Origin of the sequence: uncultured Roseobacter sp. (assembly GCF_947499265.1) — a bacterium.
GTDB lineage: Bacteria > Pseudomonadota > Alphaproteobacteria > Rhodobacterales > Rhodobacteraceae > Roseobacter.
In genome coordinates this window covers 284881-341433 of the sequence record NZ_CANMNK010000004.1, presented here as the reverse complement: position 1 = coordinate 341433, position 56553 = coordinate 284881, and the positions used below count along the sequence as shown (strand labels likewise).

General features: G+C 54.8%; 60 protein-coding genes and 1 pseudogene (2 of these 61 cut by a window edge). 35 read left to right on the top strand and 26 right to left on the bottom strand.

What is annotated here, in order from left to right:
• Window positions 1-350, bottom strand: the beginning of a protein-coding gene (locus Q1A63_RS12610; RefSeq protein WP_298976152.1) for a sulfite exporter TauE/SafE family protein. It extends 400 nt beyond the left edge of the window; the window shows 350 of its 750 coding nt (coding positions 1-350); the start codon lies at window positions 348-350; the stop codon falls past the left edge of the window.
• A gap of 74 nt (window positions 351-424) precedes the next feature.
• On the opposite strand from Q1A63_RS12610, the gene Q1A63_RS12605 reads away from it, so the two are divergent.
• From Q1A63_RS12605 to Q1A63_RS12585, 5 genes are all read left to right on the top strand, one after another.
• Window positions 425-1138: an FCD domain-containing protein gene (locus Q1A63_RS12605; protein ID WP_298976150.1), complete on the top strand. Its 714-nt coding sequence runs from the start codon at window positions 425-427 to the stop codon at window positions 1136-1138.
• A 289-nt stretch (window positions 1139-1427) separates the two neighbouring features.
• Entirely contained in the window at window positions 1428-1859 is a 432-nt protein-coding gene (locus Q1A63_RS12600; protein ID WP_298976149.1) for a carboxymuconolactone decarboxylase family protein, read from the top strand.
• Window positions 1843-2745 (top strand): RNA polymerase sigma factor SigJ, encoded by a 903-nt coding sequence (gene sigJ, locus Q1A63_RS12595; protein ID WP_298976147.1) that lies wholly within the window; start codon window positions 1843-1845, stop codon window positions 2743-2745. Before Q1A63_RS12600 ends, sigJ begins: the two co-directional genes overlap by 17 nt.
• Before the next feature lie 23 nt (window positions 2746-2768).
• Window positions 2769-3245, top strand: coding sequence for a RidA family protein (locus tag Q1A63_RS12590; RefSeq protein ID WP_298976146.1), 477 nt, complete (start codon window positions 2769-2771; stop codon window positions 3243-3245).
• 80 nt (window positions 3246-3325) lie between these two features.
• Window positions 3326-4690: an MATE family efflux transporter gene (locus tag Q1A63_RS12585; RefSeq protein WP_298976145.1), complete on the top strand. Its 1365-nt coding sequence runs from the start codon at window positions 3326-3328 to the stop codon at window positions 4688-4690.
• Window positions 4691-5004: 314 nt separating this feature from the next.
• Here the strand turns inward: Q1A63_RS12585 and Q1A63_RS12580 are convergent, their stop codons facing one another.
• From Q1A63_RS12580 to Q1A63_RS12570, 3 genes are all read right to left on the bottom strand, one after another.
• On the bottom strand, window positions 5005-5421 hold the full coding sequence (locus tag Q1A63_RS12580) for an NUDIX hydrolase (protein ID WP_299631828.1): 417 nt from the start codon (window positions 5419-5421) through the stop codon (window positions 5005-5007).
• Window positions 5418-6614 (bottom strand): multidrug effflux MFS transporter, encoded by a 1197-nt coding sequence (locus tag Q1A63_RS12575; RefSeq protein ID WP_299631826.1) that lies wholly within the window; start codon window positions 6612-6614, stop codon window positions 5418-5420. Before Q1A63_RS12575 ends, Q1A63_RS12580 begins: the two co-directional genes overlap by 4 nt.
• A gap of 130 nt (window positions 6615-6744) precedes the next feature.
• Complete coding sequence (locus tag Q1A63_RS12570) at window positions 6745-7725, bottom strand: DMT family transporter (protein WP_299631824.1); 981 nt, start codon at window positions 7723-7725, stop codon at window positions 6745-6747.
• A gap of 97 nt (window positions 7726-7822) precedes the next feature.
• Here Q1A63_RS12570 and Q1A63_RS12565 point away from each other — a divergent pair, with 97 nt between their 5' ends.
• The 3 genes from Q1A63_RS12565 to Q1A63_RS12555 all read left to right on the top strand — a co-directional run bounded on the left by Q1A63_RS12565 (window position 7823) and on the right by Q1A63_RS12555 (window position 10261).
• Window positions 7823-8728, top strand: coding sequence for a LysR family transcriptional regulator (locus Q1A63_RS12565; protein ID WP_299631822.1), 906 nt, complete (start codon window positions 7823-7825; stop codon window positions 8726-8728).
• A 223-nt stretch (window positions 8729-8951) separates the two neighbouring features.
• A complete protein-coding gene (locus tag Q1A63_RS12560) occupies window positions 8952-9593 on the top strand; it encodes a LysE family transporter (RefSeq protein WP_299631820.1) in 642 nt (213 codons plus the stop codon).
• Between the two features lie 23 nt (window positions 9594-9616).
• Window positions 9617-10261: a glutathione S-transferase family protein gene (locus Q1A63_RS12555; RefSeq protein ID WP_299631818.1), complete on the top strand. Its 645-nt coding sequence runs from the start codon at window positions 9617-9619 to the stop codon at window positions 10259-10261.
• A gap of 112 nt (window positions 10262-10373) precedes the next feature.
• Here the strand turns inward: Q1A63_RS12555 and Q1A63_RS12550 are convergent, their stop codons facing one another.
• From Q1A63_RS12550 to Q1A63_RS12530, 5 genes are all read right to left on the bottom strand, one after another.
• On the bottom strand, window positions 10374-10916 hold the full coding sequence (locus Q1A63_RS12550) for an RES family NAD+ phosphorylase (protein ID WP_299631816.1): 543 nt from the start codon (window positions 10914-10916) through the stop codon (window positions 10374-10376).
• Window positions 10917-11335: 419 nt separating this feature from the next.
• The gene (gene egtD / locus Q1A63_RS12545; RefSeq protein ID WP_299631814.1) at window positions 11336-12256 is read right to left on the bottom strand and encodes an L-histidine N(alpha)-methyltransferase; all 921 of its coding nucleotides are present in this window, start codon (window positions 12254-12256) and stop codon (window positions 11336-11338) included.
• Window positions 12257-12276: 20 nt separating this feature from the next.
• Complete coding sequence (gene egtB, locus Q1A63_RS12540; protein WP_298976129.1) at window positions 12277-13530, bottom strand: ergothioneine biosynthesis protein EgtB; 1254 nt, start codon at window positions 13528-13530, stop codon at window positions 12277-12279.
• A 28-nt stretch (window positions 13531-13558) separates the two neighbouring features.
• Entirely contained in the window at window positions 13559-14926 is a 1368-nt protein-coding gene (locus tag Q1A63_RS12535; protein ID WP_299631810.1) for a DsbA family protein, read from the bottom strand.
• 24 nt (window positions 14927-14950) lie between these two features.
• The gene (locus Q1A63_RS12530) at window positions 14951-16000 is read right to left on the bottom strand and encodes an SRPBCC family protein (RefSeq protein ID WP_298976126.1); all 1050 of its coding nucleotides are present in this window, start codon (window positions 15998-16000) and stop codon (window positions 14951-14953) included.
• Window positions 16001-16158: 158 nt separating this feature from the next.
• Between Q1A63_RS12530 and Q1A63_RS12525 the strand changes: the two genes are divergently transcribed.
• A complete protein-coding gene (locus tag Q1A63_RS12525) occupies window positions 16159-17067 on the top strand; it encodes a LysR family transcriptional regulator (protein ID WP_366524347.1) in 909 nt (302 codons plus the stop codon).
• Here Q1A63_RS12525 and Q1A63_RS12520 read toward each other — a convergent pair.
• Entirely contained in the window at window positions 17064-19073 is a 2010-nt protein-coding gene (locus Q1A63_RS12520; RefSeq protein WP_299631807.1) for a protein-disulfide reductase DsbD domain-containing protein, read from the bottom strand. The genes Q1A63_RS12525 and Q1A63_RS12520 overlap by 4 nt on opposite strands.
• A 213-nt stretch (window positions 19074-19286) precedes the next feature.
• Between Q1A63_RS12520 and Q1A63_RS12515 the strand changes: the two genes are divergently transcribed.
• From Q1A63_RS12515 to Q1A63_RS12505, 3 genes are read left to right on the top strand one after another with little or no spacing between them, the layout of a single operon-like run.
• Window positions 19287-19880, top strand: a complete 594-nt coding sequence (locus Q1A63_RS12515) for a carboxymuconolactone decarboxylase family protein (RefSeq protein WP_298976121.1) — start codon at window positions 19287-19289, stop codon at window positions 19878-19880.
• 47 nt (window positions 19881-19927) lie between these two features.
• Complete coding sequence (locus Q1A63_RS12510) at window positions 19928-20431, top strand: SRPBCC family protein (RefSeq protein ID WP_299631805.1); 504 nt, start codon at window positions 19928-19930, stop codon at window positions 20429-20431.
• 58 nt (window positions 20432-20489) lie between these two features.
• Window positions 20490-21089, top strand: a complete 600-nt coding sequence (locus Q1A63_RS12505) for a hypothetical protein (protein WP_298976117.1) — start codon at window positions 20490-20492, stop codon at window positions 21087-21089.
• Window positions 21090-21658: 569 nt separating this feature from the next.
• Here the strand turns inward: Q1A63_RS12505 and Q1A63_RS12500 are convergent.
• Complete coding sequence (locus tag Q1A63_RS12500) at window positions 21659-22384, bottom strand: hypothetical protein (RefSeq protein WP_298970190.1); 726 nt, start codon at window positions 22382-22384, stop codon at window positions 21659-21661.
• A 149-nt stretch (window positions 22385-22533) separates the two neighbouring features.
• On the opposite strand from Q1A63_RS12500, the gene Q1A63_RS12495 reads away from it, so the two are divergent.
• Window positions 22534-23400, top strand: a complete 867-nt coding sequence (locus tag Q1A63_RS12495) for a LysR family transcriptional regulator (protein ID WP_298970192.1) — start codon at window positions 22534-22536, stop codon at window positions 23398-23400.
• Window positions 23401-23663: 263 nt separating this feature from the next.
• Here Q1A63_RS12495 and Q1A63_RS12490 read toward each other — a convergent pair whose 3' ends face one another.
• The gene (locus tag Q1A63_RS12490) at window positions 23664-24416 is read right to left on the bottom strand and encodes a helix-turn-helix domain-containing protein (protein WP_298970193.1); all 753 of its coding nucleotides are present in this window, start codon (window positions 24414-24416) and stop codon (window positions 23664-23666) included.
• 108 nt (window positions 24417-24524) lie between these two features.
• Here Q1A63_RS12490 and Q1A63_RS12485 point away from each other — a divergent pair, with 108 nt between their 5' ends.
• Window positions 24525-24977: a hypothetical protein gene (locus tag Q1A63_RS12485; protein WP_298970194.1), complete on the top strand. Its 453-nt coding sequence runs from the start codon at window positions 24525-24527 to the stop codon at window positions 24975-24977.
• Complete coding sequence (locus tag Q1A63_RS12480; RefSeq protein WP_298970196.1) at window positions 24974-25309, top strand: hypothetical protein; 336 nt, start codon at window positions 24974-24976, stop codon at window positions 25307-25309. The genes Q1A63_RS12485 and Q1A63_RS12480 overlap by 4 nt, the downstream gene beginning before the upstream one ends.
• Window positions 25310-25390: 81 nt before the next feature.
• Here Q1A63_RS12480 and Q1A63_RS12475 read toward each other — a convergent pair whose 3' ends face one another.
• Both Q1A63_RS12475 and Q1A63_RS12470 read right to left on the bottom strand, forming a co-directional pair.
• The gene (locus Q1A63_RS12475; protein WP_298970198.1) at window positions 25391-25903 is read right to left on the bottom strand and encodes a YdeI/OmpD-associated family protein; all 513 of its coding nucleotides are present in this window, start codon (window positions 25901-25903) and stop codon (window positions 25391-25393) included.
• Window positions 25904-25910: 7 nt separating this feature from the next.
• A complete protein-coding gene (locus Q1A63_RS12470) occupies window positions 25911-26510 on the bottom strand; it encodes an SRPBCC family protein (protein WP_299631800.1) in 600 nt (199 codons plus the stop codon).
• An 80-nt stretch (window positions 26511-26590) separates the two neighbouring features.
• Between Q1A63_RS12470 and Q1A63_RS25665 the strand changes: the two genes are divergently transcribed.
• From Q1A63_RS25665 to Q1A63_RS12445, 6 genes are all read left to right on the top strand, one after another.
• Complete coding sequence (locus tag Q1A63_RS25665; protein ID WP_366524344.1) at window positions 26591-27055, top strand: MarR family transcriptional regulator; 465 nt, start codon at window positions 26591-26593, stop codon at window positions 27053-27055.
• Between the two features lie 337 nt (window positions 27056-27392).
• A complete protein-coding gene (locus Q1A63_RS12465) occupies window positions 27393-27716 on the top strand; it encodes a metalloregulator ArsR/SmtB family transcription factor (RefSeq protein WP_299631798.1) in 324 nt (107 codons plus the stop codon).
• On the top strand, window positions 27706-28176 hold the full coding sequence (locus Q1A63_RS12460) for an SRPBCC domain-containing protein (RefSeq protein ID WP_299631796.1): 471 nt from the start codon (window positions 27706-27708) through the stop codon (window positions 28174-28176). The genes Q1A63_RS12465 and Q1A63_RS12460 overlap by 11 nt, the downstream gene beginning before the upstream one ends.
• On the top strand, window positions 28073-28570 hold the full coding sequence (locus Q1A63_RS12455) for a GFA family protein (protein ID WP_366524343.1): 498 nt from the start codon (window positions 28073-28075) through the stop codon (window positions 28568-28570). Before Q1A63_RS12460 ends, Q1A63_RS12455 begins: the two co-directional genes overlap by 104 nt.
• Window positions 28542-29009, top strand: coding sequence for a nuclear transport factor 2 family protein (locus tag Q1A63_RS12450; protein ID WP_299631792.1), 468 nt, complete (start codon window positions 28542-28544; stop codon window positions 29007-29009). Before Q1A63_RS12455 ends, Q1A63_RS12450 begins: the two co-directional genes overlap by 29 nt.
• Window positions 29010-29108: 99 nt before the next feature.
• Window positions 29109-29747 (top strand): class I SAM-dependent methyltransferase, encoded by a 639-nt coding sequence (locus tag Q1A63_RS12445; protein WP_298976188.1) that lies wholly within the window; start codon window positions 29109-29111, stop codon window positions 29745-29747.
• A 102-nt stretch (window positions 29748-29849) separates the two neighbouring features.
• Here the strand turns inward: Q1A63_RS12445 and pth2 are convergent, their stop codons facing one another.
• Window positions 29850-30188: a peptidyl-tRNA hydrolase Pth2 gene (gene pth2 / locus Q1A63_RS12440; protein WP_299631790.1), complete on the bottom strand. Its 339-nt coding sequence runs from the start codon at window positions 30186-30188 to the stop codon at window positions 29850-29852.
• A 129-nt stretch (window positions 30189-30317) separates the two neighbouring features.
• Window positions 30318-30713, bottom strand: a complete 396-nt coding sequence (locus Q1A63_RS12435) for a CopD family protein (RefSeq protein WP_298976185.1) — start codon at window positions 30711-30713, stop codon at window positions 30318-30320.
• Window positions 30714-30824: 111 nt separating this feature from the next.
• On the opposite strand from Q1A63_RS12435, the gene Q1A63_RS12430 reads away from it, so the two are divergent.
• From Q1A63_RS12430 to Q1A63_RS12405, 6 genes are all read left to right on the top strand, one after another.
• Window positions 30825-31061 (top strand): DUF6429 family protein, encoded by a 237-nt coding sequence (locus tag Q1A63_RS12430; protein WP_299631788.1) that lies wholly within the window; start codon window positions 30825-30827, stop codon window positions 31059-31061.
• Window positions 31062-31473: 412 nt separating this feature from the next.
• A complete protein-coding gene (locus Q1A63_RS12425) occupies window positions 31474-32031 on the top strand; it encodes a thermonuclease family protein (protein ID WP_299631786.1) in 558 nt (185 codons plus the stop codon).
• Window positions 32032-32231: 200 nt separating this feature from the next.
• Window positions 32232-33611 (top strand): hypothetical protein, encoded by a 1380-nt coding sequence (locus Q1A63_RS12420; protein ID WP_299631784.1) that lies wholly within the window; start codon window positions 32232-32234, stop codon window positions 33609-33611.
• A 188-nt stretch (window positions 33612-33799) separates the two neighbouring features.
• Complete coding sequence (locus Q1A63_RS12415; protein WP_299631782.1) at window positions 33800-34096, top strand: hypothetical protein; 297 nt, start codon at window positions 33800-33802, stop codon at window positions 34094-34096.
• Window positions 34097-34504: 408 nt separating this feature from the next.
• Window positions 34505-34669 carry a hypothetical protein gene (locus Q1A63_RS12410; RefSeq protein WP_299631780.1) on the top strand — a complete coding sequence of 55 codons (165 nt, stop codon included), beginning with the start codon at window positions 34505-34507 and terminating at the stop codon, window positions 34667-34669.
• A 210-nt stretch (window positions 34670-34879) separates the two neighbouring features.
• Window positions 34880-36421, top strand: coding sequence for a coproporphyrinogen-III oxidase family protein (locus Q1A63_RS12405; RefSeq protein WP_299631778.1), 1542 nt, complete (start codon window positions 34880-34882; stop codon window positions 36419-36421).
• Window positions 36422-36447: 26 nt separating this feature from the next.
• Here the strand turns inward: Q1A63_RS12405 and Q1A63_RS12400 are convergent, their stop codons facing one another.
• A complete protein-coding gene (locus tag Q1A63_RS12400) occupies window positions 36448-37137 on the bottom strand; it encodes a class I SAM-dependent methyltransferase (protein ID WP_299631776.1) in 690 nt (229 codons plus the stop codon).
• Between Q1A63_RS12400 and Q1A63_RS12395 the strand changes: the two genes are divergently transcribed.
• On the top strand, window positions 37117-37767 hold the full coding sequence (locus Q1A63_RS12395; protein ID WP_299631774.1) for a dihydrofolate reductase: 651 nt from the start codon (window positions 37117-37119) through the stop codon (window positions 37765-37767). The genes Q1A63_RS12400 and Q1A63_RS12395 overlap by 21 nt on opposite strands.
• A 1144-nt stretch (window positions 37768-38911) precedes the next feature.
• Here Q1A63_RS12395 and Q1A63_RS12390 read toward each other — a convergent pair.
• From Q1A63_RS12390 to Q1A63_RS12375, 4 genes are all read right to left on the bottom strand, one after another.
• On the bottom strand, window positions 38912-39181 hold the full coding sequence (locus Q1A63_RS12390) for a hypothetical protein (RefSeq protein ID WP_299631772.1): 270 nt from the start codon (window positions 39179-39181) through the stop codon (window positions 38912-38914).
• Between the two features lie 249 nt (window positions 39182-39430).
• On the bottom strand, window positions 39431-40111 hold the full coding sequence (mobQ, locus tag Q1A63_RS12385) for a MobQ family relaxase (RefSeq protein WP_299632101.1): 681 nt from the start codon (window positions 40109-40111) through the stop codon (window positions 39431-39433).
• A 309-nt stretch (window positions 40112-40420) separates the two neighbouring features.
• On the bottom strand, window positions 40421-41923 hold the full coding sequence (locus Q1A63_RS12380; protein WP_299631770.1) for a hypothetical protein: 1503 nt from the start codon (window positions 41921-41923) through the stop codon (window positions 40421-40423).
• Entirely contained in the window at window positions 41889-44447 is a 2559-nt protein-coding gene (locus tag Q1A63_RS12375; RefSeq protein WP_299631768.1) for an SIR2 family protein, read from the bottom strand. Before Q1A63_RS12375 ends, Q1A63_RS12380 begins: the two co-directional genes overlap by 35 nt.
• Before the next feature lie 155 nt (window positions 44448-44602).
• On the opposite strand from Q1A63_RS12375, the gene Q1A63_RS12370 reads away from it, so the two are divergent.
• The 4 genes from Q1A63_RS12370 (at window position 44603) to Q1A63_RS12360 (ending at window position 48182) form a co-directional block, all read left to right on the top strand.
• Window positions 44603-45259 carry a hypothetical protein gene (locus Q1A63_RS12370; RefSeq protein WP_299631766.1) on the top strand — a complete coding sequence of 219 codons (657 nt, stop codon included), beginning with the start codon at window positions 44603-44605 and terminating at the stop codon, window positions 45257-45259.
• Window positions 45260-45463: 204 nt separating this feature from the next.
• A complete protein-coding gene (locus tag Q1A63_RS12365; RefSeq protein ID WP_299631764.1) occupies window positions 45464-46753 on the top strand; it encodes a thymidylate synthase in 1290 nt (429 codons plus the stop codon).
• Between the two features lie 98 nt (window positions 46754-46851).
• A complete protein-coding gene (locus tag Q1A63_RS25660; protein WP_366524360.1) occupies window positions 46852-47724 on the top strand; it encodes an ImmA/IrrE family metallo-endopeptidase in 873 nt (290 codons plus the stop codon).
• On the top strand, window positions 47721-48182 hold the full coding sequence (locus tag Q1A63_RS12360; protein ID WP_299631762.1) for a nucleoside 2-deoxyribosyltransferase: 462 nt from the start codon (window positions 47721-47723) through the stop codon (window positions 48180-48182). Before Q1A63_RS25660 ends, Q1A63_RS12360 begins: the two co-directional genes overlap by 4 nt.
• On the opposite strand, the gene Q1A63_RS12355 is transcribed toward Q1A63_RS12360, so the two are convergent.
• From Q1A63_RS12355 to Q1A63_RS12345, 3 genes and pseudogenes are all read right to left on the bottom strand, one after another.
• Window positions 48141-48695 (bottom strand): AAA family ATPase, encoded by a 555-nt coding sequence (locus tag Q1A63_RS12355; RefSeq protein WP_299631760.1) that lies wholly within the window; start codon window positions 48693-48695, stop codon window positions 48141-48143. The two genes, Q1A63_RS12360 and Q1A63_RS12355, sit on opposite strands and share 42 nt — an antisense overlap.
• 326 nt (window positions 48696-49021) lie before the next feature.
• Window positions 49022-50311 carry an ATP-binding protein gene (locus Q1A63_RS12350; RefSeq protein WP_299631758.1) on the bottom strand — a complete coding sequence of 430 codons (1290 nt, stop codon included), beginning with the start codon at window positions 50309-50311 and terminating at the stop codon, window positions 49022-49024.
• A 92-nt stretch (window positions 50312-50403) separates the two neighbouring features.
• A pseudogene (locus tag Q1A63_RS12345) lies at window positions 50404-51081 on the bottom strand (SMC-Scp complex subunit ScpB).
• Window positions 51082-51565: 484 nt separating this feature from the next.
• Between Q1A63_RS12345 and Q1A63_RS12340 the strand changes: the two are divergent.
• From Q1A63_RS12340 to Q1A63_RS12330, 3 genes are all read left to right on the top strand, one after another.
• Complete coding sequence (locus Q1A63_RS12340; protein WP_298972314.1) at window positions 51566-52459, top strand: hypothetical protein; 894 nt, start codon at window positions 51566-51568, stop codon at window positions 52457-52459.
• Window positions 52395-52700 carry a tyrosine-type recombinase/integrase gene (locus tag Q1A63_RS12335; protein WP_298972620.1) on the top strand — a complete coding sequence of 102 codons (306 nt, stop codon included), beginning with the start codon at window positions 52395-52397 and terminating at the stop codon, window positions 52698-52700. The genes Q1A63_RS12340 and Q1A63_RS12335 overlap by 65 nt, the downstream gene beginning before the upstream one ends.
• 223 nt (window positions 52701-52923) lie before the next feature.
• On the top strand, window positions 52924-53946 hold the full coding sequence (locus Q1A63_RS12330; protein ID WP_298972311.1) for a hypothetical protein: 1023 nt from the start codon (window positions 52924-52926) through the stop codon (window positions 53944-53946).
• Window positions 53947-54498: 552 nt separating this feature from the next.
• Here the strand turns inward: Q1A63_RS12330 and Q1A63_RS12325 are convergent.
• The gene (locus tag Q1A63_RS12325) at window positions 54499-55689 is read right to left on the bottom strand and encodes a DUF4185 domain-containing protein (RefSeq protein ID WP_298972308.1); all 1191 of its coding nucleotides are present in this window, start codon (window positions 55687-55689) and stop codon (window positions 54499-54501) included.
• Between the two features lie 205 nt (window positions 55690-55894).
• Window positions 55895-56553: the end of a DUF2723 domain-containing protein gene (locus tag Q1A63_RS12320; RefSeq protein WP_298972305.1), read on the bottom strand. Its footprint extends 889 nt past the window's final position; the window shows 659 of its 1548 coding nt (coding positions 890-1548); its start codon lies off the right edge, out of view; the stop codon is at window positions 55895-55897.

The following is a 56553-nucleotide window of genomic DNA, read 5'->3' as shown; positions in this document are numbered from 1 at the left end:
GCAAATGCAAACAATAGCGTCGCTGTCAGCAAGAGCCAGGGAACAAGCGCCAGAAACGCATCAGGCGATGTCACGATAAGAAGCACTGCACCGAATACACCGCCGAGTGCCGCCATCATGATGATCGTTCCAAGACGCAGGGCGCCTTCAGCGCGAATGTCGCGGCGATAGGCCCAAACGCTGGCGATGTAACCTGGCACAGCCATCGTTGTTGCCGTGGCATTTGCGACAACCGGCGGTATCCCAATCCATATCAGAACAGGCAGCGTGACGAAGGTTCCTCCACCCGCAATGGCATTCAATGCACCACACAGAAACCCGGCAGCAACGATGACGACTAGCTCGACCAAACCAATTCCTTCGACCACTTTCGAAAGCCTTTATCGGTCTGCTACATTGGTCTCATAATTGGTCTGGATTTGTCATGCAGTATACAAAAGCAGCAACCGCGCTCGCCCGGCTTCGGGAGTTTCTGCGGACCAGCGCGTTCGCCGTCGGTGACAGGTTGCCGCCTGAACGGGTCTTGGCGCAGCGGTTCTCATGCAGCCGTGAGACGTTGCGCCGTGCGATTCTTGTGTTGGAGCAAGAGGGTGAGATTTGGCGTCACGTAGGCCAAGGGACATTCTATGGCCCAAGGCCCGCCACTGCGCCGCTGAGAGAAAGCCTGCTGGTTCAGGCCACATCCGTTCAGGAATTGGTGCAGGCGCGACACCTGATCGAGCCGGTGGTGGCAGCGGAAGCCGCCCGCAGAGCGACCGCGCTTGATATTGCCAAGCTGAATGACTGTGTCTCGGTCGGGCGTGACGGTCCTGACAGGTTCGAATGTCAGAAAGCGGATGACATCTTTCACCAAACCATTGCGACGGTAGCAAGAAATCCGATCCTGTCTTCGATCCTGACTTTTCTGTCAGAAGCGAGGCGTCGGTCATCGTGGCAGTCACAATGGGATCGAACGTATCGGCACATTGGCATCAAAGAGTTCAAGGGGCAGCACAGTGACCACCACCAGCGCATCGTTGATGCAATTGAACGCCACGACCCCAACGCAGCAGAGGCTGAAATGCGCATGCATCTGGAAGCAATAATCGTGGCTCTTCAACTTGCGCCAGGATCACCGCAGTTCTCAAACTCAGGTTAAGTCACAGCAGTCCCCAGGTCGTCCTGCGACCCGTTTCATGCGCTTGCCGGAAACGCCCGGATGAAAGCGCACGATCGAGGTCAATCTCCGAAAGATAGCCGCTACACCCGTCAGAGCCTCCAGTTTCTACAAGCAATCGACTCCAAAGGGATTTGAGTTTCTTGTAGTTTCTTGGGGCTCGAAAAACGCGCAAAACCAGACACTTGATCACTTGTTCTATTTAGGGCGTCACAAAACCGGGCCGACAATCGTCACTATAGCATAGGATACACATGCAAGGACTACGGTGATGAGCACTTCTGCTGCGACGAAATACGAACAGACTATTCCCGACGTGCTTCAGACGATGGGCACCGTACACCAGGTGCTGGATGCCCATGGGCTCGATCTTAAAATCCGCCACCTGGTTCAACTTCGCGCATCCCAGATCAACCGCTGCGGATTCTGCGTCAAGATGCACACGAGAGAGGCGCGCCAGAATGGCGAGACCGGCGAGCGCCTCGACAGAGTCATCGTCTGGGATCAGGTGAGCGATTTCACGGATGCGGAAAAGGCAGCGCTTGCCTGGACAGAGGCTCTGACAAGCCTGCAACTGAACGCCGACCTCGCGCCCATTCGAGAACGGTTAGGTAAGCATTTTTCTGACGCCGAAATCGGCGCGTTAACCGCCGAAGTTGCCATGATTAATCTATGGAACCGGATCAATGTATCGAAGCACTGAACTCACAACCGCAGAACTTGCTGCGTTCGAAAATATGCGTCCGAAACTGGCAGGCCTTGCCTACCGAATTCTCGGTTCGCTGAGCGATGCGGAGGATGCGGTTCAGGACACGTTTCTCAAATGGGCGGGTGCGGACCGCACGGCAATCGAGAATACAAGTGGATGGCTCGTCACCGCCTGCACCCGGCGCTGCCTCGACATGCGCCGCTCGGGTGACCGGTCGCGGGTGGAATATGTCGGCGCCTGGCTACCGGAACCGATCCAGCTCTCAAGCGAGAGTGACGCCGAGGAGGCCGCGGAACTCGCGTCCAGCCTTTCCATGGCCTTCCTGATGATGCTGGAGCGGCTGACGCCAAAGGAACGAGCGGCATTCCTGTTGCACGACATTTTTGAGTTGTCCCACGCCGATGTCGCGGAGACGCTTGACACGTCCGAAGCGAGCAGCCGAAAGCTGGTGTCCCGGGCGCGCGGCCACATCGGACGTTCTGTGGTGCGTCACAGCGCATCGCCAGATCGGCAATTGGCGTTCCTGTCGGCGTTCAGGACAGCCGCGACAGAGGGCAGGATCGATGATTTGTCGAGAATGCTGGCGGAGGATGCCCGTCTGAGTGCTGATGGCGGTGGCAAGGTTCCGACGATCTTGAAAGCGATCGAAGGATCCGCGTCACTCTGCGAGTTCATCTCCTCCGACTTGAGGCGATACTGGGCCGATCATGAGTGGGTAACTGTGAACCTTAACGGCATGCACGGCGCCTTGATCAATTTCAAAGGGAGGACGACTGCGGCCCTCTCCTTCGCCTTCGACGACAGTGCAAAGGTTCGGGACATCTACATCGTCCGGAACCCCGACAAACTCACCCATCTCGACGCGGTTCACGTCAACTGATCCGCACCTATGGAGACATCATCATGAAACACATAGTTCAAACCTTTGGAGCCATTGCGATGTTCACTTTCGCGACGAACCCCGGCGCGGCCGCGGACACTCAGGCGGTTAATCCGGCCGGACTCTACGATCCCACGCCAAACGGGTACAGCCATGTTGTTGTCGCAGGCGACTTTGCTTTCATCGCCGGTCAAGGGGGCGAGACCCGGACGGGCCACCTTGCACCCGATTTTGAGGCCCAGGTCGCGCAAGCCTATAGGAACCTTGCTACAGCGCTGGACGGCGTCGGCGCGGGCCCAGAGCATGTGGTCAAGCTCACCACATATGTCGTCGATCACGACCAGAGCAAGCTGATCGTGCTGACGCGTCAACTGCAGGGGGTATTCGGAAGCCACCTGCCGGCGCAGACGCTGGTACCGGTTCCAAGGCTAGCGCTCGACGGGATGCTCTTCGAGGTCGATGCCATCGCAGTGCTGAATGCCGGTAACGCGGAGCGCTGACGCAAACGGCGCCTATGAAAACCCATCCGGAGGCGCCGGTCGACGCGCTTCCCTGTTCTACCGACAGAGTGAGCAAGACAATGACGGCGTGGACATCCTCCGCCCGCCCAAGGCAGGTGTGTGCCGAGGGCAGGCTCGTCTCAGAGAGTGGCAAGATCCTAAAACTGGCCGTCCCTACGGTTCTGGGACTGGTCTCCACGGTCGCGATGGGGGCTATTGATACCGCGATGCTCGCACCGTTTGGCAGCGACGTTGTGGCCGCCGTTGGACTTTCAACAAGCGCGTTCATCTTCGTCAATTCGGCGGTGATCGGCTTCGTGTCGGTGATTGGTGTCGGAATTTCGCGGGCCCACGGGTCAGGTGATTTGCGCGATACCTCCGAGGCGATGTCCTCAGGGCTTGCGCTTGCCGTCATCCTGTCGTTTCTGGCCGCGCTATTGATGAGCCTCGCCAGCTCGCTCGTACCCTCCCTCGCCCCTGACCCGAAGATTGCGTCCCTGACCGGGACCTACTGGCTGACGTTGACCCTGGCCGCCCTTCCGCACACGATGCTCGCCGCCTTTCGTGGCGCCTATAGCGCCCTTGGCCGTCCCTGGACAGCGTTGGCTGTCACGCTTCTTGGGATCGGGTTCAACGTTCCGCTAAACCATCTGCTGATCCATGGTGGCGCAGGGATGGGCGGTCTTGGAATTCTTGGAGCCGGTTTGGCGAGTTTCCTCGCGAAGACGCTTGCAGTCATGGTCTTTGTATTTCACTGGCGCGCGGCACGCTCCATGAGACCCACGCGGCACGGTCTTCGCCTTTCGTTCGGATCGGTAATGGCCCGGGCACGCGATGGCGCTCCTGTCGCAATAGGCAGCGTTGCCGAAGGCGGTGCATACGCGGTTACAGGGTTCATGGCCGCGATGCTAGGGGCCACCGCACTTGCCGCGCATCAGGTCGTTCATTCGGTTGGCGTTCTATTCTACATGGTCCCGATCGGCATGATGATCGCGTCGTCCATTCGGGCCGGACAGTTAATTGGTGCCGGCCGGAAAAGCGAGGTTATCTGCATTCTGAAGGCGGCGAACCTCATCACGCTTGCATGGTCAACCGGCGTCCTTTTGTTCGTATTGGCGCTTCGGATGCCAGTTGCCAATGTCCTGAGCCCGGAACGGGACGTCGCTTCCTTGGCGGCGACCCTACTCCTGACCATGGCTTTCGTACAATTCGCGGACTGTGTGCAGTCCAATGCCCTAGGCGTGCTGCGGGGGATGGTGGACAACGTTTTGCCGAGTGTTGTAACGGTTATCGCCTATTGGTTTCTGGCCTTGCCGCTTGCCGCGTTTCTGGGCCTGGTCCTCAATCTTGGAGTTGTCGGAGTCACGCTCGGATATGGATTGGTTGTCCTTGGCGTTGCCGCTTTCCTGCAAATTCGTGCAGGAAAAAGGTCCAAGCTCTTCTGAAACAAAAGCTCCTGAAATACCCGGAAGTTCGCAGGCATATGAGCTCGCATCGGAATGCGTAATTCTTCAACCCGCCCTTCCACGAACCACCGCATCAGTCAATCGGTCTAGGGCTGTCATTGGAGTAAGCACGCAACTTTTCCATCAAGTGATCTTGCATGTCGGCCCATAAGAGACATTCGTCACAGTCATCGGTGCCGCAGTGCGGCTCCACCAGACCGGCCATTCGCTGCAAGCGCAAAATCTGACCGCTGTCTAACTCACAGATCGCGGGACGAAGCTGCCATTCACTTACTCAGTTCGAACGGCAGCTTTCAGAATTTGGATGCGAATTTCACGACATTATCGACATGCTCGCTACAAGCCATCGCGCCGGACAGCACGTCCTCGACAGCCCACCACCGCGCGTCGCTCACATCATCCTGTGCGGCGGGCTCACCTGAGACGAAGTCGCAAAGCACTGCCACCAGCAGGAAATGGAACCGGACCAAGCCGTCCTTTTCACGCACAATCACATCCACATTGGTTAGGTAGCGGACCGGATACCCGATGACGCCTGTTTCCTCGCGCAACTCACGTGCCGCCGCGTCCATTACGGTTTCGCCAAGATCGACATGCCCGCCCGGAAAACCCCAAAGGCCCGCATCCGGTTCATTCCGCCGCTTGACCAGCAGCACCTTATCGTCCCGGATCACGACGGACAGCGCGGCAAGTTTCGGATGGTTTGTCATCGGGCACCCCCTTCCGGCTTTCTCAGACTTGCCGCCCACACAGCGAAGGCCAGCGCGACCCCCGATGAAGCGAGCATAAGTGACAACAGCACCTGTGGCCCATTGGCCTCCGACACCGCAAGGCCCGTCAACGCCGTCAGGATCGCGCCGCCTGCGACGATCAAGGCACCGCTCAGACCTACCGCGCTTCCCGCAAGTTCTGGCCGCACGGACATCGCGCCCGCATTACTGCCGGGCATGGTGATGCCGTTTCCGAGGCCGACGAAAATTGTGCTGCCGAAGAAGAGGTAGGGTGATGTGGCCCCCAAGGCCAAAAGCACCAGACCAAGGGCAAGACCTGTGCAAGCAAAGAGGCGGCCTGCGATCATTATCGTCGTCGGGTCGAACCCCGCGCCGAACCGACCTGCAACAAAGCCGCCGCACATAAAGCCCACCGTGATCGTGCCGATGTAGAAACCCAGTTCCGCCGTTGATACTTCGAACGTCGCTTGCGCAACGAGGGGTGCGCCGGTGAGGAAGATGTAAAACGCCCCCACCGAAAACGTCCCGCAGAGCGCATAGGCCCAGAACAGCGGTTCCCGGATAAGCGCCGTTGAGCCGATCAACGGTGCTCTGGAGGGTTCCGTCGCTTTCGGTCTTGTCTCGCCTAGGTCCACCCAGCAGATCGCAAGGAGGCCAAAGCCCGAGACCGCGTAGAACAAGAAGATGGACTGCCATCCGAAAAAGGTATCCAGAACCCCGCCGAGCATTGGTCCCAGCATCGGGGCCACGGCCATTGACATGCCGATATAGCCGATCAGGCTGACCGCCTGCCGCTCCGATCTGGTGTCCCGCACAATCGCAAGGGACAGCGCATATCCGGCGATGATGCCACCCTGAAGCATACGAAAGACCAGAAATGTTCCGATGTTTTGCGCCAGCACACAGCCTGTCGAGGCAATCGCAAAGACCAATACGGCCACGAGCAGGACGGGTCGCCGTCCGATCCGATCCGAGAGCGGTCCGACGATGAGTTGGATGACGGCAGTGATGGCCAGATAGCCCGAGACCGACCAGCTGACCGTTGCATAGTTCGTCCCCAAATCGACAGCGATACTGGCGAGCGACGGCAGGAACATATTCAGCGACAGCGGCGAGAACCCTGTCAGCAGGATCAAGGTCAGAAGATGCGGCGGTGTTTTAGGGCAATACATGGCGGATTGTCTTGATCTGGAAACAAAAAAGCCCCCGAAGATGTTCGGGGGCGCATGGAAACGGATATGGAAACCCTTATCGGACCATGCACCTGTTGCTCACCATGACGACGAAGTTGAAAGTCATATTTTATCTCCTGTGACGTAAAGCGTAAGTTGTGCGTGTTGGATTGGCAATATCGAAAGTGACGCGCTGCGAGATGGTCCTGCATCGGTCATCATTCCTGCTTTTCGGAACGTGGCAGCGACAGAAAACCCGCCACCACAATACCAAGATACCCGCCAACGACAATGCCGAAGGTCGCTCGCCGAAGAAGATTGCGCCCCAGATCAGGCTGAAGGCGAGATAGCTGTAGTCGAACGTGGCCACCGTTGCAGGTGGTCCGTTTTGATAGGCAATCGCCGCACCGACGCTGCCGATCAGGATCACCGCCGCAAGCGCCGCGACGACCCCGATCAACCTGAGATCAAGGCGTTGCCACGGGCCGAATATAAACGACCCCTCTTGACCCGAAAACAGACCGAGACCCGCACCCGCAACGGCGAAGGCGATGTTGAGCGCCAGCGCCAGTGCGACCGGATCGTCTTCGCGACACTTGCGGGCGGTCAGCACCATTGCGCAGGCGTAGAGAAACGCGGCCATTAGCGGCCGTAGTGTCGCGAGATCAAATCCGGAAGCGTCTGGCCGCAGGATCAGGACGACGCCCACAAACCCGAGAAGAATTGCAAACAGGACGCGCGGTGCAGGCCAGCGACAGGCGAGAACAGCGGCGACGACTGTGATCAGGATCGGCGAGGTGTAGTAGGCTGCTGCCGCCAGAGACAGCGGCATCAACGGCAACGCGGAATAGTAGCTGAGCCACATGGTGACGAGCAGGATGCTGCGGATGACTACCCAGAACAGAGAGCCGAAAGGACGGAAACCGTTGCGCCAGGCCAATAGCCACAGGGGCGGCAGCACGAGCGCTGATCGCAGGATGTACATCTGCCACAATGGCAGATCGAGGCCGGTGGCCTTGATGATCGCATCGCCAAGCGAAAGCGCCAAAACGGCAATGACAACTGCGCCGACCGCATAGCCGGTCCGGTATCCTGTCTGAACCCTGGTCATGCGCCGTCTTTCACATGCGATCTTTGTCGTTCTCCAAAAATCATTTATCAAAGCAGAGATAAAATGAATTTTCGCCTAATTTGGATAACTTTAGGTTATGGAAAAGCCTCTTCGCCACCTTCCTCCGCTTACGCGATTGCGGCCCTTCGAGGCCGCCGCGCGGCACGAGAGTTTTTCGCAGGCCGCTAACGAACTGGGCCTCACCCAGACGGCGATCACCAAGCAGATCGGTCTTTTGGAGGGGGAACTTGGGATACCGCTGTTCGAGCGCCGCAACAGGGCGGTTTTTCTGACGGATGCCGGTCGCAGGCTTGGGCGCGTGGTCAGCGCGGCTCTGTCTGACGTTGCCGCCGAGGTCGCCTTGCTGCGGGGCGACCGGCGGTCGGATGAGCTGATCCTCCATTGTCAGCTCTGCGAAGCCTTCTATTGGTTGATGCCGCGCCTTTCCGGCTTCCATGAGTGCTATCCCGGTGTGGAACTACGGGTTGTCAGCAGCCTCAATCCGCTGACCGAAGCCGCCGAGAATTTCGATGTGGCGATGCAGACATCCGGTCGCACAGCTGGCACGGCGCGACTCGCTTTCACGGCATCAGACGACATCTTTCCGGTTTGCGCACCGTCGCTTGTCGCAAACGAGGCTCTACCTTTGGACCCGCTTCGTCTGACAGAGTTTTCGCTTCTAGCTCACAGCGTCACACCGCAGGACTGGATGGATTGGGACGACTGGTTTGCCGGAATTGGCGCAGCAACGACCAGTCGGCCGAAACTGGTTCCTTTCGACAGCTACCCTCTTGCGCTGCAAGCCGCCGTGACCGGACAGGGCGTGGCGCTCGGATGGCGACGAACGACCGAGAGCATGATCGCGGAGGGCAAGCTGATCCGCCCTTGTCGGGAGCAGGTCCAGCGGCCGACCGAGATTTCCGTGTTTCGCAGACCGGTCGGAAGGCCACATCCGCAGACTGAGCAACTTATCAAATGGTTGGAAGATGAATTGGGAACTTAGTGATGAACAATTTGGCTGAAGTCTGCTCTTCGGGACACTCGCCGAATCCTCACGCTTGGATCGATTTGGGCTCGAAACGGACTTTCTCTGTATAGTGCTTCGATAGTGACCACGCGGACTTTTGCCGACCTTCGTTGCTGCTGCGGGAAAGTCTGCTTTTCGATCAATTTCTTGATCTGTTGATCATTCCAACGCAGGTCATCCGAAAACAGGACAGCCAAACATGGAACAATTATACACCTATCTGCCCGGAATCTTGCTAGCCTACTCAGCGTTTCTCTTGGGCGTTTCCAGTCCCGGTCCGAATGTTTTGGCTGTGATTAGCACATCAATGAGTGTGAGCCGAAAGGCGGGCATTTCGCTGGCTCTAGGAGTGGCGACCGGCTCTTTCATATGGGCAATGTTGACCGCTTTGGGCCTTTCCGCGCTTCTTACGACGTATGCTGCGGCCATCGCTGTTACTAAGATCGTCGGTGGACTTTACCTATTTTGGTTGGCCTACAAAGCTTTCAAATCTGCTGCCTCAGCCCACAACATTGAGGCACGCGCGCTCGATGGTCAGACACGGGCACCATTTGGGTATGCTTTGCGAGGATACATCATCCAAATGACCAACCCGAAAGCTGCTTTGACTTGGATCGCCATCATCGCTTTGGGCCTCCAGCCCGGTGCACCGCTGTGGGTTGCAGCAGTCATCGTCATTGGGACGTTCATGCTCTCGATTGTGATCCACGTACTCTATGCCGTTGCGTTCTCGACGCCCATTATGGTGACGCTCTACGGCAAGGCAAGCCGATTTATCCAAGCAACGCTTGGTGTGTTCTTTGTTTTCACCGGTTTCAAGTTGCTCACAAGTCGCAGCTAGCAGGGATGGAGTAAGGGCTAAGCATGCTGGAGATTTGGGGACGCCGCACTTCATCTAACGTCCAAGCTTTGATGTGGTGCGTCAGCGAACTGAAATTGGAGTTTGTTCGTCACGACGCCGGACATGTGTATGGTCTAACCGATACACAGGCGTTCGGCGAACTTAACCCCAATCGGACAGTGCCAGTGCTTCGCGATGATGATGGGCCTGCGATCTGGGAAACCAGCGCGATCCTGCGCTACTTGGCAGGACGTTTTGCGCCAAATGAGTTCTGGCCCGATGATGCGGGCGAACGAGCACAGGTCGATAAATGGGCCGAATGGGCGAAAATCAACGTCGCTATGGCGTTCACTGGCCCGATCTTCTGGCGTGTGGTCCGGATACCGGAGGCAGATCGAAACCCGACTGCAATTGCGGAAGCGTTAGATGACCTGCACGACAAATTTGCGATAGCAGAACGGCAGATCGCGATCACCGGGTGGCTCGCCGGATCACATTTTACGCTCGCGGACATACAATTTGGACATATTCTGTACCGCTACTTTAATATCGAAATCAACCGACCGGATTGGCCGATCCTGCAACGGTACTTCGATCAACTCATGGAACGTGACCAATATCGCGAACACGTGGCAATTTCCTACGACAAACTCCGGGGGTCACTGTGATCGAATACCACATGAAATAGCTCGGTATGGAGTTGGTCATAACCTGCCATATCTCCTTGGTTCCACGAAAGCTGCCTTTCGGCTCACGCCGTCGATATGGGAAAGTTCCTGGCTACCGATATCCGGGCGTTACCGCAAATTGCTCAGGCGGTCCCTCCAGGCTGACCTTGGGAGCTCTTGGCTCGTTCCAGCGAAACAGTGTCACGTGCCAGAGCTTGGCACGGCGCCGTGATGGATCAATAAGTCCAACAGCACCTGACTCCCTTACGATATCAGCAGCGGTCCAAGACGGTGGGTCTTCACCGCTCTCAAGCGCCGTGCGCCATGGGCATCGCGCCAGTTCGTAGAGCTTGGCTGCATTTTTGCTTCTGAGATCAACGAGCTTGCAGCGTGCAACTTTGTATCTGGCCAGCACGCGAGGCGAGTCGTTACATGTCACATCGCCGCCAATTGCAACATGCGCGCTTTCGGCATCTGGACTTAGGTAAAGCGCATCTTCTCCACAGCGATTAAAACGTGCCGGCGGTCTATGCGGGTGCCCTCTTTGCAAGGCGATTCCACTCGCATCCGCCGCTTCGATCCTGACGAAGCATCCAGAAATTTCGATAAACTCCGTTGGTATTGAGAGCAATTCATTTGATGGTTCCATCGTCATTTTCGCCAAATACATTCAACCTACACTGCGGAATGCCGACATTCGAAGATTGTGCAGCATTTGTCAAAATGGGCTCTTCACCGCCGTTGGAGTAAGCGCAGCATCTAGGCGTCCGCTAACGGTTACCTAGATGGGGACGGCCCTAACCAGACATTGAACCAGCCTCGGCAATGCTGCGATCGCAGCCCGCATTGCCGACATTCGCCGCAAGCGCGAACTCCTGGCTTCGTCGAACTCACGCATCGCGGACGGGGCTGCCTTTTGATTTCTTCGTCTCTAAGTCTGCTTTGCGCCGTTTGCGGTCGCAGCAAAAAGCACTTTGGATGGTACGCAGTTCTTCGCCGCGGTAGCAGCACATATATCATGCGTACGCAAAGCGGACCTTTGTTAGCCCAATAACAGTCGGAGCCTTGCAGACCTCACACCGGAGAGAGCACGGCGACCGCGAACCAGGCTTTGGTGTCGGTGTGGAACGCGTCGATCTTCCAGCCGGACGCCTTCGCCAACTCGTGCAGGCCTGCTTCGGTGTATTTGCGGCTGTTCTCGGTAAGGATGGTTTCACCAGCCTTGAACTGAATGTGCGCGTCACCGACGCATACGCTCTGGTCCACCTCGCTGCGCAGGTGCATCTCCACCCGGCTTTCATCTGCGTTCCAGCGGGCCTCGTGCCGGAAGCTTTCCAGATTGAACGTTGCGCCGATCTCGCGGTTCAGGCGACGCAGGAGGTTCAGGTTGAACTCGGCCGTCACACCCGCCGCGTCATCATAGGCCGGGATCAGGACATCAGCCGACTTTACAAGGTCAGCGCCAAGGATGAACCGGTGAACGCCGTCCCACGCCCGGACGCAGGACAGCAACGCGACCGCCTGCTCTTGATCCAGATTGCCGATGGTCGAGCCGGGAAAGAAGATCGTCTTTGGTACGTCAGACAAGTCTTTGGGCAACGCAAACGAACCGGTGAAATCCGCGACCATGGGCTGTACGGACAGTCCTGGGTATGCCTGCGACAGCTTGACCGACGTGTCTCGCAAAAACTCGTCTGCAACATCGACTGGGACATACAGTGCCAGATGCGGTGCGGCATCAATCAGCAGCCGAGTCTTGACGCTTGCGCCACTTCCAAGTTCGACAAGCGCCCCGCCAGCCAGGATGGATTTTGACAGCCCGCCAGCCTGCGCGCGCAGGATGTGCGTTTCCGTGCGGCTGGGATAGTACTCCGGCAGTTGCGTGATCTCTTCGAAGAGGCGGCTGCCTTCGGTGTCGTAGAACCATTTGCTGGGGAGTGTCTTTGGAACCTGTTGAAGACCGTCGAGCGCCGCGATCAGCAGCGCCTCGTTCATGATGATCGGCGTGTCCAGCATCACGCGTCCTTTGCCAACCGGAGGCCGAGCATCTGCCAGCGCTGATGTGGGTAAAAGAACGTCCGATAGGTCGGCCGCATCTGCGCTTGCGGCGTCGCGCAGGACCCTCCGCGTAGAATGAACTGATTGACCATGAACTTGCCGTTGTATTCGCCGATGGTGCCGGTCGGCGCGCGGAACCCGGGGTAAGGGGTGTAGGGGCTCTGGGTCCATTCCCAAACGTCGCCCCAGATGCCGTCGCCGGGCAGCGGGAGGAACGCATCGCTGTCGGCGAAGTTGCCCTCAATGGGCCGATTGCGAAATGCCGCTTCGTGTTCAGCCTCAGTCGGCAAACGCGCTCCGGCCCAATGTGCGAACGCATCCGCCTCATAGTAGCTGACATGGACAACCGGAGAATCGAGGGCAACGGGTTGCGCTCCGCGCAAGGTGAAAGACCACCATTCGTCATCTTGTCGCCACCAGTAAAGCGGCGCATCCCAAGCTTCGCGCTGACGCGTCGCCCAGCCGTCGGACAACCACAGGGTTTGTTTGTCGTATCCTCCGTCCTCGACAAAGGCGATCCAGTCGCGGTTTGTGACCGGGCGATTTGCCAGCGCATACGGGGCGAGGTGGGTCGGGTGGCGCGGGCCTTCACAGTCGTAGTGAAACGCATCGCCTGTATAGCCGATCTCCACGAGACCACCGACATGGCCAATGAATTCCAGCTCTGGTGCCTGGACAATCGGGAGCGGTTCGGGTGGGCGATAGGACGGCATCAAAGGGTTATGGGACAGGCCGTGAAGCAAATCTGTCACCAGCAACTCCTGGTGTTGCATCTCGTGGTGACACCCAAGTTCTACCAACGCCGCGATATCGACCAGCTCATCCCGCCCTGAGTTGAGAAGCCTGTCGAGCGACGCATCGACATGAGCGCGATAAGTGTGAACGTCCTGCAGGGAAGGGCGCGAAATCAGACCGCGCTTGTCACGGGCATGTCTTGGGCCTGCTTGAACATAGTAGGAGTTGAAAAGGAACGCGAAACGGTCGTCGGGAGAGACGTAGTCTTCGACATTGGTTCGAAGGATGAATTCTTCAAAAAACCAGGTGGTATGGGCCAAATGCCACTTAGCTGGGCTGGCGTCTTCCATGGACTGCAGCATGGCATCTTCGGCAGAGAGAGTTTCGGCCAGCGCTGTTGTGCGCTGCCGGATCTGGGACAATAGCGTCTGAACGGCACCCAAGTCATCTGTTTTGAAATACAGGGCTTCGGTCATATCTGTGGCCTCCGGAAACTGGCTTAGATTACTTCAGCGTTAAGCCAACGAAGGCCGCAATTGCCTGCGCGTCCCAGCCGGTGAACATCTGTTCGCGGCCATCCGGCAAACGGACAAAGAAGCCCGGCGTACCCGCAATTCCTAGCGCGCGCATGGCCGCCGTGTTCACCCGCATGTCGTTCTGGTATGTGTCGATTGCATCCTCGGTATCCGCGATCTCGACAGCGATCGCCAGATCTTCAAGCTCGCGGAGCGCGCGGGCGCCGGTCATCTGGCCCCGGCCATCCATGAGCGCGTGGTAGGCACGATTATAGTCTTCCGGCTTTGCGATTGAGAACGTCAGCGCCGCTACTTCGCGCGATCCGGGACCAAGCAACGGAACGTCCACCGCGACCACCCGCGTGTTGTCGGGCATCTGCGTCAGGAACCGTTCCATTTGGCGGTGCGCAATCCGACAGATTGAACAGTTGAAATCGAAGAACTTGTAGATCACCAGATCGCCGTCGGGGTTGCCGAAATAGCCGCCGCGCGCCTCAGCCGCGGCTAAGGCTTCGGCTATGACGGCTTCTGGCGCGACGCCGGTGTCCGGCGCAGCTGTGACCGCAAAAGGAAGTGGCCGAATTTGTGCCACCGGCACACCTGCGACCCGGTCATCTATCCAGGCGGCAATGGCACGGCGTCCGGCCCCGCTGACCACATGGGGGACCGGGAAGGTTTCCAGTTGAACGGATAGCCCGGCATCTGAAAGCGCGGCGACGGTTGCATCCAGTTCCTCGGCGCTAAAACGCGTGTCGCGTGCCCCGTATCCCAACAGAACAGGCGCGCCGCCTTCGACTGACCAGTCTTCTGCGCGGATCTCACGTGGCAACCCGCCCGCAAAGGCAATGTAGCCCGCCGCGAGATCGGGGTGAGTTAGCGCAAGACCGAGCGCCATGGACGCGCCTTGGCTGAAGCCAATGATGTAAACCTGCGCCTGGTCCGCTCCGATTTCGGTGACAAGCGCGAGTGTTGCGTCAGCAACCCATTCACTGCCCAGCCGTACGTCGCCCGGATCTACCACGATTGATCCCGAGCTATCGTCGAGAGGGAACCAAGCGCCCCCTCCGCCCTCCACGGGCACCGGCGCGTTCAAGGCAACAAAGGAGTGGTCTGTGTTTGGTTCAATATTGACGAGTGTTTCAATCTGCTTGGCGTCCATGCCGTAACCATGGAGGCCGATGATGAGCGCGGCGTCGGGTGCGTCCGCCTTTCTTATGATCCGTGCATCGATCTCACCCTGATCGGTCACGAGCGTGATGATGTCCGCGTCAGATTGCGCCGCGGCCCTTTTGGGGGCCACGGCAGCGAAGGGGATCGACAAGCCGACTGCTAGCAGAAGAGATAGTATTTTGCGCATGTTCGACCCCCTTGGCGATCAGTTTTAAGACGGGAACTGGCGCGCGTAGGGCGTACCATTCTCAAGGAAATACTTGAGATCGTCGATCCCGAAGCCCGCGAACATGAAGAAGCTCGTCCGCGCGAATGCGACAGCCTGCGGCGGTACGCCCGGTGCGGTTTCGAAGACGATGGACACCGTGACTTCAGACGAATCTTCATCAATCGGTTTGACGCTCCACTCGGCTTCGTTGGTGGTCACAAACGGAGGCATGCCTGCTTCGATCGTGTAAGCATAGGTGAAATTGTCTTCGTCGTAGCGTGTGATGATCTCACGGGTCGCGCCCCCAAGGCCGGGGATGAAACAGGCGCGCACGTCGCCAACCTTCCCATCCGTGTCCTCGAATTCGATGGACTCGATCACGCTCGACCATTCGTGGGCACCAGCGTAGTTCTCGGCAACTTCAGCCCAGACGGCCTGTGCCGACACATTGAACATCCGGGTGTGGGTCAACGTAACGTCAGCGATCCCGCTGTGTATCCCGCTGGAATAGCCGCCAAATCGGTCAGTGAGGCTTGCTGCAGCTTCGGTATAAAGCGCCATCACCTCCTCGGAGGTCTCGCCGTCGAAATACTGCTGCCAGGACAGGACTGCACCGTCGCGTTCCTCTGCGGGGCGTACCTGCATCACGGCAAGGTGGTTGGACATGCCCAACGGGTTGTCGCCGGGCAAGCTGTAGGCAAAGGACAATTTGCCTGCATCGTTCACGAGGATCGTTTCGGTCACTACCGTGCCGTCTGCCAGGGTCAGATCGCGGGACTTGCCGTCGCTGGACACGGAAACATCGGACACGGTGCCGATTATGTCATCAACGTTGTTGCTGTCCGAGACGAAGGCAAAAACGTCAGCCGGCGAGGCGGCGAGTTCGACCTCGATTGCGAATTGCATCGGAGCCATGGTCAGTTCGTCGACCATGACCGCACCGACGACACGCGGTGGCATATCCTGAGCGACCGCAACGGGTGCGGTAGCCGCGAGGCTTATGGCAACGGCCAGAACGGCGGCAGTTGTCTTGAGAGTGGAAATCAGGCGCATGGAATCCTCCTGGTTGGGTACCTGCGCACGAAGTTACACTAGTCGAAAATGCACCTCATGTTCTGTTTGAGGGCCGCACTGGACGAAAAATGGAACAGTAGCTATGAATTAAAGTGTGACATCCACACACGAACAAAAATTCCGCCGCTAATCCAAAGGTGATTTCTACGGTGTCTGTTGATTGGAACGATTTGAAGGTCTTTCTCGCAGTCGCGCGTGCGGGGTCAATCCGCGGTGCATCAGAGAGCCTAAAGGTCGCGCACTCCACTGTGTCCCGCAGAATGGATGCGCTTGAATTTGCGTTGAAGGCCCGCTTGTTTGATCGAACGCCAGACGGTTTGCTGATCACTTCGGCAGGCGAAGACCTACTTGGGTCCGCCCGAACGATTGAAGAAACAATGCATTCAGCCGAACGGTCCGTCGCGGGACGAGATCGCGAACTGTCCGGCGACGTTCGCTTTACTCTTCCGCTACCAATGGCCGTTTGCGTTCTGACCGACGACCTAGCCAGCTTCGTTGAGCAAAATCCACTCGTTAACCTGATCCTCGATATAACCGAGGACCTTCTTGATCTTTCAAAGCGGGAAGCTGACATTGCAATGCGTTTTACATCCCAGGGTAATTCGCCGCCTGACTACCTGGTTGGGCGTAACCTGGCGACACAAGCGTCCTGTGCCTATGCTTCGACCGATTACATCGAGGCACATACCTTTTCGGGATCAAATCGAAATGGACGCTGGCTGGGATGGGACGACGTTGTTGAATATCCGAAATGGGTCCATTCGGCGGGGCTGGAGCCGATGCCGGTTATGGGCAGTTTCGACGACGTGTTTGTCCAGATGGCTTTTGCCAAGCGTGGCCTCGGTATGGCCTTCCTTCCATGCATGATGGGCGACCTAGATCCGGGGCTTCAGCGAGTGCCTGACGCGCGGCCAGTTCCGCATACGACACTTTGGGTTCTGACGCATCCGGACCTGCGGGACAGCGTACGACTTCGGAGTTTTCGCGAGTATCTCTACGACGTTGTGTCCGACAAACTTGATCTTATCGAGGGGCGCGGCGCTTAGCCTTGCGCCTTTCGAAGGGCGTCTAGCACCGCTCCGCGAGTCAAAAGCTCAGGCAGCACGATCCCGTCTGGCGCGCCGGGCCCATAGACTACATTGAACGGAATGCCGTAGCGGCCGTGGCTCGTCAGGTACGACAGAATGCTATCGTCGCGCTGCGTCCAGTCGGCCTGCAGGGGCGCGACCCGCTCCGCTTCCAGCGCAGCGCGCACATCGGCGTCGCTCAGTGCAACTCGTTTATTGACTTGGCACGTGATGCACCAATCCGCTGTCACATCGACAAAGACGACCTTGCCCGCCGAGACGAGACGGTCTCGCTCCGCTTCGGTGAATACTCCGAACTCGGCTGTCACGACGGACGAGGCATCAGCCTGCGACGAGGTGATTACGCTGGGGCTCAACATTAGTGCCAACGCAATAATCGCAAGTGTCGCCCCGATAGCACCGCCCCGGCCTTCGACCGACCGGCCTGCCCAAAGCGCAGCCCCCATGACGGCAAGGCCAGCCGCTACGACAATGGCAAGGGTATGCCCGGAAACGCCAGCAATGACGAAGAGCAGCCAAACGGTCGTTGCGGCAAGGGCAAACCCAAGCACCTTCTTCATTGTTAGCATCCACTTACCAGGCTTGGGCATCGATGTTGCAAGCCGGGGGAAAACAGCGACAAGCAGGAAGGGTGCGGCAAGGCCGACACCGAGCGCGGTAAAGATGGCGAGTATCTCGAAAGTGCCCGATGAAAGCGCGAAACCGATTGCTGTACCGACGAAAGGTGCAGAGCACGGTGTGGCGAGCAGCGTCGCGAAGACGCCGGTCAGGAAATGGCCCTTTAGCGTGTCGGAATTGCCAATCTGCGCCGTCCCAGACATCCAGTGTGGCAGCGGAATTTCAAACATGCCGAGCAGATTGTAAGCGAATACTGTTACGGTGATGGCCATGAAGACAAGGAAATAGGGGTTCTGGAACTGAATGCCCCATCCCACCGCAACGCCGAACGAACGCAGGGCGACGGCGCCAAGCGCGAGGACCCAAAAGGACGCCAGGATGCCCATGGCAGAAGCTAGGAACGAGAGGCGGACCCGGGCTGGACTATGACCGCCGTGTGAGACCACCGAGAGCAACTTGATTGACAGCACGGGAAGGACGCACGGCATAAGATTCAGGATCATACCGCCGACAAAGGCAATCCCAACAAACCCCAGAAACGCGGAAACTGAAATGCTTGCCCTTGCCTTAGTGAGTGTCGCGGTGTCCAGGCGAGCTTCGAGGCCGCGCGTGCCATCCAAAATGGTGAGTGTCAGGTCTTTCTCCGCTAGGTCGGCGTGCGTGCCCTCGACGGTTTCGGCCTGCAGTGTCGCGGTGAAGCCCAACCCATCCTCTTGCAGATCAATAGCAGGGCGAGAAAACAGGATATCTTCCGGCCCCTCTAGGATTACGTCCGGAGCGGTCAGCGGGAACACGGACGTAACGCGCACAGCGATACCGTTGCCGGTGTTCGTGAGTGTAATATCGTCCAAAGAAAAGCCGGACTGAGACCCATCGCCCGGAACCTGAGATTGGTAGAGGTCGATCAACTGCGCATCCGGTCCGGCGATCGGCGTGCCCGGGTCGAGTGTCAGAGAGACTGACGCGGTCTGCGGCACGCAAATTTCCTTGCAGAGCAGATAATCGACCATCGCGCTCAAATGAACGGGCTGAGAGGGGTCCGGGACATGCACATTCACAGGAAAAACGACGCGCTCGCCGTATCCAAAGGTGTCGAGGTCGAAGAGCGAAAACCGGTGCGGCGCGGGCCATTGCATTTGTGTCGGTTCAGCGTTGTCCGACTCCGACCACTCCACCGTGACCGGATACCCCGCGTCGCCTGGGCTTCTCCAATAGGTTTTCCAGCCGTCGTTGAGCCAAATGTCGATGCCGACCTGCAGCGAACCATCTGCTGGCGCTGCCGTTTGCGCCGCGATCAGCCGCGCGCTCGACAAATCCAGGTCCGTCCAGCCCTCATCCGCCTGCACGGAAATCCCTGCCAACATCGCAATCGCAAATGCAAACGACCTGAAGAACCGCATCAGACTACTCCTGCTCTTGGGGCACCAGGCACGTTCTAACGGACCAATTTCAGACCAGCACGTATCATTTTTGGAACCGACTGGTGCGAAATTGCGCATAGCGCCAAAGGCCGCGACAGCCCATCTTCAGCGGCATTGATGTCCCAAGGAGCAACGGCAATGCCCAAGCCACCACTCATCTCAGTTGAGCTCAAGACGCCTGATACCGCGGAAGGTGCCGCAGCGGATATCCTCGCTGGCGCGCGGGGCCAGCTTGGCTTTGTTCCAAATATGTACGCGGCCATGGCGAACATGCCGGCTGTTCTGGAGCATTACACCGCGAGTTATGCAGTGTTCCGTGAAGCGGCGGGATTCACGCCCGCCGAGCAGGAGACGGTGTTCCTAACAATCAGCCATGCGAACGGTTGCCATTACTGTATCGCCGCTCATTCCATGCTCGCTGACAAGATGTCTGGCGTTCCGAAGGACGCGCTGGACGCCCTGCGCAAGGGTGGCATGCCTGCTGACGTCCGGCTTGGTGCCTTGTCCGTGTTCACCCGCAAGATGACCCTCTTGCGAGGATCGGTCGACAAAGACGATGTCGACCGCTTCTTGGCTGCCGGTTTCACCAATCAGCACGTTTTCGGGGTAGTCCTCGCCATCGCATGCAAGACCTTCTCCAATTACACCAACCACCTGGTCGGAACCGAGGTCGATACCGCGATGGCGGCCTATGCCCTGTCCGGCAGCGAGCCCGCGGAAAGTACCGCGTAAGCGCCTATCGCGCGCACCTCACCCTCAAACCTAGAAGGAACAGAAATATGCATGCAGAAATGACAAAGCGCGTGAATGCGTCGGCCGAAGACATCTGGGCGGCCTTTAACGACTGGGGCGGCATCTGGCGCTTTCAGCCATGGGTCGTGCGGTCCCCGCTGCTGAGCCAGAACAACGAGGGTGTGGGCGCCAAGCGCCGCTGCGAGTTCGTCGACAAGACGTCCATCGTCGAGACAATCACGAAGATCGAGGAGGGGCGCGCCATTCACATGTCGCTTAGCGAGACCCCCACACCCATGAAGGGCGGCAAGTCCGTCATCCGTCTGAGCCCAAGTGGCAACAGCACCGACGTCATCGTCGAAATGGACATAGAAATCGGTATGGGGCCCCTCGGCGCGATCATGGGAAATCTCATGATGAAGCCCATGATGAAAAAGCGCGTGTCGCTGATGTTGGAGAGCCTTGAGCATCACCTCAAGACCGGCGGAAAGATCGACAGCAAAGGCGTCAAGCACAGCTCCCCGTCTGCTGCTGGTGCGGTGCCCGCTTAAGACATCAAAACGAAACAAGGCGTGGCCGGTCGTCGCCACGCCTACGATGGAGAACGAAATGAAGAAGATACTCAAAATAATTGGCGGCCTCGTCGTGATCGCTATCGTTGGTGGATTTGGGTTTCTCAGTTTCAGCCCCACTCTGAGAAGCGACCCGGGTGTTGGCCTTTCGCCCGAAACTCACGTGTTTGGGGAGTTGGACGTCCGAGACTTCACCGACAAACCGCTGGGCGCTGAGGTCAAGGTGTTCCTGCCGATTACACCGTCCGAAGCCATGGTCATCGTCGCCGCGTTCGAAGACTACTCCGATTGGGTGTCCCCTCCACCGGAGAATGTTGTAATTGACAACTCAGCCAGGGAAGCTGGGGATTTTGGGGTCGGTTCTCTGGTCTCTTACAAGGAAGGCGAAACAGACGAAATCGTTCACCTTGACCCGGCGGCTTCAATGGTCGCGAAACCACTTTGGGCACCTGACGCTTTTGAAGGCCATCGGGGGGTCGTGATCGTGACGCCAGCCGAAGGCGGCTCAATCATGCATATGCGGCGGTATTTTGAGACCACGAGTATGCAGGGCTGGATGATGTCGAAAATGATGCCAATGTTCATGGAAGGAAGCGCTGAGAACCTTGCAGAGATCTATGGCGGTGAAGTTCTTTGAAAGCGATCGCGTGGATGTGCGCGGGATAGTTAACCGTGCCGCGTCAGCCAGGCGCGGCATGGCTTTTGATTGGCGCGGAAACTCCATTCTGCACGAAATGGGGATTGACGATGAGAGTTAGGTATCACGAGCTTGGTTATCGCCCTAAACCAGATGGACAATAGCAGCGCAGGAAAGTGGCGGATAAGCCCGCGGTCTTGCATTTGATCACCTACTAAATCGTGCCGTTGCGGCGAACGACAGGTTTGAAAGGCCGCGCCGCTTCATCAAGGCGCTGAAGCCCGCGGCAGCTTCGAGCAATTCTCACATATGCGAATGTCAGCAAACGCTGCTTCGCAGTTACTCATGCAAGGTGCAGCATTTGGAACTTTGGGGCTCTTCGCGGCCATCGGAGCGACCGCGGCATCCTGTGCCCAAGGTCGGATCGGGTCGATGAGGACGGCCCAAAGGCGACATCGATTGGGTTGCTTAGCGCCGCAGTGCAGCTTCCTGAAAGCAGACATTGATTTCTCACAGATTTAACGAAGAGATCCCCGCGAACGGGGCTCCCTGTGCATTTGTTATTGGCCTCACTTGATTGCGAGGATGTCGTAGTTACGCACGTTGGCGACCACACCGTCATCCCAACCGCCTTTAACCAGGTCAGAAGCTTGCGCATTCAGGAGACCTGCAACCTGCCCGGCGAAGTGGGCTTCGCGCCCTGAGTTGTCAGCGAAGATGTCATAGATTGCGAAGTTGTTTTCATCGATCTGTAAGGCCATCCAAAGTAGGGTTTTCGCTTCTGTTTCGGCGACGATGGGACCGGCTGCGGTCAATAGAGCCGCCAATTCGTCCGCTTTGCCCGGTGCCGCCTCGATGGCGATGTAGGTGGCGGTTGTTGCGGTGTAGCGATCAACCGGAGCCTTTGCTGATAGCACGCTGGAGTTGTTGATGTTGGCGACAACGCCCGCGTCCCAGCCTCCGGCGACAAGAGCATCAGCGTTTTCGTTCAAAGCTCCTGCGACAGCACCCGAGAAGTGTGCGTTGCGTGCCGCTTCGTCGACGAAAACGTCAAAGATGGCCAGTGTGTCGTTGTCTTGTAGTGCGAACCAAAGCTCGGTTCCCGGCTCTGTCTCCTTTACGATGGGTGCAGCACCCGCGAGAAACTCCGCGAAGGCTTCGGTTTGGCCTTCGGCGGCTGGCATAGCGATATAGCTTGCGGTGTAGTTGTCCATAACGTTTTCCTGTGCGTGAGAAGTGGATGCCGTTGCGATCAGTGCGATTGCGCCGAGTGCGTTGAGGATTCGGGTCTTCATTGGTCGTCTCCTGGTTTGAGTTCATCTGGGTTCGTTTCGATGCACTCTTGTCTCACGGCAGATGTCTTCAGCTCCAATTCCGAGATTCTATATTACGATAGGCAATGACTATGGTTTATTCAGGGCATTGAGACGGTAGGCCAACCAACATGGAAATGAATCAAGTTCGATATTTCCTTGCAGTGTGCGAGCACCGCAACTTCACCCACGCCGCGAGCGCGTCCAATGTCTCACAACCCTCGCTCACGACAGCGATCAAGAAGCTGGAGGACGAACTTGGCGGCGCTCTATTTATCCGTGACCGCGCAGGCTGTCGCCTCACACCGTTGGGGCAGCTTGTGAAACCAAGACTTGAAAGGGTTCAAGCAGAGACTCGCGAGGCCAAGGCGGAAGCGGTACGACATACGAGACTGGAACGCGTACCAATAGGTATCGGCATTGGGGATACGGTCGGAAACAACAAAATCGCTGCTGCGGTGGAGAGGTTTAGGGAACGCCTTCCGCAAGCGGAAATCGAACTGATTGTGGGGCGGACTGAGGATCTGCTTACGAAGCTTCGGGACGGGCAATTGGATGTTGTCGTCGCCTCAACAGATGCGAGCCCTGATCTCTATCGAATAGATCATCTCTATGACGAACAGTACCGCGTGGTGGTGAAAAAGGACCACGACCTGGCCAAGCTGGATGCTGTTACTCTCGGTGATCTTGCGAAAACAACGATGCTGGATCGACCAAACTGCGAGATGCGAGACACTTTGCATGCGACCTTTTCTGATCTCGGACATTCCCTATACGCATCTTACCGATCTAACCGCGTAGATTGGCTCATTGATCTGGCTCGCCAGGGTTCCGGTGCTGTTATCCTGCCTGAGACCGCCATCCCAAACGACGTTGCGCTAAAGACAATGCCAATCGAAGACATGCACATTCAACGGGACATCGTAGCGCTCAGATACCGGCACCAATCAGGGCGACCCGAAGCTGATGAACTCGTGAAAGAAATGGCGCGAAGATAACGTCCACGGCCCATTGCTGCCGTTCACCGATCGATCAAGATGCTGCAATCGCAGCCCGCATACCGGTCAATCGCTGCAACAGCAAAACTCTCGACACAAGGAACTCACTATCTGCGAAAAAGTGTGAATTCGCCGCAGCTGCACCAATGTCGGCTCTTAAGTGATTTCCTTCAGCAAACTCACCGAATTGACGATTTGGCAGATGCCTAGACGTAGGTACCTGATACGAAACCTACCTCGGGAGTGCGATTGGAGCTTACTACCTAGTTCGCGGCAAACCGCTCAAATATCTGGGCCGTTGCTTCGTCCATCGGGTAGTAAAGTTCGATCTTCAGATCGTCCAAGAACAAGTCCTGGGGCGTCCCAAACTGTGAGATCGTTGCAAACATCGAAAGCCGCTGATCTCCCATTTTCAGGATCGTCGGCATGACTGGACTGGGGGGTAGTTCATGTGAGGCAGCTGCAACCGTCAAGTATCGGATCGCTTCTTTAAACTCTGGGATGCCGCCGTGCGCTGCGCTTTCGGTTCGCAGACGAAGGGCAGCCTGATGAGCTACCTCAGGCCAATTCTCGACGACTTGTGGCAGTATCTCAGACATCATCAGGTCTAAAAGACTACCACCAACACTAACGCCGAAAGGCGCGAACAGCGCTATTGCTACTGGATTCGCCTGACGGATGGTCCAGAGGCGATCAACAGCCAAACCCGGGTACGGCATGTTTCGCTCCAATTGGCGCGAAACGGCGCGCCGGATCGGTGCCATCGCCTCATCATTCCAGTCCCGCGTGGCGTACCGAATGGCAAAACCGGCATGGGTCAGCATCTGGTTGCGCGCGTCCAGCGGTAGCTCCAGCGCTTCGCCCAATCGCACCACCATTTCGCGGCTCGGTCGCGCGCGCCCGGTTTCCAAGAACGACAAATGCCGAGCGGAAATCTCAGCCTGCATGGCCAGGTCCAGCTGGCTGTATCGCCGCGCCGCACGCCAAGCTTTAAGTGTCGTGGAGAAATCGTTCATGGCTCCTCATACCGCATTCATATCTACTGTGCACTTACCTCCAAGGTAATTGCGGGTATGCCCCTGACTTCGCTACGACGTTGTTGTCTTATTCAGGAGGAGCCTGTCATGGCGTCGCATTCAGAACATAAACGATGGCTCAAGGTATCTGCGTTAGTCATCGGTTTCTTCGGGCCTGCGCTGACCCTCGGAACAATTCCCGCGACCAATGAGCTTGCACGCCTTGGTCTTGATATCCTGACCTGGCCAGTAGATGGATTCCCCTCCTATGCCTCCGAGGAAATTCGGTTCCTCTCGGCCTTGACCGGTGGGTTCCTTGTCGGCTGGGGTGTCACCATCTGGATGCTTTCCTCGTTGGTTTATGACGCGGCGCCTGAAGCGGTGCGAAGATCGGTGCTGTATGGCGCTCTCGCGTGGTTCTTTGTGGACAGCTTCGGCTCGATCACATCCGGACATTGGCCGAACGCGCTTTGGAACGTGCTTGTACTCTTGATGATCGTTGGCCCGATGTGGCGGCCCGCAGAGCCAGTAACCACTAACAGAGAAGGAATAACTTCGTGACCAAATTTCGTCATGCCCTCATTGCTATGACGGTCCTAATCGTCACGTTCACCGTGGCGGCAATTGCCAATGGCGGCATCAACTTAATCACGCCCTTCCTGACGCCGATCCTTTCGCTCAGCTGGCAAGGTCAGTTCAATATCGACTTCGCCTGTTATCTTATTCTGTCAGGTATTTGGATGGCTTGGCGGGGTGGCTTCAGCAGCAGGAGCATCGCGCTTGGGGTCTTTGCACCGCCGCTCGGCATCCTGTTCTTCGCACCCTACCTCATCTATCTGGTGGGCAAGTCAAACGGCGATCCACGGCAGCTTTTATTGGGTGTACACGCTTAGAGGCCCAGACATAGCGTTGCAGCAAAAAGCCTTCATTCGCCGCTGATGTGCCAATCGTCACGCAATTTTGGCGGATTGAAGCTATTGCTTCCGCTTCTGCAAATCGCGCAGTGTTATCCCGTCTTTGATTGCAACCATTGCCTCGTCCACACGCCGCTGTTCGGTAGGTGTAGTCTTTGCAGACATAACGTGATTGGTGAACATGCGCTTCTTTCCGGCTGTGAGCCTAGCCCACTCCGCCAAGGCTAGTTCATCTTCGTTCAATGCGGCCTGTAAAGCAGCAGGCACGTCCACGTAATCCTGATCATCGATCCGGAACCGCATCTCGACCTCATCGCCGACATCAAGACCAGTGTTGGCCTTGATGTCCGGTGAGACAATGAAGTAGCGCCGCCCGTCACCCACTGGCATCCATGCGCCACGCACCGGGACATCGGCAATCTCGCCTTCGACCCGAAGCCGCGGAAATGTCTTGAAGGGAAGTTCGGCTTCAAAACGCGGTGGCATGAACAGTACCTTGTAGGTGATCACCCGCGATTTCCCAACGCCATGCAGGGCAATCTCGCCTACAAAGTCATGGGTGAAGTAACTCATGCCCGGATCACGCCGCCCGTTTGTTGTGCTCGTAAGGGTTATCGCCTTTCGGTGGGCGTCCCACAACATCACCGTTCATATCTCGATGCGGCGGCTCCGAGAAAGCCTTGAGACCAGCGAGGTCTTTCCGGTGCATCTCTCGCGTCCATTTCGTGAGGCCTGCAAATTTCCAGATCGCGTTGAACGGGCGCGGCAGTTCATTGATGAAGTGGGCAAGAACGCGGGTGAGCCCCTCGCCCTCGGGACGAAGTTCGAATGTCAGTTTGGGTTTATGGGGCGGGCCGGGGCCAACAAGCGTAAGAGCAACTTCCTCGTTCTCTTTCAGACTGACAACCTCCTGATGTCCGACACGTTTACCTTTGGTGAAGAACGCGGTTTTTGCTCCCATTTCGCCATCAGCGCCCTCAACTCTGCATGTCGATTTCGTCTCTTTTGGCCAGACCGACCACCGCATCAGATGCTCTTGAAGGCGAATGTCGTCGTAGACATCTGCAACCGGTGCATCGACCGTTATCTCTTCCGTGTATTCCACCCGCGTGGGCGCGAGTGCCGACAAAAAGGCAATAAGAGCAATCAATCCAAGTACGACGTAAAGCGCGATTTCCATTCCAATATCCACTGTTCTTGCGTTCAAGTCTCGCTTGGGCGATGATGTATATCAAGTAACTTGATTGTCAAGCTAAATGGATGACGCCAATGGCAGCGACTAGCGAAACCACGCCTCAAGACCTCGTTGCAGCTTGCCGCAGATTGTACGCGAGCATTGACCGACTGGACACAAAGGCCGCCAGCACTGTGGGGGTAAGCCGGAATGATTTGCGGTGTTTGAACATGCTCGCAGAAGCGCCGATTAAGCCGAGCACAATCGCAGCCGAGTTGGGCTTAACCACCGGGTCCGTTACGACCCTTTTGGACCGATTGGAGAAGGCCAACCTGGCGAAGCGCGAACGTGATCCGGACGACCGGCGAGGGATCATTGTTCATCCAACACCCTTCCTATTTGAGTCCCTAGGGCCGATCTATTCCGGGGTTGCAAAAGAAATTAAGCGGATCGCAGCCGGGTATCTTCCAGAGGAACGAAAAGCCGCAGTGAAGCATCTCAATGACGCGTCTTCTGCATATGAGGTCGTTACATCCACTGGAGGTCAATAGTGGTCATCCGCGCGGAGTGCAGCATTTAGTAGGTCTGGGCCTAAATTCACTATCGGATGCAGCGCAGCATTCACCCAATCGCGGCTGTTGTCGGCGACACCAGCGGCCCAAAGCTGCCGTTGGCCACACCACTGCAATGCTGCGATTGCAGCCCGCTTAGCCGCCATTCGCTGCGATAGCGAATAGTGTGGTGGGTGGAACTCACGCCCTGCGGACCTTGCTGCCGTTGGAAGTGTCGGTCCCAATGTCTGGTTTGAGTTCCTGCTCAGACGCCCTCTTGACTTCTGCTAAAGTTAATTTAGTTTTTACTAAACAGTTTAGGGATAAATAAAACATTGTGAGCACCGATGCGACTTTCTCAGCACTCGCGCACCCTGTCAGGCGTCAGATGCTGGATAGACTTCTGGATGGGCCGGCTACAGTGAGTCAGCTCGGCGCCAATCATGGCATATCGCCAGGGGCGATTTCCCAACACCTCCGGGTGCTTGAGCAGGCAGATATGATCCGCAGGACGTTGAATGGTCGGCAACACCATATCGAACTGGACGAAAGAGGCTTCCAACCGGTTCTAACTTGGGCGGAAAAGTATGGAGCCTTCTGGGGTGCCAATCTGGAGTCGTTGGGTGAGTTCCTAATGCGCGAGAAGTCCGATGAGCACTGACGCTGTATCTGATGTCGACGAGGTCAAAGTATCAGCCTGGTACGCGGTAGGTGTTCGCCAAGCATTCTCTGCTTGGACTGACCCCGGCAAAATAGAGAAATGGTTTGGCCCCAAAGGCTACCGCGCCGAAGTCCTCGAAATGGATTTCAGGATCGGCGGCCGCTGGCGCTTCAAGATGATCTCGCAGTCCGGAGATGTCTCCCATCATCGAGGTCGGTACCTAGCAATCGAAGCCGACAAATTGCTTTCGTTCACTTGGGAAAGCGAAGAAGAGAGTGACCTGACAGGAGGGCGCGAAACGCGCGTAAGAGTCAATTTCTGTGCGGAGGCGGGAGGCTCACGAATGACGTTGGTGCATGAACGACTTCCCACACTCCAGGCAAAGCAAGCTCTCGAATTTGGATGGTCGAGTGGCATGCCGAAACTGGGGCGACTTTTGGAAGGGAAGCGGGATGACTGAGATTATTCATGGGGGCTGTGCCTGTGGCGCCGTGAGGTATGAAGTTCGCGCTGAAATCGAGTTCTCGTTCAATTGTCATTGTCGGAAGTGCCAGAGAGCGACTGGCACTGGTCATTCGTCGGCATTCGCGGTCCCGAAGGCTGAATTCAAATGCTCTGGGACGACTAGGGAATTTGCTTCCCCAAGTGACAACGGTGCAATCACCCACGCAGGTTTCTGTCCAAAATGCGGTTCGCCAATGACCAGCCGCACCGAGAGGTTTCCCGAGCGCATATACATACATGCCGCCACAATGGACGAACCATCCAACTTTACGCCAGCCTTCGTAGTTTTTGGCGATGCGGCGCAACCTTGGGACCTACCAAGTGATCAACTGGCGAATGCCCCGCGGTAACCCGAGCAATTTGAAGCGGAAGAAAGCGGCAATCGAAAGCGACTTAGAAAAACTAGCATTGGAAGCGACAGTGTCCGCCAAATCTTTCGTGAAAGAATACGAACACGCTCTCGGCACTCAGGATTGGAGCTCCGTTGCGCCGCTCATCAGCGACGACGCGATAGTGATCTTTTCGAATGGCTCTTTGCATGCGGGGAAAGAGGCGATCAGGGCGGCATACCAACACAACTTCAATACGATAAAGAGTGAAAAGTACCGGATCGAGAACGTTCACTGGCTGGCGGAGACGGCGGACGCCGCCGCTTACAGTTTCGAGTTTCATTGGATTGGCGAAATTGAAGGACGGGAAGCTTCAGGTTCGGGGCGTGGCACTGCGGTATTGGTTCGCATTGATGACTGTTGGCTGCTGGCTGGAGAGCAGTTGGGGCCAAAGTCGTAGCAGCGGAACGCATTCTTCGGCGTTGCAGCATGCGGTGTTCTAGGCTGACTACGTTGAAAAGAACAAATGCCGGACTTCGCACTTTAGAGAGACCATAAGATGAGCAAGCCTGAAAAGTTCTGGGACCAATCGGCCGATAGCTACGATAAGACTGAAGAGCGATTTGAGTACATCCACAGCCGGAGCCGAGACCTTGCCAAGGAACACCTTAAGGATAGCGATGTCGTTCTAGACTATGGGTGTGGCACCGGCACGACCGCCTGCGAAATTGCAGGTCACGTGAAGGAAATTCAGGGGATTGATATATCCGCGAGAATGATTGAAATCGCAACAGGCAAAGCGGCCAAAGCGAATATCGCAAACGTTGACTTTGCCCAAGGCGACATCTTTGACGATCAGTTCGAGGAGGGATCCTTCGATGTCATTCTGGCCTTCAACATGCTGCACACAGTACCTGATCCGCAGAAGGTCGTTCAAAGAACGCTTGAGCTGCTAAAGCCGGGCGGGACTTTTTTGTCCGCTACGCCGTGCCTGGGAGGCAAGATGGCCTTCTTTGTTAGCCTCCAAATCTTGCTTGTGCGATTGCTGCTAGTGACCGGGGCAATCCCCGTTCCGATCAGGCGACTAAGAACAGCTGATTTGGATAATTTGGTGGCGGTTGAGGGACTACGTACGGTTCGCACCGAAGAGATCTACAGGGGAGCATCTAGCTACTTCGTCGTGGCAAAAAAGGACTGATCATGTCGCTTGCCACGGTTCAGGGCCGTGATGAAAGTAAACTCAAGAGCGGACACATGCAGGTGCCGGACAACCTGTAGTTCTGGCGAAGGCCTTACAGGATCAAAGAAGGGCCATGTCACCAGTTAGTGTGTCAATTTCAGCATCCATCGCCGGGCCAATACCCAAGCAAGTGATTGTTCCTTTTGCAAGAAGCGTCTTACCAGCATCTCGAATGAGGCAGGCAGGCAATGACTTGGTTTGCGCTTCGGAATGCAATTCCTCCAACTCCAGTTCCGAAGCGCATTTAAGCACAACTTTTGGCATTCCGCGTTCAAGCCACTCTTCCCGCATACTTTCTGCTGCTGCAAGAAAAGCCGATACTGAAGCATGGGCAACCTGTGCCGAGAGCTTACCTTTAGGCAATCTCAGCGCGTCGTTCACGACAATAACCTGTTTCATTGAAACACAGTGCCCGCATTCCAGAGGCGCGACAACTCGATTGACCGCTTTGGAGTTGATAGTTCATTATCAGACTTTCAATGACCACTAAGGACTCTCATTCCTGACATTGGCGGTGTGGCGCTTAGACTAGGGCTTTAGCGTCACCAAGAGCACAATGAGCACCAGAAGACCGAGTCCGGCTGGCAAGAACACGCGTCCGCCCGCCACGACCTGATCTGAGCTATCCCAGATGGCTCGGCGCAATTTTCCGACGAGCGCGCCGTGCAGGCCGGAGAGCGCGAGGACCAGCAGGATCTTGATCGCTAACCAAGCGGAGCTAAACCAGCCGCCCTGCACGCCCAGAAGGATGCCGAAGAGAAGGGCCAGGATCATAGCGGGCGTCGTGACTGCGCGGTCATAGGCCTTGAGCGGCTTCATGTGGATGAGCGCGGGGTATCGTAGCGCCAGGGCGACTGCGACCATGCCGCCGATCCAGACAAAGAGCGATATCAGATGGGCTGCTTTGGTAAGGTCATAGAGCATCAGGTGTCCTTGATTTGTCGGCGCAGCCAGCCTAATGCACTCCCTGATCTCTCAGGTCTTGTGCTGCATTGAAACTTGACGAAGCCCAAGTAGTTGCCGTTCCCTATGAATATGGAGATCAATGAGGACAGTGTTGACGACGCGGTTCTGGCGCTGCTCTGGCTAACGCTCCACGACCGGGGACGTGCTTGGAAGGGCCATGACTGGGACGTGCTCGGTCGGCTGCACGAAAAGGGACTCATTCTGGATCCGGTCGGCAAAGGAAAGTCTGTGGTGCTTACAAACGACGGCTTACGTCGGTCAGAAGAAATGTTCAAAACTCTTTTTACCAATGCGCCAAAGCCGTGACTTAAAGAATTGCTGTCCCTGGCAAAGGCGGCCCAAAGCGGACGTTGGCCTAGACATACACTGCTGCATCGCAGCTTCCCATAAGCAGACGTTGAGAATGTGTTAGCTATCCATCTTCGCTGCGGACGATACCCTGCCAAAACCACAAAGGTTTTGCCGGGGGTTTGTGTCTTAGCTAAGCGGTTGATCCTGGGTGGGGCGGGGCATCCAGACAAAAACAACCGTTTTTGACTACCCATCCCTTTGCAAGCTAAGCTCGCCCTATCGTAAAGATACTCCAGGCATCTGTTATTTTGTAATCTGAATCCTAACCTGCGCACCTGCACCCTGCCAAAGTTGTTATTGACATCTGAGATCAGCAACTCGGCGATGTTAACTAAGTTGGCCGCTTGGTCCCGACACGGAGAGAGAAATGACCCAAGCCGAATATTTTTCGTTTCGACGTATTACATCAATGAATGGCATAGTTGTTCATGTGGATGATGGTGATACGGCTGTAGTTGTCGATGAAAATGGAGAACGGCTCGACATCAGATTTTACGGTATCGACACACCAGAGACAAGAAACATCGACCTCGGGTGGGATGCTCAACCCTACAGTAGTGAGGCGAAAGAATTCACCAAGCGTATGATTGAGGATAAAACGGTGTTTGTGCGTCTAAAAGGCGAGCAAACCTATGGCCGGTCTGTCGGAGAGATATTTATTAATGGTCAATCGGTCAGCCGAGAACTGGCGCGCGCAGGTTTAGCATGGTGGAACAAGAAATACCAAGGTGACGATCTCGACATCGCTCAGTTAGTCTCGGATGCTCGTGAAGCCCAAAAGGGGCTTTGGGCAGACAAGAGCCCAATTGCACCTTGGAAGTGGCGTTCAACGAAGGGCGGCACAGTAGAAGCGGACGAAGATAGCAGCACGCTGATTGCAAGGTTGAAGCAACTCTTTAACCGGAGTTTTCAGCCTGATGAATGACCAAGCAGCAGATGTTCGTTTGCTGGGTTTGAACTGCCTTGGGTTTGCCTGAGGCTCCAACTCACGAGTAGGATGGAGAATGAAGATGGCTTCAGATGTGGACAAAGGACCTCCGGTTCAGTTCTAAGTTGGTGAAAGCGATAGGGTGCAGGTCGCCGCGCAGCGAACAACGTATTAGCTTTATTCTAGTAGGAGAAATAATGACTGACTTGAGAATCTTAGCCGCCAGCTTTTTCATATCAGCTAGTTCGGCTGCCGCAGAATGCAGCATTCCGCACTTCCAGTTACCACCATCTGACCCTAACACCACAACTTTCGAATTGTCGCTCGATTACCCCGCTGCAGGTTCGGAACTTGACAGCTTTTCAACTGAGACAGATTTCCGATCCGATTGGATGGGCTACCTGAACGAAGTTCTTGCCTACGCATTTGAGGGCAACCTTGAAAATGACTTCGTGGTACAGGACAATTCGATACGTAGCTGGTTTCATACGCCCTGGCTTCACGCGGGTCATTCTGGTCGGGAGTATGTTCATGGCCTCACGAGGGAACGAAGCAGCCGACCCAACGAGTTGCAAAACGGGGTTGATGCATTCTTCCAGAACTGGGGGGTTGGCTTTTACAATGAAGCCGCTGCGGGCACCTTGGGAGCTATCTGGACTGACTTCTGTAACCCATCCGTCGATGCCCTTGCTGACGTCGATTTTCCTGAAGGCTCCGTGTCCTTTAAGGTCTTGTTTACAGCGGCAAGTGAAGCCGAAATCGACGCACTGGAAGGTGCGCCGACTTGGACAGCGCATATTCACACGCAAGGCCCACCATGCCGACGCGAAGACCCCTGCCCCCGTGAAGAGAGAACCGTGACACTCTTACAGATTGATGTTGCCATTAAAGACAGGAGGGCTACCGATACCGGGTGGGTGTTCGGAACATTTGTTTACGACAAGAGGCTGAGCCATCTGGCACCTTGGGAAAGGCTTGTTCCTATCAGCATTGGATGGGGAAACGATCCAGAGGTCGAGCCTGAAGAGCCTCTCTTTGAGAACATCATAAATGAGGACTTCGACGGGGTCTTCTTTGGTTGGGACGCGAGGCCGCACATGGGCTGGAATGGACGTGCGAATGGTCCTGTCGATAATCCAATCTCCAGTTGCGTTTCCTGCCATGGTACAGCGCAATTTCCCCGGTCTGACACATTCGCGAATATCCTGCCCTCTCGCTTAACGTTGACCGATTCAGAAATCAGACGCGTCTACTTCCAAAACATACGCGGCGGTAGCCTTTTCGATCCTGATGTCGTGCCACGACCTCCCTTTCAAAGTGATTTGGTTGTCCCCGTTGCTTTGGATTACTCCTTACAGACACAACTGGGGTTGGAGCAGCTTTGTTTTGCTTGGATTGACAGTCGGCCGCCTTTCGATACCGTCGCCTCAAAACCAGCGGTATGCCCTTCTAGACAACCTGAGGCGGAGAGTCTGGCGGCCTTCCGGACGATGGGACTGACCGAGGCCCAAATGGCACCACTTGAGCGTTTCTTGGGAGATATTCGCGATGAGCCTGTATCCAAAGATAATAACTGATGTCTGCGATCAAAGGGTAAGTTCAATGGTTCTCAACGGCCCCAAAGAGAAAGGGGTTCGCGGAACAAGGACCGCGATGGTTGACCCCTGATTAATAATGGGACTGCTGCTTAAGTGATGGTGCGTAGCCAAGCTGTGGCTGTGGCTGTGGCTGTGGAGGTCCACCATACACAAGCTGAGATCTATCAATGGAGTTGGAGTTCGTACCGGCATCCACCGTACCCACCGGTTCAATTCCAGCTAAATGGCGGGAGACGGTGATCGACGAAAGAGGACGGCTGAACGTCATCTCGTATGAGCTTTGCGTACTGACGCAGTTGCGCGAGCGCATCCGAGCGAAGGAAATCTGGATTGATGGTGCCGACCTTTACCGTAACCCAGACGACGATTTGCCCAAGGATTTTCAGGAGCGCCGCGATACGTATTACGCGCAGCTGAACCTGACCCAGGACGCCCGCGATTTCACGGCGGCTATCACAACATGAGATTTTCTATACCGAGGGGGCACCAACAGAAAGCTTGTTCACCGGCCAGGAAGCTTTGAAGTCAATCAGCCCAGCGGCGCGGCAAGAAATTTTCGATATATTCCCTGAATTGAAGCAGCGAGATCGCTCGCCTGAGCCTGCCCGGTTCATCCCAACCGGAAAGAGCCAAAAACAACTCATCGCGAGACACCTTAAGAATAGAAAGCTCCCCTTGTCCCAAGAAAGACCTAGGCGTTCACAAATGTTCTGAATTTTGGCCGCTATCGCAGCTTCGAGCCGGTTGGGCCTAGATGGTTCCAACTATGGACTTTTGATGTACTATGTCGATCATATCATGCGGCACGGAGCAAATTACCCGTTTCAGATTTTGACCCGTGCATTAGCACGAGATTTGTTAGGAGAAAGAAAATGAGCGACAAAGCGACTTCAGCTAGTGCAGAGAAAAATGAACAGATGGCGAAAGCTGCTGCAGATAACGTGGACGCACTTCAATTCAATCCATGTATTGGCGTTGAGACAGTTGTTCTTGACCTACAAAGAAGAGTTGCAGCACTTGAGGCCAAGGTCGGTTAACACGCCGGGTCGCTCACAGAAGCATAAAAACGTATGTTCTTATGGCGATGCATTATGCGGTTTCGGCCCCAAGCCCTCGTACCACTGGATAGCTCGCGCAGAGCGACAACCTGCGTGTACTAAACGATCTCTGCTTGTTTGTGATCAGGTTCAAACCTCGTGCGGCCTGCTAAACATGATCTACTCATCCCGGAGCTTTGGTTTTCGAGTATGAACGACTCTATGGAATTTATTCATCCTCTGTATCACTGGCCGCCTCGTTTTATGTGGCGCGAGAAGCGCCATAATTCACTAAAATGGGGCAATACCTCAGTATATCTTCACTATCCGTTCTGTAGATACCTGTGCGACTTCTGTGGGTATGAAACAAGACTCGTGAATGGCCGCGTGTCGAAAACGTTTCCAGTAAACCTAGCACAGCAGATCAACTTTCTCGCCAACGTTGATGATTTTTCCGCTGCGAACCTAGAAAGTGTTTTCTTCGGCGGCGGAACTGCATCGATAATTCCCGAGAAAGCTATAGCGAAGATACTTCACCAGATTGACGCTGATATCGGTGACACAAGAACTGCTGAAGTCACTCTTGAATGCGAACCTGGAACAATAAAGCGACAGAAACTTCTCTCTGTGCAGAAGCTAGGTGTCTCTAGAATATCGGTCTGTGCACAGTCCTTTGATGACACAGTGCTTCAGCGCAGCGGTCGCAAACACACGGCAGCTGATGCACTGGACCTAGTGGACATGTGCTCGGAAATTGGATTCCAAGATATCCATGTCGACCTGATTTATGGGCTTCCAGGGCAGTCTTGGGCCAGTTGGGTCAGCACAATTGACCTCTTGGTAAAGCTACCCATTCATCATGTCTCGATCTATAAGCTTTATGTTTACCGACACGGCAAGCTAGATCGCGCTGCCTCGACCGATCCAGCTATCTCTACAATGCCTCCCCTGGATGAACTCAAGGCGATGCATGACTATGCGCAGCAAGCACTACAAACCAACGGCTTCGACCAATACACGCTAACCGAGTACGCTAGATGCGGGCACCAATCGAGATATATAGATGCTACCTTCGGTCAGTCGGATGTAATGCCCATTGGTCCCGGTGCTTTCGGCAAATGTGGTGTACATCTCTGGGAAAACGAACCATCAATACCTGGATACGCTGCGAATTCTGTGAAACTCCCAGCCCATGCATTGGAGCTGACACCGTTTGAAGCCTTTCGGCGAAGTGTAATTCTCGGGCTGTGGCGACTTGGCGTTGATTTGGCCGTCACAGCCGCAAAATTCGGAGTCCATCCGTCCAGGGAACTTTACACGACTCTTCACCAGCTTGCTCGCGAGGGCTTCATCCATCTGACGGGAGACGTGATTACGCTTGCGACGGAACAACGGTTCAATGCTGGTCTCGTGATGGATACTCTGGCTCAATTGCCGATTGGTCAGTGGTGCAGTGATGCTCCAGCTGCTGAATCTGTTGATCTTCTTCGTAACGACACGCCACATGTGCGAAAGATCACTACTCTTCTCAAGATGGCTCGGCGAGATCGTGAACTGTACTCTGAGATTGTGCGCGACCCGACCAATGCGCTTATGAAGTATGGTGTGCCCGTTGACACGCCTGAAGCTGTAGAGATTATTGCAATTATCTTAGGTGCCCAAAAGTCGATCGATCGCCCACTACTACTCTCTTCGTGGAACAATGTCCTAGAAGCACGTCGCTTGGATGGCGACGGTCGCGCAGCTTCGTAAGTCATCACAAGAACGATAAACATCCCTTAGTCTCGAACGGCTTCTATTGCGAAGTGTGTAGGAAACGGTGTGAGGTGTCCTAGTTCAAAAAACCTGAGTGATTTGAATCCGCTGTCCGTTACGCCATTGATGATCGTCCCCAGTTGGTAGTGAAAATTCGGGTGAAACGTATACTGCGAACCATCACAAAGAAGTGTTTTTGAGCGCTTCTTTGATCCATCAATGTAATAGGAGCCGTCTTCCGCGAAAACGACATCCTCAATATGATTTGGTCTCTGTACGTTGTGCGGGTGAACATCCCAAATGATGATCTTTCCACCCCGCCGTAGAGCGGAATAAGCACTATCTAATAGGTCTACAACGAGCGCTAGCTCCGATGTGTCCAGTATGACATTTACAAGCGTGACAAGGTCATATTTCTCTTTAAACTCTAGATTTCTCACATCGGCGCAAAGCACTTCTACAGTGTCGCCCAAGTCACCAAGTCGTTTTTGAGCTTCCTCTACTTGCACTTTACTTCTATCTATTCCTACTACCTTACTCCCTTTTCGCGCGAAGAACGCCAGTAGTTTCCCATTACCGCATCCTATGTCCAACACTGTGCTCTCCGGCAAAAATTCACTCAGCCGAGCTTCGATGAAGGGCCAAAAATACTCCTCTAGATCAGTTGTACCAACATTGATCGCTCTGACAGCATGCGGGCTATATCTAGGCACTTTCTTATCACCCTTTCTGGCTTTGCCCTGGTAGTAACTTTTAAGTACGTTTGCGTATGTCTACGCTATGACGGTCGTCTGTTCTGGCTCTATAGCATCCACCCGGAAGGAACATACTTGCCGCACGAACTTGCACTAAGCGTCGCAATCTCGCGCAAAGGGGTCATTGGTCACAATGGCGGTGTACCTTGGTCGATACCAGACGACCTGCGAAGATTTTATCGGATCTCTGTCGGAAAGCCCGTAATTATTGGCTTTGACACATGGCGACATATGCCGAAGCCGCTTCCTAGACGAAGAACGATAGTTCTCGCTGAGGCTGACAAATCAATCGATGGGGCATTCCATGCACACAGCCAGGAAATGGCGCTCAACGAAGCCGAAAGGGCTTGCCAATACCTAGTCTCAGCAGAAGCGATCGTCGCCGGTGGAGCTAACGTCTACGAGCAGTTCCTACCTCAGTGCACCAAAATATACATGACGGAAATACTCTTTGAGGGCCCGGGCGATACATATTTTCCGCAGCTATTACTTGATGAATGGAGAGTTCACGATGAGAGTCCAAGACGGGAGTGCGCCGTGAGTGGGCTTCTTTATCAGTTCAAGACAATGTATCGACGCGAGAAGTAGAGCTGTGAAGGTTAAGCGTATGAAAGTGGGGTCTTGCGTTTCGTTAGACCCGCAAACCGCTCACTTGCCGTGCCAGGTTCAACCTTCTGTCTCCTCTGTGCTAGTCTTGACCGGACTTCAACCAGTATGCCCTCTGCTTCTCCTTCAAAGTTTGGGCAAATCCTATTAACGAAACTCTCTAATTCGGGGTTTGAGTAAATATACTCCATATCTCCTAAGGTGGTCAGCCAAGAAAGTGGGGAAGAGCTGAGGGCCTCCGTATTCTTGCCGCATGCAGTTCGAACATAGCCAACAACAATCTTTCCGGATACCAAATGTAGCCGTAGGTCAAATAGTCTACTTTCTCTACCAGGAAGCTCAGAGGGTCTAACCCACTCCTGTATCACATAGGATTTTAGTCGCTCTTTGCTGCCAGTCATCGCATGAAGACCTCCGGATTGCAGCAACGAACAGAGGTCCTCTGCCCTGTATCGCTCGACACCTAGTGAGCCATAACCAAAACGCGGCTTAACGATTAGATACTCAAACCGGGAACAAAACTCTGATACCTCTTCATAGTCGGCACTCGCATCACACGTAGCAATCATCCATCTATGACAGTCGGCGGGGAAGAGTTGTGCAAGAAGTAGTTTATCGCGACAAAAACTGTGGGTTTGCCTAACGCTATCAGGGATCAACCAATGCGATAAGTCGGACGACCGGGCGTCCACGACATTAAAATTCCGAGTACCTTCTTTAGATAGCGAGTCTAGAAACCTCGCATCAGCAAACGCGATATTGTGTCCGAGAACCCTTAGTTCAGTTCTCAACGCATTTAGAAGACGGATTACAGATTTGGCGCTTTCGGTGACCGGATGGTCATCGCCTTTACGTAAGACGATCTGGGTAGGTCTCACATCTTGGATAAGATCAAACTCAAAACGCTCCGATAGTATTATGATGTTTCTTTTGTTTTTCTTGCACAGTTCCGACAATGCGCGGGCATATATGGACAGCGGATTTTCGCTCTTTGCTTCCGATGAGCGCACCGCTTCCCTTGCCAGAACAGTAAGGTCGCCTGGCAAAGAGTTTAGCTCTATCAACCGGAGGCTTCCGGTTTGATCTATGAGGAAATCGGCCGCAACATAGTGCAGTGGGCCGAAACTCACGCTTTCGCTAAGTCCCTCATCTCTGCGATCCAGTCGCCATGTTCAGCAGTAGCGTCATGCAGGAAAGTAGATTCGACCGTTTTGCCCATGATATCGAGGTATGCAACCGTTTCATCTTGAGTAAGTCCAATACCATGTGCCTGTAACGCAGCTGTCGGGTTTGACATAACTTGAGCGCCAAGTTCTCGATCTTTAGCTGATAGCCTGACCACAGCATCGATTTTTCTAAGCGATCCGGTCGTGGACGCCGACTTTATCGTCCCCATCGTTAATTCCTTTCGATTTTTGACTTTGTTTTTGCTCCGTTGCGAAAACTAGCCCTCACTCTAATGGTGTTAGAAGCTACCAGAAATTCGTTCAACTGTCTTCATGAAATTCTCGGCAAAAACGCAATCGTCAGAACAAGCAGCGGTAGCGTTTTGCGAAGCACCAGCGCCTGTTCGAACCGGACAAGTAGTTCACCGCTCCCTCGTTCGTCCTCGCTTCCCACGTTATCATGCATAGCAGTCAGTCTGTCAGTGTCTGAGACCAGGATCACGGTCCAGTTCCTCGGCGGCCAGATCGTCACCGCGCTCAACCGCTGCCTCGCGCTGCGCTTCAAGCAACCGGTGATCGACACGGTCCAGCTCCACTGCCCGCTCCAGGGCACGGTTCTGCAACTCGGCCCAGAGGCCGCGCATCTGCTCGATCTCAACGCCGCCGGTCTTCGCGGAATCGAGCACGCGGGTCTTGGCGGTGAAGCCTTGCGCCTCCAGCTTGCGGGTGGAAGTCAGAACATGGGCATGGTGGTTCCGCTGATCGCCTTCTCGGTGCGGCGCATCGATCGCCACATCGACGGCGACGCCGTAGCGGCTGACCAGCTCCTGAGCGAAGTCTCGGGTGATTTGCGAGCGGTCCTCCGCGCTGATCTCTGACGGCAAGGCCAGCTCCCATTCGCAGGCGGTGACAGAGTTGCGGCGAGTCTCGAAAGCCTCTACCTCGTTCCAGAGGCGGGACCGGTCCTTAGCCCAGTCCGGGGCGTCCTTCGGGGTCAGAATGAAGGTCTCCTCGATGCCTTGCTTACGGGTGTAATCATGGACCCGGCCTTCACGCTGACGCTCGATGCGCTCCCCGACACGGCAAGGCGCGGCTGCCGTGGCAGAGCGCCCGGCGCTGCGTTTGATCGTCTTCACGGAGAGGTGGAAGCTGGCCTGCAGAAATTTTCCCGCTTGGTAGAGACTGCCGCAAATCTTGAAACCGCAGGTGAAGGGTTTGCAAAAGTGCGCTCTCAGCGATTTTTCGCACCACGGTATCTGAGTGGCTCAGAACGGACTGCTGGGTGGCAGCACCATCAGTCTATGACCCCCCGGGGGCCATCGGCCCATAGCCGGAGTTAGCCAACCGATGAAATTTCTGCAGTCGCAACCCGCATAGCTGCCTTTCTCTGTGGATGTTCAGTCGAGGCTCGCAATCCTTATTTCGCGATCCATATGCTGCCCGTTTCGCAATTCTGCACGGACGCGTGCTCAAATGTAAAACCGGTAAGAAGGATTGGGCGTTGCGTTGTCCGATAACTCGCACATGAGCTCGCCAACTCGTTTTGCGAAGAGCAAAGTAATTGGAAGCCTTGTTATCCCGTCACTTGAGTTCCAATTCATCTTTGTGAGCGCCAAGATTTCTTGTGCCCGCGCGCGAATATCGGTTTCTCCCATGCTGCCTATCTCGAGTGGTGCGGGGATATGCATGCCCGGAAACTCATTCCACCAAGGCACATAGCCGCTTGTGAACAGGTAGTCGTGCTGGTCGAGTGAACACAGCGTCCCTCTCCAAGGCTCCTCCGTGCCCTTTCGGACCACTCGAAAGGACGTGTTGCGAAGCCAAACCAAATCGCAGTTGGCAATGCGTCCGTCTGCTACCTTGCGGAACCCTGTCTCCTCTTCTGGTTGGTAGTGCGTCGTTTTGTGAACAACAACTCGGTCTGGGCTCACGCCCGCTCGTTTTTCGTACTCGTTAAGTATCTGCTCCATCAAACCGCTGGCCTGATCTTCGTCGAGATAAGGTTGCCTGTCTCGTTTCTGGTTGTGATCAATGTTTGCGCCCTTGATCGCAAATGGTTCGATATCAGTTGAATACGCCTGAGCCACGCTGGCATAAACGAGATGACCGCCGCGCTTCTTCATGTGATGAAAAGAAACACCTACAAAGCAGACGTTCTTTGGCAGGTCTGCTGGCCTCCAAGGTATACCCTTAGCTTTGTAGTATATCGAAACTGCAGCATTCCACGCTCGGGTCGCATGGCTGTGCCCCTTTTCATCGGGACGATCGATGGTCTCCCGTCTAATGATTTGGACGGGTACCGCCTGATTATCTGACATTATCCGAGCTTTGAGCGCGCGATAGAAAGTCCTGAAAAGAAGGTCGTCGGCCATAGTCTGGAGCGCGCTTGCGGCCTCCAGTTCTTCTGGCGTCGGTTGGAAGAGCGCGAGCTGGTCGCTTTCTTCTTCTGCTCTCACCATCTCGAGCGCATGTCGTTCTTCGGGGCTAAGACCTGGATTGGCCGCGCGCAGGTCGCCGAGTTCCGGCTTTATGCAAAGGACAATGCAATCCGGAGCCTCATCGCCGTAAAGGCTGGCTATCGCATCTTCAAACAGCTCGACGAGTTCGCCAAACTTCTGGCCGCGATGGGCTTCACTTACAAGCAGTTGGTACTTTGATGAATCGATAATACGCTTTTGGCGTTCATCGATTTCAAACCGAGCATTGAGTGCACTCTTTAGCCCCGGCCAGTCTCTATAGCGTTGCGAGTTTTTTTCTTGCGCCGGCATGAACTGCTCGAGTCTTGAGAACCACTCGGTCGCCGCGCGAACGTCGTCAGCCAGTCCAACAAAGCCAAGGCGAATAACCTTTTCACCACGATTGTCCGATGGTCCAGACAAGGGCAAAGCGCGTCGGGGATCAACATCGAGCTCTCCGTTGGAAAACTCGAGCATAGGTTCATGCAGGACGTCGATCTTCAGCTGAACTGTCATCGCTCAGTAATCCTTCCTCGGTCACATCTGCCATAAAGAAACTTCCCTCAAGTATGAGGTCTTGCACGTGGCTATCGCCGATACTTATGGTTTGTTGCCCTCTTGATAAGAAGCGTCCCCAAAAGACGAAATCGCTGTCGACGTTGGTGTTCCTATCGAACCTTATTCTGCGTGTTGCCCGTTTTGTTCTGAGGTAGCCTGGCAGTGGAGATTGACCGTCTTTCTTGGTGAACATGTAAAACGGTTTGATCCTTACGCCCCAACCCTCACCAAACCGGACGATTTCATAGCCGAAACCTTCGCACTCGAACCACGGCTGACCTTCATCGCCGCGCTTCTTGACCACACCCCTCCTGATCCCCTTTCGTAAAGGACTGTCGTAAACGATTGTGCGGTTTTTTTGCCCCTTGCTCTTGAAGTAAGCACGCTTGGCTGGAAAACCTTTTTTGGTCTTTTCGATGATGAGGCCATCTTCCTCAAAGGAACGCAAATACCCTTCGAAGTGCTTGCGCATGAGCCATGCGATCTTTTTGTGTATGATCGGATCTTCGTCGGCTGTGGCTAAGGAAACTTCTTCATGTTCACCCTTTAGCACACCACCAAAGATCGAGGAGGCAAGTACGGGATCGAGAAAGGTCCAAAGCAAGCCTGATCGGCTTTCGAAGACAAATGGTCCAGCTTCCGTCAATGCCGCTTTTGACTTGAGGTCTGCCCAGCCTCCGTCAATGTTCAGCTTCGTGATACACTGCGGGAGTGCCGAGAACACCAATGTGTTGAGGGTGTAGGTTCCAATCGGTCTTTTGTCGATCGAAACAGCTGCGGACCCTGCGGACGCACCTGGTCGAAAGAGCTTTCCAACAAACCGCTCGGCACCTGGCGGAAACGCAAAAAGTGACGATCCGCCTGCATCGGTACAAAGACTGAGTGCATCGCTCAGGCCTGTTCCCGCCCGCTCCATCGCACTGATTCCAAAAAAAACATCGCACAGGGACCGGTTGCGCAGGTCGCTGAACTCAGGGACCGGATCAAACGCGCCATTCTCATCTGTTGCGAGACGGACTTTGGACCTGGGCGACATGATCGCAGGGTTCGTAAATGTGATGCTGTAATTGTCTTCGACATTGATTGTAGATGGCTGGTGAGCTTCATAATCGCGGTGAACTATCATGTTTACGAGCAGCTCAATCAGTGCGCGTTCAGGATATGCAAGACGAGATACGTGCTTTTGTTTGCCTTTGACCTTGATCTCGGGGTTTACATCCTTGGTTTCCAACCAGTTCAACGCATCGTTGTACTGTTTGATGAGGTTGCCTTGAAAGACCGTTCGCTTCTTGTTTGAAACCGTAGCGGTCAATACCGAATGCGGGAAGAACCGCTCAGGCTGCCTACCGAACAGCAGCACACAACCATTACTTGGGAGTTCGTTCCCCTCGGGGTCTTTGCGTAACAGCCCTATCTCGCGCATCAGAGGTTTGAGCTCCGCCGCCGACAAAGATCCGCGCTCGAGCTTCTCGCAATATCGCCTTAAGGTACTCAGTGCTAGGTCAGCATCAACGTCTGCCCACACGGCTCCTTCGCAAATGAGGTCATCATACTCTTGATTTTCTTGCGATGTGATTGGTTGGGCAAAGCGTTGAATACCCGCCAATTCGAGGTTGAGGTCTCCTACAGCTTCGTCGAAGCCCGAAATGTCCAGCCGCCTAAAATTTCGGCCCAGCCTTTTTTTCAATGCTTCGACGTTGGGATGAAGGGCCTCGCTTCCTCTTGTGCACCAGTAGACACCTTGCCTGAATTTCTGATTTTCATCGCCGAGCAACGATTTCATGATCGAGTCCTCCGCACCGCGGTAGCCCATGACGACAAGGGGTGTCGCGTCCAGCAACGGGCGAAGACGCTCCAAGAGAACCGCGTCGAGTGTCTTGGTTTCTTCGATCAGATTCCGGTCCGTGTATTGTTCTGCCTTACCGTGAAGCCACACGATCTGTGCTTTGGCGAAAAGGCTAAACTCATTAAAGTCATTCTCGCTTCGGTTCACTTCTGCAACGTGGCGGATGTGCGGTTGCTTTTCTGCGAGAGCCTTAGGCAGGCACAGATCGAAATTTGTGGTCATCACAGTGCCCGCCAAACCACGGAGCACTAGGTCAGCAAGTGCGTGATAGCCGGTCCCAATGTCTCCCTTGTTGCTCGTAAGCTCTAGGAGCAGTTTGCGCCGGTAAGCTTCGGGCTGAAGTAGATGCTCAATGATCAGAGGAAAATTCTCAGCGAGACTGTCATCACCTGGTAGGAACCATTCGTGGTTCCTGAGCCAATTCATCCATTCGGATGGCTTGATCTGATCGACTGGAACCCGACCACCGAGCTCCCGCTCTGCAAAGACTTGCTTTGCCAGCCTGCGAACACTTTCGCCAGCCAAAGGAATGCCCGATGTGAAAGAAGCGCCAGCACCGAGCAGCAGCGTAGGCCGAGCATCATTCTCGGGGCGAAAGAGAGACGAGAGAATCGCGACAGATGACTTGTGTGACATTCACCAACAATGACTCCATCACGCGAACAAAACAAGAATTGATACTCGGTGTTGTGGTTTATTCACATCGACGCACATATTGTTGATGAACCAAACAATCCGAAAGACCCGTCAGGCTAGAATGCTCGGCAACAGACCCAGGAACAAAAGAAGGTATGACAGAGGAGCCTAGCGACAAGGAGTACATCGTCTTCCCCGAGGAGGCGATTAAGTACCTACCACCTGAATGGCAGCAGCATTTTCAGAAGATAGTCGACGATGGCAAAGCCGTCCTTGAAGATGCTGATGCAAACCTCAAAAACCTGAATCGCCTCGTTCATGCATTTCCAACGATGGCAAGCTTACGCTACATTCACCATCGTCTTTCACCGACGAAATTCGAACCGACGAAGGATTGGGCACTTGAGAATGACATGCTGACGATGGCGTTTGTCACGACTTACGTTCGGCTAATCGAGGGAGGTATGGGCAGCGGTGTATCGCGCAAATCCATTCCAAGTGATCTCAGGGCGATTCATGACGACATCATACGCCTCCGAAACAAGCGGTACGCTCACAACGGCGGTCACGAGTCGATTTCAGGGAGCCTGCAAATCGAATTTGAGAACGGGCGATTTGATATCGGTGTGACCTTCACAATGGGATTCCACGTCGGAGGTGCCAACGAGTGGAAGTCGCTTGTTGAATTCTTGGATAACCTGATGATCGAAAGACTTAACGTTCAACTCAGAAAGCTGGAGGAGCGAACTGGATTCAAGTGGAGCTTTCCAAGCGGACCGCCACCAAGCTGGGTTGCTGATAGTCAGCAATAAGGGCCCTTATGTGCGCGATTGCCTTGAGCAGAAGGTAAGTTACTTACTTAACGAGCGCTCCGATCTAGGCTGGCAAGGCTTGGCCACACACCGCATTTGGTATACATTTAGTTGTTATGAATGCCTACACAGCCTACCTGTTGTAGAATTGGGCCCCCAGCGGTCCAAGAAATTTCGAGCGACTGCGATATTTGGAGTGAAAAAGTGGAAGACTATTTTGTAGTTGAGGGTGGCAGCCACAACGATGCGGATACCATGTTCCGTAAGGTGATGTCGGATATCCTTTCTTCACCTGTTGCGAAGGGGGTGAATACTGGCAGCGCAAGGATTCAGCAGGATACAAACGAAGGTCTTGGGTATTCGATTGTTCTTTCGAACCCTCTTGATCGCATCATCAGTAATGATGCTTACAAACTCGACCTTCCAGTTGCAGTCGCACGCTTTGTTTGGATGATCTCAGGCAACAACCGGCTTGCCGATATTAAATTCTACCAAAAACAAGTTGAGAACTTCTCTGACGATGGGATTATCGTTCCCGGCTCTTCGTACGGTGCACGCATTAGGCAGGCGTTCCCGGGAATCGACCAACTTCAAGGCGTCATCGATAAGCTGAAAGCAGACTCCAACTCTCGGCGAGCAGCAATTTCGATCTATCAGCCCACGGACGCAACACGTGAGTCGAAGGATGTTCCGTGTGCTTTCGGGATGTTTTTTCACATCCGAGACGGGGCGTTGCACACACAGGTCGTAATGCGATCAAACAACGCGACTGTGCTGCTCCCATTCAATATCTTTGAGTTTTCGATGCTTGGGGAAGTGATCGCTTCTGAGTGCGGTGTAGTTTTAGGTCCTTTCAAACATTACGCCGCATCGATGCATGTCTACGAGAGTGCGCGAGAATGGTCGCAAAAGATCGCTGACGATGCCGGGGCAAAGCTTTCTAGCCAAATGCAGCACATGCCTGCATCACCACTCGACGAAATCCGTAAGCTCGTTCAATTCGAAGCTGAAATGAGGCATAGATCAGAGGCGATTTCTGATGCCACGATTGCGGATTGGATTAAGCAGATTCAGGACGAGTTTTCTGTCTACTGGCAGCAGTTTGCGTACTTGCTTCTTGTCACCCCGGCCAGACGAAAGTGTTCAGACGATGGACTGGAAGAGCTTCGCTCGGCAATGGACTCAGAACTTGCAAATATTGTCGACTGGCGCTCTCAAGCAGACGAGGGCACAGATGAAGAAGCTTTTAGTGCCGCGTCACTTTTGAGTGTCGAAAACGAGAATATTGTGCTTTTTCACCAAACGCGAACGAGCAAATCTCTGCAAGAACACATCTTGAAACGCGAGCAAACAACAGGAGATCGGCTACCAACCAAAGTGGTTTTTGGCCTGCAAGAGCACTTCACTGAAAAGCTAGCGGCCCAACGCGACGACGTTGACATCTCCTCGGCGGAATTCGAGAAAGCCGTCTCAGATACGACCGAACAGAGCTAGTCCTTGGTGACGTGACAACAATCGACCCATCCGCAGCAATCGCAGCAATAAACCAAGTCTTGGCGTCCAAGTCTGGCAGCTCGGACGCAAAGAGCGGCATGCGCAGATTGTGCAATTCAGCACTCAAAGAAACTGGCCAAGCGAGCCCCCCATTCAAAATAAGCCCACTCTTACGACTGGCAGGGGTCGAATGGTCCTATGAAGATCAAACCCAGGATGACAGAGATGCTGCCATCGTCTTCGCAGAAGGCGGCCTAAAACTAGCCATTGCGCGAGAGAAGTTTCAAAGCGGTGGCGTGTCTAAGAGGTGGCGGTTTTCTGTTGCTCATGAGTTCGCTCACGTCGTACTCATACGCGCTGTTGGGGCCCGCGTTGTCGACTTGGCCAACAGCAGCAAAGAAGCCTACGAGTATGTTGAGCGACTCTGTGACTACGGCGCTTCGCAGATACTGGTACCCCGGACTAGCCTTAGGCAGACCTTGCGACAAAGAAAATTGTCCCAGCGAACAGTAGACGAACTCTCCGACCTCTATGACGTTTCTCTTTCCGTGCTCATGTGGAGCCTAACCGATCTACTGCCAGAAGGCGGCATGATGTTTCTACGAGAGTATCGCCGCAGTGCTCAGGAAAGCAACGAACTACGCGTCTGGTCAGTCTATTCTCGATACAGCCCCACACTTGAAGAGCCTTGGTTACCAAGGGGCTGTACCATGAAGCATATTAGGGTTGGGCAGCGACCGCTGGGGTTTGAGCATTTGGATGCGCGCGGGCCTCTGCCGATAGAGCTAGTCCTTGGGAAACGAGTTCGTAAGCTCGAGGCTTCTGTGGTACCGTGGCAGTCTAGGTGGTGGACTTCATCTTTTTTTGATGATGAACGATCAGACTACATAAAGGCGAGCGAGAATGGCCTTTTGCTTGCATGCGCTGCAACCGGCAAGCTTGATCTTGACATGTTCGGGGGAAAAAAATGAAATACTATGTCTCCGGTGCATTGCAGGGCTCTGACAATCTCAAAGAAGCCCGGGCGGTGTACGAACGCGCAGGAAAGGCGATCCAAACGGCGGGAGCGATGGCATACGTTCCGCACACAAATACAGACCCTGAAACGAACGTTTCGCTCGACAGTCATTCGGTTTTCAGAACAGACCTTGACGAGATAAAGAAAGCCGACGCCCTCGTGGTATTTTTGAACGAACCTTCCCTAGGTGTGGGCGCTGAGATCGCGATAGCTCTGAGCATGGGCAAACAGCTTCTGCCGGTGGTCTTTTCGGGCAAGCCCTATTCTCGCTTCGTTGGCGGCATGCTCGAGGCTCATGGCGTTTCCGTTCAACAATACAAAACAGTTTCCGAGCTAGAAGACATCATTGCGAAACACGTTTCTGATCATCTAGCTGGCGATGAGTCGCAAAACCTGTGCAACGCGGTCTGAAACGGAACCAGTGATAACGACAGGATTCACACCGAATTTCAGATAGAACTCATCAATTTTCTGATCGATTGATGCCTGAAAACTGAGGTCAGCCTCCCGCGTACCGTCATCCTGCACTTTAAACTCAATCGGGACTTTCAGAATGTAATCGTAGGTGGCAAGCCATCTTTGAACGGCATCCGAAATCACTTTGAACTCCGATGTACCGCTAAATTCTGGAAATAGCACATCGGTGTAAGCCAAGTGATCTACCATCGTTCGGTCCGAAATGAGTATGTCTTTATCAGACCCGACGAGATGATCTTCCATAACCTGATACAAAAAAATCAGCGCTTGCCGCAGTTCGGTGTTGTTACCCCGTCTGAAGTACTCGCGATCCCCAACTACTTCGCCGATCACGCGAGGGACTTCTCGGCAAATCTCTACATTCCGAGAATCCTTGAGTTCCTCGTATAGAGCATTAACCAACGTTGTCTTGCCCGTACCGTGCGCCCCTGAAAGTGCTAGCTTCAAATTTGCCTCCTCAAATGACTAAACCTAACCTTAGTAGAAAAACGCGAGCGAAGCACACTTGTTTTTTAAGGATTGGGTCGCATCTCAATCACTGGATAGTTCAGAATACTGTAAGATCTCCGGGTCACTGATTTTGCTCTCTGGCACCTAGTCGTGGTGCTTTTTTTGAACCACGAAGGTTTCCACTCCTTAGCCCCTAAAACGCACCAAATTTTTCTCGGAGTTTCTCAACACGGGAACATTGAATGTCCGTTGTTAATAGTTTCTCGAGTTGCTGACGGCGACGCAGCGAATGTCCGGAATCCGCCCTCCGCCGGCGGGAATGCTTAGCTCAAGGCCACTGGTGTCCACAACGCGCTCAGCGGGAGAGCAAAGTTGCCGTCTCCAAAGGTGAGCTTCTCCTTCCCCAGATAGAACAGAAGGCCGGTGAAGTCGCGCCCCTTTCCTGGCCCGGCGTTTGCAAACCACCTCAGGTGTTTGAAATCATCGGCCGAAACGGTGGCCGCTGTCTTGACCTCAACACCGACAAGCCGGTGCCCTCCGTCGATCAAAATGTCGATCTCTCGCCGATCCGCGCTGCGCCAGTGATAGAGCCGATAATCCTCGTCTTGCATGGGCAAGGCGCGTTGCAACTCGCCAACCACGAAGCTCTCCAATAGGCCGCCCAATGCTTCTGGGGTGTTGCCTATCTCGAACGATCTCTCGTTCAATCGACGCAGGGCCGTGGCAATGCCGGTGTCGACAAAGTGAAATTTCGGCTGCTTGATATCACGCTTTCCCTCCCCCGGCATCCAAGCGCTCAACTTGCTCACCATCGAAAGCCGCATGAGAATATCGAGATATTGATCGACAGTCTCACGTTTGAGTTTCGCCAGCTTCGCCAGTTCGGACGTGTTGATCTCCTGCGCCGTGCGCGCAGCCATCTGATCGATCAAAAAGCGCAGCGCGTCAGGCTTACGAATGGGCATGATGTCGGCCACGTCTCGATCAACCACGGCATCGACGTAGTCGCGATACTGGCGCTGTCTCGGCCGCAAGGGAAGTGCGCGCGTTTCGGGAAAGCCACCCGCAAGTATGAGATCGATATAGTCCTTGCGACCCAATGACGCCGGGTCTGTGATTTGCGCCAGCGATGGTGCATCCTGCATCGCCCAGTCGATCAACCGGCTCACGGGCAACCGATTGGTCTCGGCCACTGACAAAGGCCAGAGCTTGAGGGTTCGCATTCTGCCGGCCAGTGAGTCCGCAACCTCCGCTGTTGTAAAGACGTTGGATGACCCGGTCAGAACAAATTGGCCTTTCCGGCGATTGCGATCCACGATCTTCTTAATGGCGAGCGCAAGCCTTGATGACCTTTGTGCCTCATCGATGATGATCGGCGCGGCGCCCTGCTCTTCCGCAAGGCTTGTCAGCTGACCTTCGGGGTCTGCGTCCATGGCCGCCAAAACCGCCGCATCATCCAGTGTTACGAAACGGCCCTCTTCAAACAGGTCACGAACGAGTGTCGTTTTTCCGACCTGCCTTGGTCCAACGAGGTTTACTATGCGCGCGGATTCAAGTGCATCGTGCAATTCCGACGTCAGGTGACGCGGCAGATATTCGTCTGTTTCAGTCATTTCACGAGATGCCTAGTAGAGGCTTCACGAAATGTCCACTACAAGCCACACCTTTTGCCCGATAAGCGTACCACCAAAACACCATCACGCAACTAGGACGCCCCCAACCCCGCATCCATCAACTGCTCCCGATCCGGCAAGTCCTGCAGCGTCTCCAGATCGAAGGCCACCAGGAACTGCTCCGTGGTCACGTAGGTTTAAGGCGCTCCACGCCGTGGCGACCGTGGTCCGGTGCCGATGAGACCTTGCGCATGCAGCCGCCCAATCAGGTCGCGGCTGATCTCCTTGCCAAAGATGTCCTTCAGGCCGTCTCGTGTGATCGGCTGGTGATAAGCAATCGCGGCGAGCACAGCGACATCGTATTCGCGCAAGTCGAGGTCCTGCTCGCCGACATCCGCCGCAGCCCGAATCGCGGCGGCATAGACCGGCCGCGTCCGGAACACCCAGCCGCCGGCCAATCGCGCGGCGCGTCGGGCCAGGTCGGCCGCCTCCCGCGTTGCCTCGCCTGCCGCTGCAGCGATCGCCCGATGGCAGGCCAGCCGCAGTTCTTCGTCCGTTTTCAGCAGATCACCGCGCGTGAGACCGAGTGCCAAGAGCGGGAAGACATGCGTCCAACCCAGCGCTTGCGTCAAAGCCGCGTCGGCCAGGATCAACGCAGCGGTGGGATCGCGGGGTTGATCCTCAATCACGGCTTGGAGCACAGCCGCGGCCTGTGGGGCCGGCGCCCCCTGCCCCGTGTCGAGCCACATAGCGATCTGGTTCGCTTCCAAGGTTGGCAATGCCCGCTACAGCCCTTTGATCGATACCCGCCGCTCCACCGCCCGCCGCCAGGAGAGATAGATCTTCCCCGCCGGTCCGGGGTTGTCGCTGACCCCTTGGACAAACTGAATGCCTGAAACCGGAATTTGCGCGCGATACAGTTTGGAACGGTTAGTCAAATATAATGCTGAGATGGCGAGGACGTCTAAACATTCGGGCTTTGTTCCTCACAATTCAAGCTGATGTCTAAACAAAATACCATTCAATTTCGTCGACATGCTTACTCTTGCAAATCCGTGTACGCGAGTTCGATTCTCGCACTCGCCTCCAATATTTTGTGGTTTTCCCCACAATTCAGCTAAACAGACACAAGATGTAGTCGCGCGCATTTTGTGCACAATTCGTACACACCGTTTGCGCTTGAACTGATCGCATTTAGCTTAAATTTTAGCTATTGTCCAAATGTTTACAAAGACTTGGCTATGACTGCGGTTTATGAGCTACGGCGTTCGCACAAAATTCGTCCACAAAAAGCTGAAACTCGACAAGCGGCGTGGCAGCGACAACTGGTACGTGCGCATGACGCTGGAGAACGGCAAAGGTGTCGTTCGCAGCACAAAAACCGAAGACTTGAGCTTGGCGACAGAGCGCGCGTGGGAGCTTTTTCACGACACACAGGCGCGCGTTCGGAACAATCTTCCGGCGCAAACTTGCAAATTCAAGCACGTGGCGGTGCATGCCATCCGGCGGATGCAGCATGAGCTGGACGAAGGCGGGGGCAAACAGGCGTACAAAGACTACAACTCGGCGCTGCGGCGCTGGCTGATCCCCTACTTCGGCGACACCGACGTGGCGAAGATAGACTTGGCGGCGCTCAAGGCGTTCGATGAGTGGCGGACGAAACGGAACAAGAAGCCCTTCTCACAGAGCGGCATCAACAACCACAACGCGGCTCTGAACCGGGTGCTGGACGAAGCCGAGTTGAACGGCTGGATTGTCAAAGCCATGCGCCCCACCCTGCTGAACAAAGGCACCAAGAGCGAAAGCCGGGGCAGCTTCACCGACGCCGAATACAAGAAAATCCACACGGCGCTGCGCACATGGCACAAAAAGACGCACAACCCCAAGACAGCAGTCACGCGAGAGGTGCTGCGCAACTACGTGCTGTTCCTCGCCAACACCGGCGTGCGCCATGGCACGGAAGCACTTGGGCTGCGCGCATGCGAGATTGCTGCCTTGCGCGTCGGCGACGTGTTTGAAGGCAACGGCAGCGTCAGAGACACCATCTACCTGGCAGCGGAGCAGACGAAGGGCGACGAAGGCGCTGACAGCATATGCGGCACAGTATCCGCGTCACGTCAGCCGCCCAGCAGCTTCCCTATTTTTTAGCGCCAAGGGCGGCGGCTTTAGCGCACAGACAATCGTCAACCTGTTCGCACGCTTCTACAAGCTTGCTGGCGTCAAGGGTGCTAGTTCACACAGCGGACGTCGCCAGTTCCTCACAGAGCTTGCTGACAAGGGCATCAATGCGCGGGTCATACAGGCTCTTGCTCGACACAAGCACCTGAACACGACGATGCGCTACATCGACTTGAACGAGAACCAGCTGCGGAACGCAATCGAATTATGACCTATATCACAACCCCATAGTGTTCGGACTGCTGCAATGGGAAGCAATCCAAGGCCGCATTCCAGACTTTTCTTGAACTCGAAGCACTATGATACGCAACTGGAAGGCTTGGCAAAGATAGGTGCACACGTTACCGTTCCGAAAGAGTAACCACTATCTCGGGAGACGTAGAGCGATGCCCCCTAACCATTTGGACCGTGCTGAAGGCATTACGTGAGGTTTTATGATATCAGAAGGCGAAGGTAATAGAAATCAGCTTGTTCATCCTCACGGCAAAGACGAACGCATGGCTCAAGTTTTAAAGATTTTCGACAGAATTGCAAAAGATGATTTTAAACCATTTGAATACGCGAAGTCTTATGTTTTCCCCTTCCAGGTTGACGAAGAATTCCTATCGAAGTTTAGCGTCGCCGCCAACAGCCTTTCGGAAAACCTAGACTTCGGTGATATTGACTTTGAGGCAACCACACGTTTTCAAGATCTGACTGTGTTGAAGCACAACAACTTCGAGACCTTTGTCAAAAATGCTGGCGATAAGAAAGAGCCAGAAAGCATTAAATTGAAATGGAGATCTTTCGGCATAAAACCGAACGGAGAAGTTAACGGTAGCAGGATCGAATTGAAGTGCGTAACAGAGAAAAAGCTAGAAATCGATGTACAGAGCCCCGAGAAAGTAAAAGTTGCAAGTATTAGGATTTCCGTAAGTGGCTCAGATGAGAACTGGGTGAAGTCTTCTTTTCATGAACTTGAACAGTACGTTCCTAATGCACAGATATCCGGCTTACTTAGACCACTCGCAGTTTTTCGTAATCAATGGTGGGTAATGTCTTTGTCGATTGCTGGTGCTATCTTTATTCAGACAGTAGCTGGCGACATATATAGCAACTTTTATTTTGAAGACCGATATTTGGAACGAGCTGAAACACTTGATGAGCTAATTCAAACCGATGGAGTATCCAATAAGCTCGACGCATTTTTTAGGTACCTTCTGGATCGGGAGCAGCCATTGTGGTACCAGGGTTATAGTAGAGTAACGATACGTCTAGCATCTCTTTGTATTGGACTATTCACACTTATTAAAGTTCTTCCCACCCTCGCGCCAACATCTTCTATTGGCATTGGCTTATCAAATCGAAGAGCAAAGTCACGGGAGAACATCTATCGGGTGATGGTAGTTTCAATTTTAATGCTAGGTATTTTGATACCAACGTTCCGTGATGCAATAACGTCGGTTTTTGCAAGATAGCCTGGCAGAAAGAGCCTAGAACGAATTCCTGAGGTTACTTACTCGTTGACTTTCAAGCATCGCAACCCTTTGAATGTTTTGCGTTTGCGAGACACTTTTTCCATTTAGACTGTACTCTATTCCGAATTTGACAGCCCCGACGCATTGAGTAAAATTTGGCTTAAACTTTTTTATTTTCGACTACTGGCGGACTGTTCTGTCCACAAAAATGTACACGGCAAAGTATTAAGTGCGTAAGCCACTGTAATGACTGACAGACTTTGACTGTCTACTTCTTGCAAATCCGTGTACACTGGTTCGATTTCGGTACTCGCCTCCATTTAATTTCAATTACTTAGCGCGCATCTGGGGTTGGGTAGAGATGGTTTCTACCCGCCTGCCTACCCATTCATGCTTCGTTCTGTTCTTGTTCCGGTTCCGGATTTCCTGGCCCTGCCCTCCCCTTGGCCCTCGCCCTACCCACAGCAGAGCTATCCGCCATAAAATGTGTGGTCTTTACCAAGTCAATGAAACAGTTCCCTTGCAATAGGAGGGGTCGCCCTAGTAAGAAAGTTACCGTTCAGTCTGGTTCAACCTGAAGTCCGGCTCAGCCGTCTCGACGGCTGCGAGGTCCAGGGCCTGAGTTTCTAGTTCAGCCTTCATCAAGAAGACGTTGTAGATAGGCTTCCAACGCGACATCGTGAAATAGACAGCGTCGTCGATGTCCAGGCCCGGGACGATGTAGGGCGCGTAGAGGCCAGGATAGTCATCGGCATGCGCAACGATCTGAGGGGCACTCCAGGGGCCGGTCATCGTTGGCGCAGTTCGCAGAATGACCGCTCTTTCAACGGGCTCCAGATACATCATCAGCCAAGACTGGTGCGCATCGCTCCACGCCACCGATAGCTCGCCCGCGGGGGCTGGAACCACTGCTTTGGCCGCGTGCACATTGGTCGACCAGGCCTGACCGTCCCAATAGCTGTATGCCGTGGGATCGAGCACGTCCTCAGGCGTCACGCGACCGAGCCGCACGCCACCGAAACGCCCTTGCGGGATGCCGAACACATAGATCATTCCCGCGTTTTCGACATAGGCCACCTGCTCAAAGCCCGTGCCCGCAGGCCAGATCGCTGTTTCGGACCGCGTCCAGTTCTGACCGTCGTCATCGGAATAGGCGAGGCCCGAGCGGCGTACATACCACTTGTCGTCAGCGCCCCACATGCGCACAGACATGTAGTGAAGGACCATCCGGTCTCCAAGCGAGATGCCATTTGTCGGGATGACGGTCCATTCAAAGCCCGGCACCTTCGCCGAACGGATGATTTCTTTTGCGGCGCCCGTCGCGCCTTCGACCATGGCGGCGATGGAAAAACCCTTCGCGGGGTCGGGATCCGCGATCCGAGCAATGGTATTGCTGCGCCAATCGCCACCATCCGGTCCGTAGGTGTCACCGAAAACCATGTACAGTTGGTCCTTGTGGGTGAACATATGGCCCAGGTCGGTACCGTGCACGTTCCAGCGCGTGTCGGTGGCATTCGCGGATTTTGATCCCGTCAGTTGATTTACGACCTCGGTATCCACGATGCGCAACCCGAGCGGGACAGATGTTTCCGACAGCTCCTCCGGCTGTTGAACCTCCGACAACGCCATGACATCGACACTATCCATATTCTCAATTTCGGCGATTGCCATCGGCAAGGGCGCGGTACAGGAGAAGAGGAAAACGGAGAGAAAAACGCCAGCCAGGGCAGAGGATACACGCAATGTAACGCACCTTCGTTAACAGGGACACTTGTGAATTCGGGACTTCTCGGGTGCTTTCCCAATCGGTACGACAGCCGTTAACCATGTTTGATGCGAACGCGCCGGCAAATCAAGCGGGTTTTTGCTCATATGACGCAGTGTAAGAAATCTTGATTGACGGCTAAAATATGCCTATGGGCGGCGCCTCGCCCAAATATCGGCGCGCTCAGTTGCCTGGTAATTTGGCCGACGTATCCGCCGGGTCGCAGACAAAACCGTAGGCGGGCCATGTTACAGGGCCCGGTTGCTCAATCGGAAGTGTCGAGCAAGACAGATGCGGATTGCGGTGTTCGATCCATCGCAACATCTGTTCTCCATCGGTCGGAATGACGATGCCCCCCACCGGCTCCAACGGATCGCGATCCGATATCGCATCTTCGGTGCGCCAGGTGACGCGGTAGATCGCAGGCGCAGGTATGTCCCCCAGCAACTCGTGATAGAGCGTGGCCATTCGAAGACCATAGGACATGGAAACGACAGGATTATCGACGGGTGACTGGGCCATCACCACGTCCAGTGTTTTCACCAGTTCCGCGTAGTCGGGTTCGCGGGCGCTCAGATAGCCTGCCATTTCACCCGTGCGCAGGACGCCAAAGGCCAGAAGCAGCGCGCCAAGCCAAGGTCGCAACCTCGGCCAGCCCGCGAGCCACCAGCCAATCGCTGCGATTGCACCGATGAGAAGCGGGCCGAGCACCGGCAGATGGAAGGCCTGAATGTCGTAGGCGCCATACCAGATCATGAACGGCAGGAAGGCCAATGCGGTGCCCAGAACAAGCGCGATGCCCATCCAGCCCGCATTGCGGCCACGCCAGCCAGCCACGAAAG

Coding starts and splice junctions, on each gene's coding strand:
- Q1A63_RS12605 (WP_298976150.1), top strand. CDS start 425: ATGCAGTATACAAAAGCAGCAACCGCGCTCGCCCGGCTTCGGGAGTTT.
- Q1A63_RS12600 (WP_298976149.1), top strand. CDS start 1,428: ATGAGCACTTCTGCTGCGACGAAATACGAACAGACTATTCCCGACGTG.
- sigJ (WP_298976147.1), top strand. CDS start 1,843: ATGTATCGAAGCACTGAACTCACAACCGCAGAACTTGCTGCGTTCGAA.
- Q1A63_RS12590 (WP_298976146.1), top strand. CDS start 2,769: ATGAAACACATAGTTCAAACCTTTGGAGCCATTGCGATGTTCACTTTC.
- Q1A63_RS12585 (WP_298976145.1), top strand. CDS start 3,326: ATGACGGCGTGGACATCCTCCGCCCGCCCAAGGCAGGTGTGTGCCGAG.
- Q1A63_RS12580 (WP_299631828.1), bottom strand. CDS start 5,421: ATGACAAACCATCCGAAACTTGCCGCGCTGTCCGTCGTGATCCGGGAC.
- Q1A63_RS12575 (WP_299631826.1), bottom strand. CDS start 6,614: ATGTATTGCCCTAAAACACCGCCGCATCTTCTGACCTTGATCCTGCTG.
- Q1A63_RS12570 (WP_299631824.1), bottom strand. CDS start 7,725: ATGACCAGGGTTCAGACAGGATACCGGACCGGCTATGCGGTCGGCGCA.
- Q1A63_RS12565 (WP_299631822.1), top strand. CDS start 7,823: ATGGAAAAGCCTCTTCGCCACCTTCCTCCGCTTACGCGATTGCGGCCC.
- Q1A63_RS12560 (WP_299631820.1), top strand. CDS start 8,952: ATGGAACAATTATACACCTATCTGCCCGGAATCTTGCTAGCCTACTCA.
- Q1A63_RS12555 (WP_299631818.1), top strand. CDS start 9,617: ATGCTGGAGATTTGGGGACGCCGCACTTCATCTAACGTCCAAGCTTTG.
- Q1A63_RS12550 (WP_299631816.1), bottom strand. CDS start 10,916: ATGACGATGGAACCATCAAATGAATTGCTCTCAATACCAACGGAGTTT.
- egtD (WP_299631814.1), bottom strand. CDS start 12,256: ATGAACGAGGCGCTGCTGATCGCGGCGCTCGACGGTCTTCAACAGGTT.
- egtB (WP_298976129.1), bottom strand. CDS start 13,530: ATGACCGAAGCCCTGTATTTCAAAACAGATGACTTGGGTGCCGTTCAG.
- Q1A63_RS12535 (WP_299631810.1), bottom strand. CDS start 14,926: ATGCGCAAAATACTATCTCTTCTGCTAGCAGTCGGCTTGTCGATCCCC.
- Q1A63_RS12530 (WP_298976126.1), bottom strand. CDS start 16,000: ATGCGCCTGATTTCCACTCTCAAGACAACTGCCGCCGTTCTGGCCGTT.
- Q1A63_RS12515 (WP_298976121.1), top strand. CDS start 19,287: ATGCCCAAGCCACCACTCATCTCAGTTGAGCTCAAGACGCCTGATACC.
- Q1A63_RS12510 (WP_299631805.1), top strand. CDS start 19,928: ATGCATGCAGAAATGACAAAGCGCGTGAATGCGTCGGCCGAAGACATC.
- Q1A63_RS12505 (WP_298976117.1), top strand. CDS start 20,490: ATGAAGAAGATACTCAAAATAATTGGCGGCCTCGTCGTGATCGCTATC.
- Q1A63_RS12500 (WP_298970190.1), bottom strand. CDS start 22,384: ATGAAGACCCGAATCCTCAACGCACTCGGCGCAATCGCACTGATCGCA.
- Q1A63_RS12495 (WP_298970192.1), top strand. CDS start 22,534: ATGGAAATGAATCAAGTTCGATATTTCCTTGCAGTGTGCGAGCACCGC.
- Q1A63_RS12490 (WP_298970193.1), bottom strand. CDS start 24,416: ATGAACGATTTCTCCACGACACTTAAAGCTTGGCGTGCGGCGCGGCGA.
- Q1A63_RS12485 (WP_298970194.1), top strand. CDS start 24,525: ATGGCGTCGCATTCAGAACATAAACGATGGCTCAAGGTATCTGCGTTA.
- Q1A63_RS12475 (WP_298970198.1), bottom strand. CDS start 25,903: ATGAGTTACTTCACCCATGACTTTGTAGGCGAGATTGCCCTGCATGGC.
- Q1A63_RS12470 (WP_299631800.1), bottom strand. CDS start 26,510: ATGGAAATCGCGCTTTACGTCGTACTTGGATTGATTGCTCTTATTGCC.
- Q1A63_RS25665 (WP_366524344.1), top strand. CDS start 26,591: ATGACGCCAATGGCAGCGACTAGCGAAACCACGCCTCAAGACCTCGTT.
- Q1A63_RS12460 (WP_299631796.1), top strand. CDS start 27,706: ATGAGCACTGACGCTGTATCTGATGTCGACGAGGTCAAAGTATCAGCC.
- Q1A63_RS12455 (WP_366524343.1), top strand. CDS start 28,073: ATGAACGACTTCCCACACTCCAGGCAAAGCAAGCTCTCGAATTTGGAT.
- Q1A63_RS12445 (WP_298976188.1), top strand. CDS start 29,109: ATGAGCAAGCCTGAAAAGTTCTGGGACCAATCGGCCGATAGCTACGAT.
- pth2 (WP_299631790.1), bottom strand. CDS start 30,188: ATGAAACAGGTTATTGTCGTGAACGACGCGCTGAGATTGCCTAAAGGT.
- Q1A63_RS12435 (WP_298976185.1), bottom strand. CDS start 30,713: ATGCTCTATGACCTTACCAAAGCAGCCCATCTGATATCGCTCTTTGTC.
- Q1A63_RS12430 (WP_299631788.1), top strand. CDS start 30,825: ATGGAGATCAATGAGGACAGTGTTGACGACGCGGTTCTGGCGCTGCTC.
- Q1A63_RS12425 (WP_299631786.1), top strand. CDS start 31,474: ATGACCCAAGCCGAATATTTTTCGTTTCGACGTATTACATCAATGAAT.
- Q1A63_RS12420 (WP_299631784.1), top strand. CDS start 32,232: ATGACTGACTTGAGAATCTTAGCCGCCAGCTTTTTCATATCAGCTAGT.
- Q1A63_RS12415 (WP_299631782.1), top strand. CDS start 33,800: ATGGAGTTGGAGTTCGTACCGGCATCCACCGTACCCACCGGTTCAATT.
- Q1A63_RS12410 (WP_299631780.1), top strand. CDS start 34,505: ATGAGCGACAAAGCGACTTCAGCTAGTGCAGAGAAAAATGAACAGATG.
- Q1A63_RS12405 (WP_299631778.1), top strand. CDS start 34,880: ATGAACGACTCTATGGAATTTATTCATCCTCTGTATCACTGGCCGCCT.
- Q1A63_RS12395 (WP_299631774.1), top strand. CDS start 37,117: ATGCGGGCTATATCTAGGCACTTTCTTATCACCCTTTCTGGCTTTGCC.
- Q1A63_RS12390 (WP_299631772.1), bottom strand. CDS start 39,181: ATGGGGACGATAAAGTCGGCGTCCACGACCGGATCGCTTAGAAAAATC.
- Q1A63_RS12380 (WP_299631770.1), bottom strand. CDS start 41,923: ATGACAGTTCAGCTGAAGATCGACGTCCTGCATGAACCTATGCTCGAG.
- Q1A63_RS12375 (WP_299631768.1), bottom strand. CDS start 44,447: ATGTCACACAAGTCATCTGTCGCGATTCTCTCGTCTCTCTTTCGCCCC.
- Q1A63_RS12370 (WP_299631766.1), top strand. CDS start 44,603: ATGACAGAGGAGCCTAGCGACAAGGAGTACATCGTCTTCCCCGAGGAG.
- Q1A63_RS25660 (WP_366524360.1), top strand. CDS start 46,852: ATGCGCAGATTGTGCAATTCAGCACTCAAAGAAACTGGCCAAGCGAGC.
- Q1A63_RS12360 (WP_299631762.1), top strand. CDS start 47,721: ATGAAATACTATGTCTCCGGTGCATTGCAGGGCTCTGACAATCTCAAA.
- Q1A63_RS12350 (WP_299631758.1), bottom strand. CDS start 50,311: ATGACTGAAACAGACGAATATCTGCCGCGTCACCTGACGTCGGAATTG.
- Q1A63_RS12340 (WP_298972314.1), top strand. CDS start 51,566: ATGAGCTACGGCGTTCGCACAAAATTCGTCCACAAAAAGCTGAAACTC.
- Q1A63_RS12330 (WP_298972311.1), top strand. CDS start 52,924: ATGATATCAGAAGGCGAAGGTAATAGAAATCAGCTTGTTCATCCTCAC.